General features: G+C 72.2%; 48 protein-coding genes (2 of these 48 running past the window's edge). 30 read left to right on the top strand and 18 right to left on the bottom strand.

Annotation, left to right across the window (positions count from 1 at the left end):
- Window positions 1–173 carry the 3' portion of a DUF1501 domain-containing protein gene (locus ACFPYL_RS00480; protein ID WP_379149263.1) on the top strand. The gene continues 1,099 nt to the left of window position 1, outside the view, so the window shows 173 of its 1,272 coding nt (coding positions 1,100–1,272); its start codon lies beyond the left edge, outside the window; its stop codon occupies window positions 171–173.
- On the opposite strand, the gene ACFPYL_RS00475 is transcribed toward ACFPYL_RS00480, so the two are convergent.
- Complete coding sequence (locus ACFPYL_RS00475; RefSeq protein ID WP_379149262.1) at window positions 174–1,079, bottom strand: GNAT family N-acetyltransferase; 906 nt, start codon at window positions 1,077–1,079, stop codon at window positions 174–176.
- 131 nt (window positions 1,080–1,210) lie between these two features.
- Between ACFPYL_RS00475 and ACFPYL_RS00470 the strand changes: the two genes are divergently transcribed.
- Together ACFPYL_RS00470 and ACFPYL_RS00465 are read left to right on the top strand one after the other, a co-directional pair.
- The gene (locus ACFPYL_RS00470; RefSeq protein WP_379149260.1) at window positions 1,211–2,746 is read left to right on the top strand and encodes a DUF1800 domain-containing protein; all 1,536 of its coding nucleotides are present in this window, start codon (window positions 1,211–1,213) and stop codon (window positions 2,744–2,746) included.
- Between the two features lie 13 nt (window positions 2,747–2,759).
- Complete coding sequence (locus ACFPYL_RS00465) at window positions 2,760–4,070, top strand: DUF1501 domain-containing protein (RefSeq protein ID WP_379149258.1); 1,311 nt, start codon at window positions 2,760–2,762, stop codon at window positions 4,068–4,070.
- A gap of 72 nt (window positions 4,071–4,142) precedes the next feature.
- Here ACFPYL_RS00465 and ACFPYL_RS00460 read toward each other — a convergent pair whose 3' ends face one another.
- Together ACFPYL_RS00460 and ACFPYL_RS00455 are read right to left on the bottom strand one after the other, a co-directional pair.
- On the bottom strand, window positions 4,143–4,742 hold the full coding sequence (locus ACFPYL_RS00460) for a YceI family protein (RefSeq protein WP_379149257.1): 600 nt from the start codon (window positions 4,740–4,742) through the stop codon (window positions 4,143–4,145).
- A 148-nt stretch (window positions 4,743–4,890) separates the two neighbouring features.
- Entirely contained in the window at window positions 4,891–5,025 is a 135-nt protein-coding gene (locus tag ACFPYL_RS00455) for a hypothetical protein (protein WP_379149255.1), read from the bottom strand.
- Between the two features lie 269 nt (window positions 5,026–5,294).
- Here ACFPYL_RS00455 and ACFPYL_RS00450 point away from each other — a divergent pair, with 269 nt between their 5' ends.
- From ACFPYL_RS00450 to ACFPYL_RS00430, 5 genes are all read left to right on the top strand, one after another.
- Window positions 5,295–5,576, top strand: a complete 282-nt coding sequence (locus tag ACFPYL_RS00450) for a hypothetical protein (RefSeq protein ID WP_379149254.1) — start codon at window positions 5,295–5,297, stop codon at window positions 5,574–5,576.
- 12 nt (window positions 5,577–5,588) lie between these two features.
- Entirely contained in the window at window positions 5,589–7,409 is a 1,821-nt protein-coding gene (gene glmS, locus ACFPYL_RS00445) for a glutamine--fructose-6-phosphate transaminase (isomerizing) (RefSeq protein ID WP_379149252.1), read from the top strand.
- Between the two features lie 77 nt (window positions 7,410–7,486).
- Window positions 7,487–9,208, top strand: coding sequence for a DEAD/DEAH box helicase (locus tag ACFPYL_RS00440; RefSeq protein WP_379149250.1), 1,722 nt, complete (start codon window positions 7,487–7,489; stop codon window positions 9,206–9,208).
- 90 nt (window positions 9,209–9,298) lie between these two features.
- Entirely contained in the window at window positions 9,299–10,099 is an 801-nt protein-coding gene (locus tag ACFPYL_RS00435) for an SGNH/GDSL hydrolase family protein (RefSeq protein WP_379149249.1), read from the top strand.
- Window positions 10,100–10,146: 47 nt separating this feature from the next.
- Window positions 10,147–12,030, top strand: a complete 1,884-nt coding sequence (locus ACFPYL_RS00430) for a penicillin-binding transpeptidase domain-containing protein (protein ID WP_379149247.1) — start codon at window positions 10,147–10,149, stop codon at window positions 12,028–12,030.
- A 3-nt stretch (window positions 12,031–12,033) separates the two neighbouring features.
- Here the strand turns inward: ACFPYL_RS00430 and ACFPYL_RS00425 are convergent, their stop codons facing one another.
- Entirely contained in the window at window positions 12,034–14,067 is a 2,034-nt protein-coding gene (locus ACFPYL_RS00425) for an elongation factor G-like protein EF-G2 (RefSeq protein ID WP_379149245.1), read from the bottom strand.
- 123 nt (window positions 14,068–14,190) lie between these two features.
- On the opposite strand from ACFPYL_RS00425, the gene ACFPYL_RS00420 reads away from it, so the two are divergent.
- The 3 genes from ACFPYL_RS00420 (at window position 14,191) to ACFPYL_RS00410 (ending at window position 20,661) form a co-directional block, all read left to right on the top strand.
- Window positions 14,191–16,905 carry a helix-turn-helix transcriptional regulator gene (locus ACFPYL_RS00420; protein ID WP_379149244.1) on the top strand — a complete coding sequence of 905 codons (2,715 nt, stop codon included), beginning with the start codon at window positions 14,191–14,193 and terminating at the stop codon, window positions 16,903–16,905.
- A gap of 134 nt (window positions 16,906–17,039) precedes the next feature.
- On the top strand, window positions 17,040–18,935 hold the full coding sequence (locus ACFPYL_RS00415) for a M4 family metallopeptidase (protein ID WP_379149242.1): 1,896 nt from the start codon (window positions 17,040–17,042) through the stop codon (window positions 18,933–18,935).
- 268 nt (window positions 18,936–19,203) lie between these two features.
- Complete coding sequence (locus tag ACFPYL_RS00410) at window positions 19,204–20,661, top strand: NAD-dependent succinate-semialdehyde dehydrogenase (protein WP_379149240.1); 1,458 nt, start codon at window positions 19,204–19,206, stop codon at window positions 20,659–20,661.
- Window positions 20,662–20,667: 6 nt separating this feature from the next.
- Here ACFPYL_RS00410 and ACFPYL_RS00405 read toward each other — a convergent pair whose 3' ends face one another.
- The gene (locus tag ACFPYL_RS00405) at window positions 20,668–21,618 is read right to left on the bottom strand and encodes a hypothetical protein (protein ID WP_379149239.1); all 951 of its coding nucleotides are present in this window, start codon (window positions 21,616–21,618) and stop codon (window positions 20,668–20,670) included.
- Between the two features lie 95 nt (window positions 21,619–21,713).
- Here ACFPYL_RS00405 and ACFPYL_RS00400 point away from each other — a divergent pair, with 95 nt between their 5' ends.
- Both ACFPYL_RS00400 and ACFPYL_RS00395 read left to right on the top strand, forming a co-directional pair.
- The gene (locus ACFPYL_RS00400; RefSeq protein WP_379149237.1) at window positions 21,714–21,890 is read left to right on the top strand and encodes a hypothetical protein; all 177 of its coding nucleotides are present in this window, start codon (window positions 21,714–21,716) and stop codon (window positions 21,888–21,890) included.
- 52 nt (window positions 21,891–21,942) lie between these two features.
- Window positions 21,943–23,211 (top strand): MFS transporter, encoded by a 1,269-nt coding sequence (locus tag ACFPYL_RS00395; RefSeq protein ID WP_379149235.1) that lies wholly within the window; start codon window positions 21,943–21,945, stop codon window positions 23,209–23,211.
- Here ACFPYL_RS00395 and ACFPYL_RS00390 read toward each other — a convergent pair.
- The 6 genes from ACFPYL_RS00390 to ACFPYL_RS00365 form a co-directional block, all read right to left on the bottom strand.
- Window positions 23,208–24,440, bottom strand: coding sequence for a low temperature requirement protein A (locus ACFPYL_RS00390; protein ID WP_379149233.1), 1,233 nt, complete (start codon window positions 24,438–24,440; stop codon window positions 23,208–23,210). The genes ACFPYL_RS00395 and ACFPYL_RS00390 overlap by 4 nt on opposite strands.
- 22 nt (window positions 24,441–24,462) lie before the next feature.
- The gene (locus ACFPYL_RS00385) at window positions 24,463–25,485 is read right to left on the bottom strand and encodes a LuxR C-terminal-related transcriptional regulator (RefSeq protein WP_379149231.1); all 1,023 of its coding nucleotides are present in this window, start codon (window positions 25,483–25,485) and stop codon (window positions 24,463–24,465) included.
- Between the two features lie 66 nt (window positions 25,486–25,551).
- The gene (locus ACFPYL_RS00380; protein ID WP_379149229.1) at window positions 25,552–26,100 is read right to left on the bottom strand and encodes a TIGR03086 family metal-binding protein; all 549 of its coding nucleotides are present in this window, start codon (window positions 26,098–26,100) and stop codon (window positions 25,552–25,554) included.
- Window positions 26,097–27,083: a sigma-70 family RNA polymerase sigma factor gene (locus ACFPYL_RS00375; protein WP_379149227.1), complete on the bottom strand. Its 987-nt coding sequence runs from the start codon at window positions 27,081–27,083 to the stop codon at window positions 26,097–26,099. The genes ACFPYL_RS00380 and ACFPYL_RS00375 overlap by 4 nt, the downstream gene beginning before the upstream one ends.
- 22 nt (window positions 27,084–27,105) lie before the next feature.
- A complete protein-coding gene (locus tag ACFPYL_RS00370) occupies window positions 27,106–28,644 on the bottom strand; it encodes a glycerol-3-phosphate dehydrogenase/oxidase (protein WP_379149226.1) in 1,539 nt (512 codons plus the stop codon).
- On the bottom strand, window positions 28,641–29,258 hold the full coding sequence (locus ACFPYL_RS00365; protein ID WP_379149224.1) for a TetR/AcrR family transcriptional regulator: 618 nt from the start codon (window positions 29,256–29,258) through the stop codon (window positions 28,641–28,643). The genes ACFPYL_RS00370 and ACFPYL_RS00365 overlap by 4 nt, the downstream gene beginning before the upstream one ends.
- A 17-nt stretch (window positions 29,259–29,275) precedes the next feature.
- Between ACFPYL_RS00365 and ACFPYL_RS00360 the strand changes: the two genes are divergently transcribed.
- Together ACFPYL_RS00360 and ACFPYL_RS00355 are read left to right on the top strand one after the other, a co-directional pair.
- The gene (locus tag ACFPYL_RS00360; RefSeq protein ID WP_379149222.1) at window positions 29,276–30,859 is read left to right on the top strand and encodes an FAD-binding oxidoreductase; all 1,584 of its coding nucleotides are present in this window, start codon (window positions 29,276–29,278) and stop codon (window positions 30,857–30,859) included.
- Window positions 30,856–31,800, top strand: a complete 945-nt coding sequence (locus ACFPYL_RS00355; protein WP_379149220.1) for a diacylglycerol/lipid kinase family protein — start codon at window positions 30,856–30,858, stop codon at window positions 31,798–31,800. The genes ACFPYL_RS00360 and ACFPYL_RS00355 overlap by 4 nt, the downstream gene beginning before the upstream one ends.
- Here the strand turns inward: ACFPYL_RS00355 and ACFPYL_RS00350 are convergent.
- The gene (locus ACFPYL_RS00350; RefSeq protein WP_379149218.1) at window positions 31,790–32,455 is read right to left on the bottom strand and encodes a pirin family protein; all 666 of its coding nucleotides are present in this window, start codon (window positions 32,453–32,455) and stop codon (window positions 31,790–31,792) included. The genes ACFPYL_RS00355 and ACFPYL_RS00350 overlap by 11 nt on opposite strands.
- 16 nt (window positions 32,456–32,471) lie before the next feature.
- Between ACFPYL_RS00350 and ACFPYL_RS00345 the strand changes: the two genes are divergently transcribed.
- Entirely contained in the window at window positions 32,472–33,833 is a 1,362-nt protein-coding gene (locus tag ACFPYL_RS00345) for a GH1 family beta-glucosidase (protein ID WP_379149216.1), read from the top strand.
- A gap of 4 nt (window positions 33,834–33,837) precedes the next feature.
- On the opposite strand, the gene ACFPYL_RS00340 is transcribed toward ACFPYL_RS00345, so the two are convergent.
- Window positions 33,838–35,955 carry an acyltransferase family protein gene (locus tag ACFPYL_RS00340; RefSeq protein WP_379149214.1) on the bottom strand — a complete coding sequence of 706 codons (2,118 nt, stop codon included), beginning with the start codon at window positions 35,953–35,955 and terminating at the stop codon, window positions 33,838–33,840.
- A 13-nt stretch (window positions 35,956–35,968) separates the two neighbouring features.
- Entirely contained in the window at window positions 35,969–37,111 is a 1,143-nt protein-coding gene (locus ACFPYL_RS00335; RefSeq protein WP_379149212.1) for a MalY/PatB family protein, read from the bottom strand.
- Between the two features lie 22 nt (window positions 37,112–37,133).
- Here ACFPYL_RS00335 and ACFPYL_RS00330 point away from each other — a divergent pair, with 22 nt between their 5' ends.
- On the top strand, window positions 37,134–38,489 hold the full coding sequence (locus ACFPYL_RS00330; RefSeq protein WP_379149210.1) for a CapA family protein: 1,356 nt from the start codon (window positions 37,134–37,136) through the stop codon (window positions 38,487–38,489).
- Here the strand turns inward: ACFPYL_RS00330 and ACFPYL_RS00325 are convergent.
- Window positions 38,464–39,399 carry a M28 family metallopeptidase gene (locus ACFPYL_RS00325; protein ID WP_379149208.1) on the bottom strand — a complete coding sequence of 312 codons (936 nt, stop codon included), beginning with the start codon at window positions 39,397–39,399 and terminating at the stop codon, window positions 38,464–38,466. The genes ACFPYL_RS00330 and ACFPYL_RS00325 overlap by 26 nt on opposite strands.
- A 12-nt stretch (window positions 39,400–39,411) precedes the next feature.
- Between ACFPYL_RS00325 and ACFPYL_RS00320 the strand changes: the two genes are divergently transcribed.
- The 4 genes from ACFPYL_RS00320 to ACFPYL_RS00305 are packed head-to-tail and all read left to right on the top strand — an operon-like array spanning window position 39,412 to window position 42,352.
- Window positions 39,412–39,867, top strand: a complete 456-nt coding sequence (locus ACFPYL_RS00320) for a DUF4396 domain-containing protein (protein ID WP_379149207.1) — start codon at window positions 39,412–39,414, stop codon at window positions 39,865–39,867.
- A 21-nt stretch (window positions 39,868–39,888) separates the two neighbouring features.
- Window positions 39,889–40,773, top strand: a complete 885-nt coding sequence (locus ACFPYL_RS00315; RefSeq protein ID WP_379149205.1) for an ABC transporter substrate-binding protein — start codon at window positions 39,889–39,891, stop codon at window positions 40,771–40,773.
- Complete coding sequence (locus ACFPYL_RS00310; protein WP_379149203.1) at window positions 40,770–41,618, top strand: amino acid ABC transporter permease; 849 nt, start codon at window positions 40,770–40,772, stop codon at window positions 41,616–41,618. Before ACFPYL_RS00315 ends, ACFPYL_RS00310 begins: the two co-directional genes overlap by 4 nt.
- Window positions 41,615–42,352 (top strand): amino acid ABC transporter ATP-binding protein, encoded by a 738-nt coding sequence (locus tag ACFPYL_RS00305; RefSeq protein WP_379149201.1) that lies wholly within the window; start codon window positions 41,615–41,617, stop codon window positions 42,350–42,352. The genes ACFPYL_RS00310 and ACFPYL_RS00305 overlap by 4 nt, the downstream gene beginning before the upstream one ends.
- Before the next feature lie 63 nt (window positions 42,353–42,415).
- Here the strand turns inward: ACFPYL_RS00305 and ACFPYL_RS00300 are convergent, their stop codons facing one another.
- Window positions 42,416–43,384, bottom strand: coding sequence for a hypothetical protein (locus tag ACFPYL_RS00300; RefSeq protein ID WP_379149199.1), 969 nt, complete (start codon window positions 43,382–43,384; stop codon window positions 42,416–42,418).
- Window positions 43,385–43,603: 219 nt separating this feature from the next.
- Between ACFPYL_RS00300 and ACFPYL_RS00295 the strand changes: the two genes are divergently transcribed.
- The 6 genes from ACFPYL_RS00295 (at window position 43,604) to ACFPYL_RS00270 (ending at window position 49,446) form a co-directional block, all read left to right on the top strand.
- Window positions 43,604–44,761, top strand: coding sequence for a CaiB/BaiF CoA transferase family protein (locus ACFPYL_RS00295; protein ID WP_379149197.1), 1,158 nt, complete (start codon window positions 43,604–43,606; stop codon window positions 44,759–44,761).
- Window positions 44,758–45,489, top strand: coding sequence for a glutamine amidotransferase (locus ACFPYL_RS00290; RefSeq protein ID WP_379149195.1), 732 nt, complete (start codon window positions 44,758–44,760; stop codon window positions 45,487–45,489). The genes ACFPYL_RS00295 and ACFPYL_RS00290 overlap by 4 nt, the downstream gene beginning before the upstream one ends.
- Before the next feature lie 23 nt (window positions 45,490–45,512).
- A complete protein-coding gene (locus ACFPYL_RS00285) occupies window positions 45,513–46,952 on the top strand; it encodes a flavin-containing monooxygenase (RefSeq protein WP_379149193.1) in 1,440 nt (479 codons plus the stop codon).
- Window positions 46,953–46,998: 46 nt separating this feature from the next.
- Complete coding sequence (locus tag ACFPYL_RS00280; RefSeq protein WP_379149191.1) at window positions 46,999–47,193, top strand: CsbD family protein; 195 nt, start codon at window positions 46,999–47,001, stop codon at window positions 47,191–47,193.
- A gap of 208 nt (window positions 47,194–47,401) precedes the next feature.
- Window positions 47,402–48,856: a DEAD/DEAH box helicase gene (locus ACFPYL_RS00275; RefSeq protein WP_379149189.1), complete on the top strand. Its 1,455-nt coding sequence runs from the start codon at window positions 47,402–47,404 to the stop codon at window positions 48,854–48,856.
- 2 nt (window positions 48,857–48,858) lie between these two features.
- Window positions 48,859–49,446, top strand: coding sequence for a CPBP family glutamic-type intramembrane protease (locus tag ACFPYL_RS00270; RefSeq protein WP_379149187.1), 588 nt, complete (start codon window positions 48,859–48,861; stop codon window positions 49,444–49,446).
- Here the strand turns inward: ACFPYL_RS00270 and ACFPYL_RS00265 are convergent.
- Window positions 49,429–50,310, bottom strand: a complete 882-nt coding sequence (locus ACFPYL_RS00265) for an NAD(P)H-binding protein (RefSeq protein ID WP_379149185.1) — start codon at window positions 50,308–50,310, stop codon at window positions 49,429–49,431. The genes ACFPYL_RS00270 and ACFPYL_RS00265 overlap by 18 nt on opposite strands.
- Before the next feature lie 113 nt (window positions 50,311–50,423).
- Here ACFPYL_RS00265 and ACFPYL_RS00260 point away from each other — a divergent pair, with 113 nt between their 5' ends.
- Window positions 50,424–53,084: an Ig-like domain-containing protein gene (locus ACFPYL_RS00260; RefSeq protein WP_379149183.1), complete on the top strand. Its 2,661-nt coding sequence runs from the start codon at window positions 50,424–50,426 to the stop codon at window positions 53,082–53,084.
- Between the two features lie 6 nt (window positions 53,085–53,090).
- On the opposite strand, the gene ACFPYL_RS00255 is transcribed toward ACFPYL_RS00260, so the two are convergent.
- Window positions 53,091–53,807: a MerR family transcriptional regulator gene (locus ACFPYL_RS00255; protein WP_379149181.1), complete on the bottom strand. Its 717-nt coding sequence runs from the start codon at window positions 53,805–53,807 to the stop codon at window positions 53,091–53,093.
- Window positions 53,808–53,952: 145 nt separating this feature from the next.
- On the opposite strand from ACFPYL_RS00255, the gene ACFPYL_RS00250 reads away from it, so the two are divergent.
- Both ACFPYL_RS00250 and ACFPYL_RS00245 read left to right on the top strand, forming a co-directional pair.
- On the top strand, window positions 53,953–55,164 hold the full coding sequence (locus ACFPYL_RS00250) for an acetyl-CoA C-acetyltransferase (RefSeq protein WP_379149179.1): 1,212 nt from the start codon (window positions 53,953–53,955) through the stop codon (window positions 55,162–55,164).
- 76 nt (window positions 55,165–55,240) lie between these two features.
- Window positions 55,241–57,153, top strand: partial view of a 3-hydroxyacyl-CoA dehydrogenase NAD-binding domain-containing protein gene (locus ACFPYL_RS00245; RefSeq protein WP_379149177.1) — the 5' portion only. Its footprint extends 283 nt past the window's final position; the window shows 1,913 of its 2,196 coding nt (coding positions 1–1,913); it begins with the start codon at window positions 55,241–55,243; the stop codon falls past the right edge of the window.

Here is a 57,153-nt window from a genome sequence, read left to right as displayed (position 1 = left end):
GCTACTACGGCCGCTGGCCGGGCCTGCAGAACACCGTCGACGCCGACGTGCCGGTGACGACCGACTTCCGCAGCGTGCTCGCGGAGGTCGTGCGGACCCGCACCTCGGCGAGCGTCGCGTCGGTCTTCCCTGGGTTCGCCCCCGAGAGCCTCGGCTTCATGACGAGCCTGTAGCTACAGGCCGATCGCGCGGTTCACCCAGGTCTGCGTGACCCGCATGCCGACCTTCTCGTAGAGGCCGAGCGCACCGGTGCGGGAGTCGGTGTTGAGCCCGGACGTGACGGCACCGTGGGCACGTCCTGCTGCGAAGGCGTCCACCAGCATCGACTGGGCGATGCCCCGGCCGCGCTGGTCCTTGCGGGTGGCGAGGCGGTCGACGTACGCCTCGGTCCCGTAGAGCAGGACGACGGTCGCGCCGACCGCCTCGCCGTCGGGGTCGACCACCAGGCGGAGGTTCCAGGGCTGGAAGCCGGGTCGCTGCACCGTGCGCGCGAGGAAGTCGTCGAAGGGCTCGCGCTCGCGCACCGACCACTCGAGGAACGCGTCCTCCAGCACGGTCCAGCACGCCGGGTAGTCGTCGACCGTCGCCTCCCGGATCGTGTAGCCGTCCGGCAGCGCGCGGTCGGGGACGGTGGCACCCTCGGGCAGCTGGAGCACCCAGCTCTCCCAGCGCACCCGGTAGCCGAGCGCCTCGAGCAGCCGGTCGCCGGCGGAGCCGCGGGGCACGGGCATGCCGACCTCGGTGGCGCCTGCCGCTCGGGCCTGCTGCTGCATCCACGCGGCGAGCGCGGTCCCGATGCCGCGACCGCGGTGGTCGGGGTGCACGGCCGCGTCGCCGCGGTCGGCGCCCATGTGCTCGGCGTACGCGACCAGCCGCTCGCCGTCGAAGACGCCGAAGGTGCCCGCGCTGACGTCGTACGACGGGCGCTGCCAGTCGCTGACGATGTCGGCCTCCTCGATGGCGACCTCGCCCGTGTCGTGCAGCTCCTGGGCGGCCATCACCTCGTAGACGGCGCGGGAGTCGGACATCACGAGGGGGCGGCCGGTCAGGCCGTCCGGCAGGGCGATCGGGTCAGGCATGCACGCCAGTGTCGCGGAAGCCGTCCAGTCGCGTCCGCCGAATTACGGCTACTCCTCAGACCCCCGTCGCTCTCGCCGATCGGAGGAGTGTTCGACACGGATATCGATCACAAAGGACACGGACGTCCGAGATGACCACAGAGCAGATCACTGACGCGTCCTCGCGCAGGCACGCCCTCGCGGCGACCCTGGACCGGAAGGTCTCCTACCGCCCGGGGCGCTACCCGCGCACCGAGGTGCTGCGCGAGCCGGCGCGGCACCTCGTGAACCGCTTCAGCTACGGCATCTCGCCGCAGCTGGCCGCCGAGGTCCGGGCCGCCGGCGGCCACCTCGCGTGGTTCGACAAGCAGCTCGCCACGGCGTACGACGGCAGCGCCGACAACCTCTGCGACTGGTGGCCCGACCTGCACCGGGAGTCGCTCGACCTCTGGAACCGCACCAGCGGCGGCGTCCGCGGCGGCTGGGAGGTCATGTGGGACTACGGCAACCGCGTGATGATGCGCCGGATGGTCTCGCCGCGCCAGGTGCTCGAGGTGATGACCGAGTTCTGGGAGAACCACTTCCACGTCGCCACCAACGCCGACAACATCTTCGTCTACCGCATCTCGTACGGCGACGTGATCCGCCAGCACGCGCTCGGCAGGTTCGAGGACCTGCTCAAGGGCGCCTCGACCCACCCGGCGATGCTGATGTTCCTCGGCAACGCCGGCTCCACGAAGGCGCACCCGAACGAGAACCAGGGTCGCGAGCTGCTCGAGCTGCACACGGTCGGCCTCGGCAACTACACCGAGGAGGACGTCAAGAACTCGGCACGGATCCTGACCGGTCACCGGGCCGACCTCTACAAGACCTGGGACCCCTACTACTCCGCCCAGGACCACTGGACCGGCCCGGTGCAGGTGATGGGCTTCTCGCACCCGAACGCCGAGGCCGACGGCCAGGCCGTCACCGACGCCTACCTCTCCTACCTCGCGCACCACCCCGCCACCGCTCGTCGGATCGCGACCAAGCTGGTCAAGGCGTTCGTCAGCGACACCGTGCCCGCCTCCCTCGTGGACCGGCTGGCCGCGACCTACCTCGCCCACGACACCGCGATCCCGCCCGTGCTCCAGGCACTGGTCCGCTCGCCGGAGTTCAAGTCGTCGGTGGACAAGAAGGTGCGCGACGGCGACGAGGACGTGCTCGCGACCTACCGGGTGCTGGGCGTCGGCGTGAAGAAGCCGAGGAGCGACGCCTCGGCCGCCAACCAGGTCTACTGGCAGACGGCCTCCCTCGGACTCGCACCCCTCACCTGGCCGCGGCCGGACGGCCAGCCGGTCGACAACGCGTCGTGGTCGTCACCGACCCGGGCGCTCGCCTCGATGACCTTCCACTGGGACATGATCAACGGCTGGTGGCCCGGCGACGCGGTGTCGTTCCCGCGCCCTCGCTCGTGGATGCCCACCAACCGGTCCCGCACGCGGCCGATGCTCTTCCGCGACCTGGTCGACCACATGTCGCGGCGGCTGCTCCAGCGGCCCTCGACGGCGGACCTGCTCAAGGCCTGCTGCCAAGCGGCCGGGCTGCGCCCCGACGCCCCGATCCGCCGCGGCGCCGAGCTCTTCGAGGACGCCTGGCCGCGCGTCGTCGCCACCATCCTCGACAGCCCGACCTTCTACCAGCGCTGACCAGGAGACCATCATGAGTGCCCTGCCTTCCGAGCCCCTCGACGGCTGTGACTGCCGACCCGCCACCAGTGACCTGACCAGGCCCGTCCTCACCCCGTCGCGTCGCGCGCTGCTGCGCGGCGCGGCGCTCGCGGGCGCGACGACGATGTTCGGCTCCGCCGCCGTCACCGTCGGCCCGACCCTGGCCGCCGCCGCGACCTCCAAGGGGGCACGGCGTACGCCGACCAACGCCGTCGTGGTCGTCTCCCTGCGCGGTGCCGCGGACGGTCTGTCGCTGGTCGTCCCGCACGGCGACCCCGTCTACTACCAGGCGCGTCCGGGCATCGGCATCCGGCCGGAGGCGCTGGTCGCCAAGGACGGCTTCTTCGGCATGCACCCGGCGATGGCGCCGTTGCTGCCGCTGTGGGACGCGGGCAAGCTCGCCGCGATCCACGCGACCGGGCTCCCGGCCCCGAACCGCTCGCACTTCGCCGCGATGGAGGAGCTCGAGGACGCCGACCCCGGCTCGATGAGCCGGGTCGGCTGGCTGAACCGGCTCGTCGGCAGCGATGACGTGAGCTCCTCCTTGCAGGGCCTGGTCGTCGGTCCCAGCATCCCGACCTCGATGGTCGGACCCGAGCCGGTCATGTCCTTCGCCTCGCTCGACACCGCGCGCGTCGCGGGTAGCGACCGGGGCAGCGACCCGCACGGCCAGCGGATGAAGGCGCTGCGCACCCAGTGGTCACGCAGCCGCAACCCGATGGGCACCGGCTTCCGCGAGGCCCTCGACGCGGTCGTCGACCTCGACCCCGCCCGCGCCGAGCGGGCCCGGCCCAAGCTCTACCCGCAGGGCGACCTCGGCGAGGCGCTGTCGGCGGTCGCCCGCACCCTGCGGGCGAACGTCGGCGTCTCGGCGGTCACCGTCGACAGCGGCAACTGGGACATGCACGTCGGTCTCGGTGCGGCCGGCGGCGGCTGGATGCAGCGCAACGCCGGCGACCTGGCGGCCGCGATCGCCGCCTTCTTCGCCGACCTCGGTGCGGTCGGCGACCGGGTCACCCTGGTGACGATCAGCGAGTTCGGCCGCCGGGTGCAGGAGAATGCCAACGGCGGGCTCGACCACGGGTGGGGCAACGTGATGCTGGCTGCCGGCGCGGGCGTCAAGGGTGGCCGCTACTACGGCAGCTGGCCGGGGCTCACCAATGCCCTGGACTCAGACGTCTCGGTCACCACCGACTACCGCAGCGTGCTCGCGGAGGTCGTCGCCGCACGGACGACCGCGTCGACGGCGGACGTCTTCCCGGGCTTCCAGCGCGAGCGCGTCGGGTTCATGGTCGGTCAGTAGGTCCCACCGGCCCGGGCAGCACGAAGGCCCGCTCCTCCAGTCGATCCTGGGGGAGCGGGCCTTCGTCGAGCCTCAGGCCTCCTGGGCGTTCTGGATCGCCGAGATGTCGAACTCGAGCTTGATCTTCTCGGAGACGAGGACGCCGCCGGTCTCGAGCGCGGCGTTCCAGGTCAGGCCCCAGTCCTTGCGGTTGATGCTGGTGCCACCCTCGAAGCCGATGCGCAGGTTGCCGAACGGGTCGCGGGCCGAGCCGGTGGGCTCGAAGGTGATGGTGACCGACTTCGACTCGCCCTTGATGACGAGGTCGCCGGTGATGACCCAGTCGTCGCCGTCGCGCTCGACCTGGGTGGAGGAGAAGGTGATCTCCTTGTTGTTGTCGGCGTCGAAGAAGTCGGCCGACTTCAGGTGGCCGTCACGGTCGGCGACACCGGTGTCGATGCTCGCGGTCTGGATCGTGAGCGAGACGCTCGACGCGGCCGGGTTGGCGGCGTCGACGTGGGCGGTGCCGGAGAACTCGGTGAAGTGACCACGGACCGTCGTCACCATCGCGTGGCGGGTGCTGAAGCCGAGGCGGGTGTGGGTCGGGTCGATCGTGTAGTCGCCGGAGATGTCCTCGACGGCGGTGGTGGGGGCGTCGAACTGCTCGGCGGCCTGACGGTTGAAGAACGACATCGTGACTCCTGAGGGACTGTGGGTTGGTTGAACCTTTGATCACCCTAACCGGACCACGGTCCGATTCATTCCCCTGTTCCCGAACTTTGTCCGGACATGCATCGACCCCGCCCGGAGGAGCTCCGGACAGGGTCGATCGAGCGTGGGGTCAGGCGGCGTGCGTCGCGTGGGTCGGTGCCGTCGACGCATCGATCCAGTGCGCCTCGACGCGGGTGCGGCCCTGGTGGTCGGTCACCGGCACCCAGACCTGCACGAGGCCGTTGGCCATCTTGTTGTGGTTCATGGGACACCTTTCGTTCACCTTCTGTTCACCAAAGGTACCTCACCCCCACCCGAGGTGTCACTTCTTCCCGAAAACCGGTCCGCTTTCCCCACTGGGAGACCTCTGGAGGCGCCTGGCGGGGGGTGTGCGCTCCATCGGTGTCGGGAGTGACTCCTGCGTCGCCGGCAGTGACGGCGTCCTGCGTGGATCGGGGAGGCGCAATCGGACATTTCTGCCCGATAACGGGCAGGAAGTTGCGTTTGCCGTCCTGGGCCCGCACGATCGACCTCGTGTCCACGCTCCGCCGCCCCACGGCCGACCCCGAGCTGGTCGACCGCGTCGCTGCCAGCACCGGTCTCTCGCCCGCCGAGGCGGCGCGGGTGGTGGAGGACGTCATCGCCTTCCACGCCGAGCCGGTGGAGGACTACGTGCGGCGTCGGCACGCCCAGCTGAAGACGTACGGCGCGAAGAACCCGGAGATCTTCGCCCGCATCGCCGAGGAGCTGGCCGCGCGCGTGGTGGCCGCTCCCGAGCTCACCGAGCGCCAGCTTCGGCGCCTCGTCTATGGATAGGAACCAGAGAACATGTGCGGAATCGTCGGCTACGTCGGCACCCAGCAGGCACCCCCGCTGCTGCTGGAGGGACTCACCCGGCTCGAGCACCGCGGCTACGACTCGGCCGGTCTCGCGCTGCTCGGCAGCACCGGGATCAAGGTGGAGAAGCGGGCCGGCCGGGTGCGCGACCTCGCGGACGGGCTGCCCAAGCGCTTCGCCGGCAAGGTCGGCATCGGGCACACCCGCTGGGCGACCCACGGGCCGGCCAACGACGTGAACGCCCACCCGCACACCGACGCCAAGGGCCTGGTCGCGGTCGTCCACAACGGGATCATCGACAACGCCGCCGCGCTGCGACACCGGCTGGCCGACGGGGGCGTCGACCTGGTCAGCGACACCGACACCGAGGTGCTGGCCCACCTGGTCGCGCTCTCCGAGGCGCCGACGCTGGAGGGCAAGGTCGTCGACGCGCTGGCGCAGGTCGAGGGCACCTACGGCCTCGCGGTCGTGCACGCCGACTTCGCCGACCGCCTGGTGGTCGCGCGCAACGGCAGCCCGCTGCTCATCGGCGTCGGTGAGAAGGAGATGTACGTCGCCTCCGACCTCGCCGCGATCGTGCGGCACACGACGACCATCGCCCACCTGGCCGACGGCGAGATCGCCACGGTGACCGCCGGCGGCTTCACGACGTACGGCGGGGACCTGCGTCCGGTCGCCCGCACCGCGGAGACCGTGGACGTCGACCCGGCCGCCTACGAGGCCGGCGAGCACGAGTCGTTCATGCACAAGGAGATGCTCGAGCAGCCGGCCGCGGCGGAGCGGGTGCTGGGCGGGCGGCTCGACGAGCGGTTCGGCACCGCGCACCTCGGCGGCCTGAACATGGACGCCCGGGAGACGCGCGCGATCCGGCGGGTCAAGATCCTGGGCTGCGGCTCGGCGTACTACGTCGGCCAGATGGGTGCCGCGCTCGTCGAGGAGCTGGCCCGCATCCCCGCCGACGCCGAGGCCGCGAGCGAGTTCCGCTACCGCGACCCGGTGATCGAGCCGGACACGCTCTACGTCGCGGTCAGCCAGTCCGGCGAGACGATCGACACCCTGCTCGCCGTCCAGGAGATCCGGCGCAAGGGCGGCCGCGTGATCGGCCTGGTCAACGTCGTCGGCAGCGCGATCGCCCGCGAGTGCGAAGGCGGCATCTACCTGCACGCCGGGCCCGAGGTGGCCGTCGCGTCGACCAAGGCGCTCACCAACATGTTCCTGGGCTTCGCGCTGCTCGCGCTCCAGCTCGGCCGGGTGCGCGACCTCTCCATCGCCGACGGACGCCGGCTGATCAACGGCCTGTCCCGGATCCCCGAGCAGATCCAGGAGATCCTCGACCGCGAGGACGAGATCGCCGCGGTCGCGGGCCAGCTCGCGGCGGCCGACAGCCTCTTCTTCGTCGGCCGGGTGCGCGGCTTCCCCGTCGCGCGCGAGGGTGCGCAGAAGTTCAAGGAGATCTCCTACCGGCATGCCGAGGCCTACCAGACCTCCGAGCTCAAGCACGGCCCGCTGGCGCTGGTCTCGGAGCAGGTGCCGACGGTCGCGATCGTGCCCGACGACGAGCTGACCGACCGCAACGTCGGCGCGCTGCACGAGATCGCCGCCCGTCGCGGCCCGCTCGTCGTCGTCACCCACGAGGGCGTCGACCTCGGCGAGGTCGAGTGCACGCGCATCGACGTCCCCCGCAACGAGCGCGAGCTCGACCCCGTGCTGCTCGTCGTACCCCTGCAGCTGCTGGCGTTCCACGCAGCCCTCCAGCTCGGCCACGACATCGACAAGCCGCGCAACCTGGCCAAGTCGGTGACGGTCGAGTAGCCGCGCAGCGGCGGGGTGACCCAGCCCACCGCGACGACGAAGGTGGCGCGCGTGAGCGAAAGCACTACCGTTGACGGGTGAGCAACGACGAGAGCGACAACACTTCGACTCCTGAGGTGACGTTCGCCGACCTCGGGCTCAGCGACAAGGTCCTGAAGGCGCTGGCGGACGTCGGCTACGAGAAGCCCTCCGCCATCCAGGCCGCGACCATCCCGCCGCTCCTCGCCGGGCGCGACGTGGTCGGCCTGGCGCAGACCGGCACCGGCAAGACCGCGGCGTTCGCGCTGCCGATCCTGTCGCGCCTCGACCTGTCGCAGAAGACCCCGCAGGCGCTCGTGCTCGCGCCGACCCGCGAGCTCGCGCTCCAGGTCTGCGAGGCGTTCGAGAAGTACGCCGCGCACAGCAAGGGCGTCCACGTGCTCCCCGTCTACGGCGGCCAGGCGTACGGCGTCCAGCTCAGCGCGCTGCGTCGTGGCGTGCACGTCGTGGTCGGCACCCCGGGCCGGATCATGGACCACCTGGAGAAGGGCACGCTCGACCTGAGCGAGCTGCGCTTCCTGGTGCTCGACGAGGCCGACGAGATGCTCAACATGGGCTTCGCCGAGGACGTCGAGACGATCCTCGCGGACACCCCCGACGACAAGAACGTCGCGCTCTTCTCCGCGACCATGCCGGCGCAGATCCGCCGGATCTCCAAGCAGTACCTGAACGACCCGGAAGAGATCACGGTCAAGAACAAGACCGCGACCGCGCCGAACATCACCCAGCGCTACCTGATCGTCTCGTACCCGCAGAAGATCGACGCCCTCACGCGCATCCTCGAGGTCGAGAACTTCGAGGGCATGATCGTCTTCGTCCGCACCAAGAGCGAGACCGAGCTGCTGGCCGAGAAGCTGCGGGCGCGTGGCTTCTCCGCCGCCGCGATCAACGGCGACGTCGCCCAGGCCCAGCGCGAGCGCACCGTCAACCAGCTGAAGTCGGCGAAGCTCGACATCCTGGTCGCCACCGACGTCGCCGCCCGTGGCCTCGACGTCGAGCGGATCAGCCACGTCGTCAACTACGACATCCCCACCGACACCGAGTCCTACGTGCACCGCATCGGCCGCACCGGCCGCGCCGGTCGCAGCGGAGACGCGATCTCGTTCGTGACGCCGCGCGAGCGCTACCTGCTCAAGCACATCGAGAAGGCCACCCGCCAGCCGCTGGCGCAGATGCAGCTGCCGACCGCCGACGACGTCAACGCCACCCGGCTCTCGCGCTTCGACGACCAGATCACCGCGGCCCTGGAGCAGACGACCCGGATCGACCGGTTCCGCGACATCATCCAGCACTACGTGCGCGAGCACGACGTGCCGGAGGCCGACGTCGCCGCCGCCCTCGCCGTGGTCGCCCAGGGTGAGACCCCGCTCCTGATCGACCCCGCTGCGGACGCCCGTCAGCAGCAGCGCGACGAGCGGCCGGCCCGCACCGACCGCCCCGACCGCGGCGAGCGCCGGCCCCGCGGCCGCAGCGACGTCCCGATGGCGACCTACCGGATCGCCGTCGGCAAGCGCCACAAGGTCGAGCCGCGCCAGATCGTCGGCGCCATCGCCAACGAGGGCGGGCTCTCGCGCCAGGACTTCGGGCACATCGACATCCGGGGCGACCACTCGCTCGTCGAGCTGCCCGCCGACCTGCCCGGCGGCGCCTGGGACAAGCTGAAGGGCACCCGGATCTCCGGCAAGCTCATCGAGCTCACCCCGGACAACGGCGGCCCGTCGTACAACTCGGGCCCGCGGAAGCCGCGCCACAAGAACTGACCTCTCGGGGGGCAGACGAGGACGCGACTCCGGGTCTAGTGTGACCGCGGTCACACCGACTGGCGGGTGACCCGGTCTCTCGGAGGTCCCATGTCGGTCCGCAGTCGTCTCGCCCGTCTCGTCGCCGCCGTCGCGGCGACGGTCACCGTCCCGGTGCTGCTCGCCGCGCCGGCCCACGCCGCGGCGCCGGCGTACGTCGCGCTCGGCGACTCCTACTCGTCCGGGGTCGGCACCAGGAGCTACATCAACGACGGCACGTCCTGCCAGCGCTCCAACCTCGCCTACCCGAAGCTGGTCGCCAACCAGAAGGGCTACGCGCTGAACTTCAAGGCGTGCTCGGGCGCGAAGATCCCGGACGTGACGGGTCAGCTCAGTGCCCTGTCGACGGGTACGGCGTACGTGACGGTGTCGGTGGGCGGCAACGACGCCGGATTCTCCGGCGTGCTGACCGAGTGCGCGAAGCCCGGCTGGGCGAGCAACTGCGACGGCAAGATCAACACCGCGCAGGCCTACATCAACAACACGCTGCCCGGCGCGCTGGCGACGCTGTACGCCTCGATCAGGAGCAAGGCGCCGAACGCGAAGGTGGTCGTGGTCGGCTACCCGCGCGTCTTCAACGGCGAGGACTGCAACGCGGCCACCTTCTTCTCCCCGGCAGAGGAGACCCGGCTCAACCAGACGGCTGACCTGCTGAACGGCAAGCTGTCCGGGGCCGCGTCGGCGAAGGGCTTCTCGTTCGCGAACCCGACCAGCCGCTTCGTGGGGCACGCGGTCTGCGACAGCCCGGAGTGGCTGAACGGTCTGTCCAACCCGATCAGCGACAGCTACCACCCCAACCAGGCCGGGCACGCGTCCGGCTACCTGCCGCTGGTCGCGGGGCTGCTCGTCTGAGCCCGCGTACCCAGGGGTCGGTCGGCCCGGGCTGGTAGAACCGACGCGTGCGCCCTCTCGTCTCGATCGCTGCCGTCGTCCTCGTCTCCAGCGTCCTCGTCGGCTGCGACGCCAAGGACAAGGTGACCGGTCCCGACCCCGACAAGGCCGCCGACGCCCTGGCCGCGGCGCTCGCGACGGGCGACTTCGCCGATGTCGCGCTCGCGGACGACCAGACCCCGACGGCGGTCGACGCCGACTACGCGGAGGTCGTCGACGGCCTCGGCGACCTGACTCCCACGGTGACGGCCGGGGGCGTCGAGGAGGACGGCGACACGGCGACCGCCACCCTCGCCTGGGTGTGGCCGGTGGCCGGCGACGAGTGGAGCTACACGACCGACGTCACGATGACGAAGGTCGACGACGAGTGGCAGGTCCCGTGGTCGCGCGCGCTCGTCGAGCCGAGCCTGCGCAAGGCGACCGTCCTGGACGCCACCCCGATCGGCGGGAGCCGCGGCGACATCATCGGCAACCGCGGCACCGCGCTGGTCACCGACCGCGACGTCGTCCGCTTCGGCATCGACCGCGGCAAGGTGCCGGCCGCGCAGGCCGCCGCGTCGGCGCGCGAGCTCGCGCGGCTGGTCGGCATCGACCCCACGGCGTACGCGAAGCGCGTGGTGGCCTCCGGCGACAAGGCGTTCGTCGAGGCGATCACGCTGCGCAAGGAGGACGTGCCGGTCGACGTCGCGCAGCAGTACTTCCGCATCAAGGGCGGCGTCGGGATCCCGGGCCAGCTCCCGCTCGCGCCCAGCCGTGACTTCGCGCTGCCGATCCTCGGCACCGTCGGTGACGTGACGGCCGAGATGATCAAGGACCACCCGGACACCTACGAGGTCGGGGACCTGGCCGGGTTGTCGGGGCTCCAGGCGCGGTACGACGAGCAGCTGCAGGGCGTGGACGGCGCGGTCGTCCACGCGGTCGGGTCGGACGGGATGGAGCGCGAGCTCTACCGGGTGGAGCCGCAGCAGGGGAAGCCGCTCGACATCACCCTCGACCTGCAGCGCCAGACCGCCGCCGAGGCGGCACTCGCCGGGGTCGGCCCGGCCAGTGCGCTGGTCGCCGTGCGCCCGTCGGACGGCGCGATCCTGGCGGCCGCCAACGGCGCCGGCACCGACGGCTACAACGTCGCGACGTACGGGCAGGCGGCACCGGGCTCGACCTTCAAGACGGTCAGCAGCCTGGCGCTGCTCCGGGCCGGGCTGAAGCCGGGCACGGTCGTGCCGTGCACGAGCCGGATCGTCGTGGACGGCAAGCCGTTCGAGAACTACGACGACTACCCGAGCAGCGGGCTCGGCAACATCCCGCTCCGCTCCGCCGTCGCGAACTCGTGCAACACCGCGTTCATCTCCCAGGCGGGCAAGGTGTCCGACGGATCGCTGGCCGCAGCGGCCGCGTCGCTGGGTCTCGGCGTCGACCACGACCTCGGCTTCCCGGCGTACTTCGGCCAGGTGCCGGCCCCGAAGTCCCAGACCGAGGCGGCCGCCGACCTGATCGGCCAGGGCGGCATCCTGGCGTCGCCGATGGCGATGGCGACGGTGATGGCCTCGATCCAGTCCGGCAAGACCGTGGTGCCGCGGCTGGTGAAGTCGGTCAAGGTCTCCGTGCCCGACGGCGTCGAGCCGTTGACCGCCGGTGAGGCCGCGGCGCTGCGCCAGATGCTGCGCGGCGTCGTGACGTCCGGCAGCGGGCGCGGCCTCCTCGACGTGCCCGGCCCGCCGGTGATCGCCAAGACGGGCACCGCCGAGTTCGAGCGCAACGGCAAGACCCTCACGCACGCGTGGATGGTGGCGGCCCAGGGCGACCTCGCCGTGGCGGTGTACGTCGACGAGGGCTCGTCGGGCTCCGGCACCGCCGGCCCGATCCTGGAGCAGTTCCTGCGGGCTGCTCGGTAGGGGTCAGCCGCGCGCCGGGACGGAGCGGGCGACGTCCTCCGGCATCGGCTCGTAGTGCGCGAAGCTGCGTGTGAAGACGCCGGCACCGTGGGTGGAGGCGCGGAGGTCGACGGCGTAGCGGACCAGCTCGGTCTGCGGGACCTCGGCGAGCACCTGGGTGCGGTCGCCGACCTTGTCGGTGCCGAGCAGGCGCCCGCGCCGCGACGACAGGTCGCTCATCACGGAGCCGACGAGCTCGTCGGGGACCAGCACGGTGACGGTGTCGAACGGCTCCAGCATGGTCACGGTCGTCGCCGCGGCGGCCTCGCGCAGGGCGAGCGCGCCGGCGGTCTGGAAGGCCATGTCGGAGGAGTCGACGCTGTGCGCCTTGCCCTCGGTGAGGGTCACGCGTACGTCGACCACGGGGTGGCCGAGCCGCACGCCGCGCTCCATCTGGGCGCGCACCCCCTTCTCGACGCTCGGGATGAACTGGCGCGGCACCGAGCCGCCCACCACCTTGTCGACGAACTCGAAGCCGGCGCCCTCGGCCAGCGGCTCGACCTCGAGGTGGCACACGGCGTACTGCCCGTGCCCGCCGGACTGCTTGACGTGCCGGCCGAGACCGGCGGCCCGGCCCGAGAACGTCTCGCGCAGCGACACCACGAACGGCACCTGGTCGACGTGCACGGCGTACCGCTCGGTGAGCCGCTCGAGGGTGACCTCGGCGTGCGACTCACCCATGCACCACAGCACCAGCTGGTGGGTCTCGGCGTTGTTGTCGATGCGCAACGACGGGTCCTCGGCGGCGAGCCGGCCCAGCGCCTGGGAGAGCTTGTCCTCGTCGGCCTTGCTGTGCGCGACGATCGCGACCGGCAGCAGCGGCTCGGGCATCGACCAGGGCCGCAGCACCCGTGGGTCGTCCACGTCGGAGAGGGTGTCGCCGGTCTCGGCCCGGGTCAGCCGGCCGATCGCGCAGATGTCGCCCGCGACGACCCGGTCGGTCGGTGCCTGCTGGCGGCCGAAGACGTAGGCGAGGGCGCCGATCTTCTCGTCCTCGTCGTGGTCGGGGTGCCCGGCGCCGTCGCCGAAGAACGCCGTGAAGTGGCCGGAGACGTGGACCGACTGGTCGGCCACGAGCGTGCCCGAGAAGACCCGGACCAGGCTGAGCCGGCCGACGTACGGGTCGCTGGTCGTCTTCACCACCTCGGCCACCAGCGGGCCGCCGGGGTCGCCGGTGATCTCGGCCGCGGCGGCGCCCGAGGGCAGGAAGACGTCGGGGGAGGGGTGCTCGGCGGGCGACGGGAAGCCGCGTACGGCGAGGTCCAGCAGCTCGGTGCAGCCGACGCCGGTCAGCGAGCACACGGGCACGACGGGGAAGAACGTCGCCCGGGCGACGGCGCGCTCGAGGTCGTCGAGGAGCACCTTCTCGTCGATCTCCTCGCCGCCGACGTAGCGGTCCATCAGGGACTCGTCCTCGGACTCCTCGATCACCGCCTCGATGAGCTCGCCGCGCAGCTCGGAGGGGCCGGGGGCGAGCAGACCGGTCAGCCCGACCACGGCGTCGCCCTCACGGACCGGGACGAAGAGCGGCATCACCCGGTCACCGAACGCCTCCCGCGCCTGGGCGAGCACGCCCTCGTAGTCGGCACGCGCCTGGTCGAGCTTGGTGACCACGACCGCCCGCGGCATGCCGACGCTCGCGCACTCGCGCCACAGCGCGCGGGTGCCGTCGTCGACCCCCTCGTTGGCGGCCACGACGAAGAGCGCGCAGTCGGCGGCTCGGAGGCCCGCGCGCAGTCCACCGACGAAGTCGGCGTAGCCCGGGGTGTCGATCAGGTTGATCTTCGTGTCCTCGCGCACCAGCGGTGTCACGGTGAGCGAGATCGTGTGGCCGTGCGTGTGGTCGGCGCGGGAGGTGGCACCCGAGGCGGCGAGCAGGGTCTCGGCCAGCGTGGTCTTGCCGGACCCGGCGGGGCCCACCAGCACCACGTTCCTGATCCGGTCCGGGCTGCTCGCCCCCAGATCTTGCCCGGACGCTCTCCTGGTCCTGTCGGCCATCGCCGTACCTCCCGCCCTGCCGCGAGGGGTCGCCGTTGACCCCTCGGTCCGAGAGAACTCCTCCACCTGCGCGGGCGCAAGGGTCTGTCGGCCACGGATTCGGTCGATTATCTTGGAGGTTCCATGTCTCGGGTTATGGGCCGTCTCGGCCTGCTCTCGGAGGTGCAGGACCTCCTGGCGCAGGGGGAGTCCGTCGCGCTCCACGGACCGACCGGCATCGGCAAGAGCGCCCTGCTCGACGCGCTCGAGGAGCAGCGCCGTGAGAGGCCGGACGCCCTCGTGCTGCGCGCCAACGGGGCGGTCGCCGAGCACGGGCTGCCGTACGCCGCGCTCCAGGACCTCGTCGACCAGCTGCCGGTCGAGCTGGGTGGCTCGCTGCCACTGATGGCAGCGCCCGTCGAGGAGGACCGGCTGCGCACCGTGCTGTGCACGTCGTTCCGCTCCCTGCTGGAGCAGGCCTCCCGCACCCGGACCGTGCTGATCCTGCTCGACGACGTGCAGTGGCTGGACCCCCAGTCGGCCTGCGTCATCGGCTACGGGCGGCGCCGGCTGACCGACCGGGTCAGCGTGGTCGCCACCGTCGGCCCCGCGCGCGACCCGCTCGCCGACGGCGACGTGGACCTCTCCGACCTGCACCACCTCGACGTCCCGCCGCTCGACGCGGCCGCGATGATCGAGCTGCTCGGGGCGCACGGCGTCCCCGCCCACGTCGCGCAGCGGCTGCACGTCGAGTCCGGCGGGCTGCCGTCGCTGGCCCTCGCGCTGGGCGGCGCGGCCCGCGAGCAACCCGTGCTGCTCGGCCGGCCGACGCCGATGCCCGCGAGCCTGGAGCGCGTGCTGCGCGACCGCTTCCTCGCCCAGGAGGAGGGGGTCCGGGACACCGTGGCGCTCGCCGCGCTGCTGCACCGGCCGACCGTGCGCCAGCTCGAGCGGGCCGGTCGGGTCGAGGTCGACCAGCACCTGCGGTCGGCGGCCGAGGCCGGCCTGCTGACCCGCTCCGGCGACACCGTGCGCTTCACCCCGTCCGAGCTGGGGCGGGTGGTGACCGAGACGATCCCCGCCGTACGCCGCACGGAGTGGCACCGCGCCCTCGCCGACGTGGCGCCCAGCCCGGCCGAGCGCATCCGGCACCGTGCCCTGGCCGACCCGCGACCCGATGCGGAGACCGCGCGGGAGCTGGCGATCGTCGCCCGGGAGTCGGCGAGCGGCGGCAACCGCTCCATCGCCACCGAGCTCTACCTGCTGGCGGCGGACCGGGCGCCGGCCGAGCTCGGCACCGCGCGCGTCGAGTGGCTGGCGACCGCCGTCGAGACCGGGGCGCCGGGCAACCACGTCGAGCTCGTGCACCGGGCGCTGGACGACTTCCTCGAGCTGCCGGCCGAGCCCGCGCAGACCGTGCGCGTGCGGCTGGCGCTGCCGGAGCTGGCCGGGTCGGGCCTGGCCGCGATGGACGAGGTGCTGGCCGCGGCCCTGACCGACGCCGGCGAGGACGACCGCCTGGTCGCGCTGGTGCTGCTCCAGCGCTCGCGGGTCGCGCTGATGGAGTCGCGCCCCGACGAGGCCGGCCGGCTCGCCGAGCGCGCCGCCGGGCTTTTCCAGCGAGCGGGTGACCGGGTGGCCGAGGCCTCCGCACGGACCACGCTCGCGGTGTCGACCCGCTGGACCGGCTCCGGCCTGCACGACCTCCACCTCGCCGACGCGCTCGCCCTGGTGCCCGCGAGCGAGCCCCCGCAGCCCGGGCTGACCCACACCTCGCCGGCCTACATCGCCGCCCGGTTCGCGCTCTACGACGACCGGCTCGAGGAGGCCTGGACGGCCAACCTCACGATGCTCGCCCAGGTCGAGCGCGGCGCCGGGATGGACCAGGTGCACGTGCTCCGCTGCCTGGTCGAGGTCGGCGTCCGGCTCGGGCGCTGCCGCGAGGCGGTGGCGTACGCCGCGCGCGCGACGCAGGTCGCCGAGGAGTTCGGCCTCGACCCGCACACCGGGTGGTTCATCAGCGCGCTCGCCGAGCTCGCCGGCGGGGACCTCGAGACCGGGCGCACGCTGGCCGAGCAGGGCGCGGTCGCGGCGCAGGAGCGCGGTGACACCCGCTACCTGCAGCGCCACCTGCTGCTGCTCGGGCAGGCCCAGCTCCGTGCCGGGGACGCCGAGTCCGCGCGGACCACCCTGCTGCGGATCCGCGCCATCGAGGAGGCGCACGGGATCAGCGACCCCACCGTGAACCGGTGGCAGCCCGAGCTCGTCTCGGCGCTGGTCGCGCTCGGCGCGGTCGACCAGGCGGCCGGCGTGCTCGCCGGCGCGCGACACGCCATCGACGGCCGGTCGGGCACCGACGGCGTCGGTGCCCAGCTGGACCGGGCGGAGGCCGAGGTGCTCTGCGCCGCCGGCGACCTCGACGGGGCGATGCACCTGCTCGACCGCGCCGCCAAGGTCTGCGCCGACGTCGGCATGCGGGTCGAGCTCGGCCGCACCCTGCTGACCCGCGCCCACGTCGAGCGCCGCGCCCGCCGGGCGGCCGCCGCACGGGCCACCCTCGAGGAGGCCGAGGCGGTCTTCGACGCCCTGCACGCCCAGCCCTGGCTGGTGCAGGTGCGCGCCGAGCTCGCGCCCTGTCCGGTCGAGGGCGCCGGAGACCCGATGCTCGGACGGCTCACCGACACCGAGGCCAGGATCGCGCAGCTGGTCAGCCAGGGCGCCAGCAACCGGCAGATCGCCGAGCGACAGCACCTCTCGGTCAAGACCGTCGAGGCGGCGCTGACCCGCATCTACCGGAAGCTCGACGTGCGCTCCCGCACCCAGCTCGCGACGCTGCTGGTGCCCGCGCCGACGGAGTAGTCCGGCCGGGCAAGACGAGGGAAATCCCCCTACCGGTACCCCGTGGGGGTTCCTAGCGTTCGATCTCGACGTCCTCGGACACCCCCGGTGACGCCGAACTCCCCACCCCCACACCCTTCGAGGGAGATCCATCGATGAGTACCAGAACGCTGCTCGGAGCGGCTCTGGCGGTCACGGTCTCGGGCGCACTCGCCCTGGGCCTGCAGGCACCGTCGTCGTCCTCCGCCCCCGGCACCCACGCCGACAAGCCGGCCACCAAGGGCCAGACCGCCGTGCCGGACCGCGTGGCGCGCACCGCCGCCCGGTCCTACCTCGGCGACCACCGGGCCTCCTTCAAGGCCAGCCCGCACGACATGTTCCGACAGGCGAGCACCACGAAGGGCACGGCCGGCACGCAGTACGTCGCGTACGACCGCACCTACCGCGGGCTGCCTGTCGTCGGCGGCGACTTCGTGCTCGCGGTCGACCCGTCCGGCAAGGTGACCGGCCGCAGCGCGACCCAGCCCCAGGTGATCCGCCTGCGCTCGACCCGCCCGACCGTGAAGCCCGCAGCGGCACGTCGTACGGCGATGCGGCAGGTGGGCCACGTCCAGCGGGCGTCGAAGCCGCACCTCGTCGTCCTCGCGAAGGGACGCCCGACGCTGGCGTGGCAGACCCTGGTCGTCGGCACCACGAAGCACCGGCCGACCCGGCTGACCGTGCTCACCAACGCCCGCAACGGCCGGGTGCTGAGCAGCTGGGACCGCGTCGTCGACGGCACCGGCGCCGGCTACTACTACCCCGGCGTCACGATCGGCACCTCGCTGAGCGGCTCGACGTACCGGATGTCCGACTCGACCCGCTCCGGCGTCTCCTGCGCCAACCAGGCGGGCACGATCTACACCGGCCCGGACGACTCCTGGGGCAACGGCTCCGGCACCAACCTGGAGACCGGCTGCGTCGACGTGCTCTACAGCGTCGACAAGGAGGTCGACATGCTGTCGGCCTGGCTCGGTCGCAGCGGCGTCAAGGGCAACGGCACGAGCTACCCGGCTCGCGTCGGCCTCAACGACGTGAACGCCTACTTCGACGGCACGAAGACCAACTTCGGCCACAGCCAGGACGGCGCCCGCCAGCTCACCGCGATCGACATCGTGGCGCACGAGAACGGGCACGGGGTCTTCGAGACCACCCCCGGCGGCTCGACCGGCGACAACGAGACCGGCGGCATGAACGAGGCGACCGGCGACATCTTCGGGGCGCTCACCGAGGCCTACGCCAACAACCCCAACGACCCGGCGGACTTCACCGTCGGCGAGGAGGCGGACCTGGTCGGCGACGGCCCGATCCGCTACATGTACAACCCGAGCATCGTGGGCGACCCGAACTGCTGGTCGTCGAGCATCAAGAACGCCGAGGTGCACGCGGCCGCGGGTCCGCTCAACCACTGGTTCTACCTGCTCTCCCAGGGCTCGGCCGCCTCGCCGGCCTCGCCGACCTGCAACGGGTCGAGCGTGACGGGTGTCGGCATCCAGACCGCCGGCAAGATCTACTACAACGCGATGCTGCTGAAGACGACGTACTGGACGCACGGCAAGGCCCGCGTCGCGACGCTGACCGCCGCGAAGAACCTGTACGGCAGCACCGACTGCACCACCTTCAACCGGGTCAAGGCGGCCTGGGACGCCGTCTCGGTCCCGTCGCAGGCCGGTGAGCCGACCTGCGGGTCGGGCGGCGGCGGTGGCACCTGCACCAAGGTCACGGCCACGGGTACGGCGTCGTCGGGCGCCTCGACGTACAAGCCGTCCTCCACGGGAGTCACGGTGACGACCGCCGGCACCATCAACGGCTGCCTCACCGGACCGAGCGGGGTCGACCTCGACCTCTACCTGCAGAAGAAGAGCGGGTCGTCGTGGGTCGATGTCGCGGCCAGCGAGGGCTCGACCTCGACCGAGAGCATCACCTACTCGGCCGGGGCGGGCACCTACCGCTGGGACGTCTACGCGTACTCGGGCTCCGGCTCGTTCACGCTGAAGTACGACACCCCGTAGCAGCACCAGCAACGAAACCGGGGCCCCAGCGCACGCGCTGGGGCCCCGGTCCTTCGTGGTTCACCGTTCTGACGCGAGGGGGTGCGTCAGAACGGGCCCTCCAAAGGGGAGCCCCTCGCTGCATGGGGTCAGCAAGGGGCTCTTGCCGACATCAAGGTGCTCCCTCCGAGTCGACGTCCCCATCGTGTCACGGAGGTGGTCAGGGTGTCAGCGGTTTGCGAGAAGGACCTGGGGTGCACGGCTTGCCCCATGGTGCGAGGCTGGCCACATGAACGGACTCGACCTTCTCGGCCCCGACCAGCGGGGTCTCTACATCGGCGGCACCTGGCGCGAGGCGGAGGGCGGCGAGCGGCTCGACGTCATCGACCCGGCGGACGGGTCGGTGCTCACCGACGTCGCCGACGGCTCGGTCAACGACGCCGTCGACGCCCTTGACGCGGCGGTGGCCGCCCAGGCTGCCTGGGCCACGACCCCGCCCCGCGAACGCGGGGAGATCCTGCGCACCGCCTTCGGCCTGATCACCGACCGTGCCGACGAGTTCGCGCACCTGATGAGCCTCGAGATGGGCAAGACCGTCGCCGAGGCCCGCGGCGAGGTCGGCTACGGCGTCGAGTTCTTCCGGTGGTACGCCGAGGAGGCGGTCCGCATCCACGGCCGCTGGATGCAGGCGCCGGCCGGCGGCAGCCGGCTGCTGACCATCAAGAAGCCGGTCGGCCCCTGCCTCTTCATCACCCCGTGGAACTTCCCGCTCGCGATGGGCACCCGCAAGATCGGCCCGGCGATCGCCGCCGGCTGCACGATGGTGGTCAAGCCCGCGAGCCAGACGCCGCTGACGATGCTGGCGCTGGCCGGCGTGCTCGCCGAGGCGGGCCTGCCGGACGGCGTCCTCAACGTCGTGACCACGAGCCGGCACAGCGAGTTCAGCGAGGCGCTCCAGTCCGACGACCGACTGCGCAAGGTGAGCTTCACCGGCTCGACCGGCGTGGGCAAGATCCTGGTGCGCCAGTCGGCCGACCAGCTCCAGCGGCTGAGCATGGAGCTCGGCGGCAACGCGCCGTTCCTCGTCTTCGAGGACGCCGATGTGGACGCCGCCGTGGACGGCGCGATGATCGCGAAGATGCGCAACATGGGTGAGGCCTGCACGGCCGCCAACCGGTTCCTGGTGCACCGCTCCGTCGCGCAGGAGTTCGCGGAGAAGCTCGGCAAGCGGATGGGTGGGCTGAGCGTCGGGCGTGGCCAGGACGACGGTGTCGACGTCGGGCCGCTGATCGACGAGAAGGCCGTCGAGAGCGTGAGCCAGCTCGTCACCGACGCGATCCACGACGGTGCGACCGTCGTGACCGGCGGCCAGGCGCCCGAGGGCCCCGGCTACTTCTACCCGCCGACCGTGCTGCTCGACGTGCCGGTCGACTCCGAGATCAACGTGCAGGAGATCTTCGGCCCGGTCGCGCCGATCAGCACGTTCGAGTCCGAGGAGGAGGCGATCCGCCAGGCCAACGCCACGGAGTACGGCCTCGCGTCGTACGTCTACACGCGCGACCTGGCCCGCACCATCCGGGTGGCCGAGTCGCTCGAGTTCGGCATGATCGGCATCAACTCCGGCCTGATCTCCAACCCGGCGGCGCCGTTCGGTGGGGTCAAGGCCAGCGGCTTCGGTCGCGAGGGCGGCTTCGAGGGCATCGAGGAGTACCTCGAGACGACGTACGTCGCGCTCCCGGCGGGCTGAGCCTGGTCAGGTGACGGCCGCGGCCTGCTGGGCCAGCCAGGGGTCCCACCCCCGGCCCAGCGGGTCGCGGCCCTGGCCGGGCGGCTGCCCGGACTCCCAGGCGGCGAACGTGTCCGAGCCGCAGTGCAGGCTCAGCATCGCCGGCAGCCCGGTGCGCGCGAGCGCGACGAGGGAGACCCGGGCCGTCGGTGCGACCGTGCGGCCGTAGCGCGCGGTCGTCAGCTGTGCCGGCGCCACCAGGGCGGTCCCGAAGGCGAGGTCGAGGTCGAGCCGGACGTGGGTCCCGCGCCGGTCCAGCTGCCAGGCCTTGGCCCACACCGGCTGGCCGGAGACCCCGGCGTTGCGCTGCACGGCCTGGAAGAGCGCGACGTCCGACGGGCGGAGCCGACCGCCGGCCGTGAAGGTGGAGGAGCCGGCCCGGAACACCCAGGTCGTGCGACTGCCGCCGCGACCGATGCGCTGCGCCTCGGCGACGTCGTGGGCGGCGCCGCCGCCGGAGGTGACGGTGATCGTCTCGGCGTCGCGCTCCACGTCGTACGTCACCGGGCCGAGCAGGGCGGTGGTGACCGCGAACCAGGTCGTCAGCGCATCGGTGCGCGCTGCGCCGTCGCCGAGGTCGGAGCCGACCGTGAGCGCCGACGTCGGTGCGTCGGCGGGCACCAGCGTGACCCGGCGCGCGGGGTAGTCGAGCCTGTCCGCCACCTTCTCGACCTCGTCGACGAGGTCACCGAGCGTGGTCGGGCTGTCGATGCGGGCGCCGTACGTCACGCGGATGGCGGGGGCGTGGTCGGGCGTCGGAGGCGTCACCTGGACGGCGACGACCTCGTGGACACGGCCGAGATGCGTCTGCACGGTGCGTGCCCCGTCGACGGTGTCGGCACAGCCGGTCAGCGCCGCGCCGGCCAGCGCCGCGACCAGCGCGAGCGCGGATCCGCGTCGCCCCCCGACGAGCCCCATGTCGAGCATGCTCCCGCATCCGGGTGCTGCCCGCGACGGTTTCGGACGAGGACGGCGCTTGACTTGAACTGTCCATGAACTTGTCGGATGGGAGCATGCACGCGATCCGTCACCATCGCACCGGTGCCCCCGACGTCCTGGTCCTCGAGGAGCTCCCCGACCTGGAGCCCGCGCCCGGACAGGTCCGGATCGCCGTCGAGGCGGCCCGCGCGCACGCGGACCTCGAGGGTCGGCGGGCACTCGGGAAGGTCGTGCTTGTGAGCCCCCGATGAATTCGCTCGGCAGTGTCGGTCCCACCAGCGAGACTGGGTGGCAGGAGGAGAGATGACCGACACCGACGTCGCATCGACCGGCACCAGGCTGCCGCGAGCGCTGACGCCGTTCCGGCACCCCTCCTACCGACGCCTCGCGGTGGCGCTCGTGCTGGCGACGTTCGCGGGCGGCGTGTGGGTGGTCGGCCTGGTGTGGGAGGTCATCCGGCTCGACGGCGGGCCGGCGCAGCTCTCGCTGGTCTCGACCGCGAGCGCCGTGGGCGTGCTGCTGCCGGCGCTGCTCGGCGGCGTCGTCGCCGACCGGGTGCCGCAGAAGGTGATCCTGCTCGGCGTCGCGGCCACCGAGCTCTCCTGCATGGGCCTGGTCGCCGTCTTCTCGCTCGCCGACCTGACGCAGCTGTGGCACCTGGTCGTGGTCGGCTTCGTGATCGGCGCGGCGATGGCGTTCTACTACCCGGCGTACTCCGCCTGGCTGCCGGCGCTGGTGCCCGAGGACGAGCTGCTCGCGGTCAACGGCGTCGAGGGGATGATCCGGCCGACGATCGGCCAGGCGCTCGGTCCCGCGGTCGCCGGCGTCGTCGTCGGGGCCGCGTCACCCGGGGCCGCGCTGACGGTGGCCGCCGTCTGCTCGCTCGCGGGCCTGGTCGCGCTGGCGACGGTGCCGCTCACGCCCGTACGCCGCGACGCGGAGAGCGGGCCGACCTCGGTCCTGCACGACCTGCGTGAGGGCTTCGTCTACATGGTGCGGACGCCCTGGCTGCTCGCCACCCTGCTCTTCGCCTCGCTCATGGTCTTCCTGATCATGGGGCCGCTGGAGGTGCTGCTGCCGTTCCTGATCAAGGACAAGCTCGGCGGCGGACCGGGCGACCACGCGCTGGTGCTCGCCGCCTTCGGCATCGGCGGCGCGGTGGGCTCGCTGGTCGTCGCCTCGCGACCGATGCCACGTCGCTACCTGACCTGGATGAACCTGATGTGGGGCGTCGGCTGCCTGCCGTTCGCCGTGATGGGCGTCGCCACGGCGATCTGGCAGCTGGTGGTCGCGGCCTTCGTGCTCGGTGCGCTCTTCTCGGCGCCGATGGTGATCTGGGGGACGCTGCTCCAGCGGCGGGTCCCGCCGCACCTGCTCGGCCGGGTCTCCTCGCTCGACTTCTTCGTCTCGGTCAGCCTGATGCCGGTCTCGATGGCGGTCGCCGGCCCGGTCTCGGAGGCGATCGGCCTGCGCACGACCTTCCTGATCGCGGGCACGCTGCCGGCGGTCGCCGCCGCGGTCGCGATCGTCGCCGCCCGGCTGCCGCAGGACGAGGTCGCGCACCCCCTCTAGAGGGACTCGAGCACCTCTTCGTTGTGCCGGTGCCCGACGGTCTCGTAGCCGACCACGGTCACCCAGGGCGTCAGTGCGACGACCAGCAGCGACCAGGTCAGCGAGGCGCCGGACGCGACCAGCGTGACCCCCGCACCGAGCACGCCCGCCGAGACGAGGACCAGCACCAGGTGGAAGGGGTCGAACGTCCGGGTCAGCAGCGCGTAGAGCGTGAAGAGCAGGCCGACGTACACCGCCAGCGGGACGACGACGGCCAGGACCGTCTCGGTGTCGCTGAGCACCGAGTGCTCCTCGAGCCGGTACGCCGCCGCGTGCAGGCCGGCGCCGACGCCGACGAGCGCGCCGAAGACCGGGATGTGCCCGTAGCCCCACGCGAAGCACCGCTCCCGGTGGGCGTGCAGGAGGTCGCCGCTCGGCAGCACGAAGTAGGTCCACCACATCCCGAAGGTGACCCCCACGCCGGCGATCCCGAGCACGGCGACGTCGACGGTCCAGCCCTTCTCGTCGATGATCGCGGCGAGCGTGGCGACGGTGCCGATCAGTCCTTCGCCCAGGGCGATGATCACCAGCAGGCCGTAGCGCTCGGCGATGTGGTGCGGGTGCCACGGGGTGCCGACGAGCACCTTCTCCGCGACGAGCGGGCCGATCGCCTCGACCAGGACCAGCAGCACGATCAGGACGAACGTCACCGGGATCGACGTCGGTGCCAGCGCGAGCGCGATCCACCCGGCCTGGCTGATCAGCAGGGTGACGATGAAGGTCCGGCAGACCGTCGTCCGCTCCGGGTCCTGCCGCGAGGCGCGCCACCACTGGAAGACCATCGGCACCCGCATCACGACGTACCCGAGCACCATGACGCTGTTGTCGACGTGCTCGCCCTCGTGCAGCGAGTCGAACATCTGCGGCAGCCCGAGCGCGAGGATGAGCACGCCGACCATCTGCACCATCGTGGTCAGCCGGTAGATCCAGTCGTCGGTGTCGTACGCCGAGGCGAACCAGGTGAAGTTGATCCAGGCCCAGCTCACGGCGAAGACCGCGAACGCGAAGCCGAGGACGCCCTCGCCGACGTAGCCCTCGGCCAGGAAGTGCGCGAGCTCGCTCGCCGCCGCGCCGAAGGCGATGACGAACGTGAGGTCGAAGAGCAGCTCGAGCGGGGTCGCGGCCCGGCCCGTCTCGTGCGGGTCTCGGCCCGCCATCGGCACGACGGTGTGCGTCATCCGCTCCGGCATGCGGGCAGCCTAGGAGGAAACCTCAGATGCCGGGGCCGAGCGCGGTGGAGAGCGCGCCGCGGGAGTGGATGCCGAGCTTGCGGTAGACGTGCGAGAGGTGCCACTCGACGGCCTTGACCGTGACGACCAGCTGGTCGGCGATCTCGCGGTTGGTCAGGCCGGTCGCGGCGAGGCGGGCGACGCGCTGCTCGGCCGCGGTCAGCGACGCGAGCGTCTCGCCCAGCACCGGCTGGGGCTCCTCGCCCATCCGGCCGAGGAGCCGGCGGACCCGGCCGAGGAGCGGCCACAGGTTCTCGTTGCCGGCGTACGTCTCGGCGCCGCGCAGCAGGGCCAGGCCCTCGGCCGCGTCGCCCGGGCCACCACCGAGCAGCAGCAGGCCCGCGAGGTCGGTCTCGATCTGCGCCTTCAGCCGCGCGGCCTCGACGCCGTCGAGCTCGTCGAGGGCCTGGCGCAGCAGCGAGCCGCGGTCGGTGTGGGCGTCGACGGTGGCGAGGGTGCGCAGCCCGAGCGCGATGGGGTACGCCGCGCCGGCCGTGCCCGCCAGGGTGAGGTGCTCGCGGGCGAGCGCCGTGCCCTCGACGCGGTGGCCGAGGCGTACGGCGGCGAGCGCCGCGGCCGTCCGCCACGGGATCAGGTCGGGGATGTCGGTGGTCTCGTCGAGCAGCCGGGGGATGCGGGTGAAGTGCGCCGCCGCGAGGTCGATCTCGTTCACGGCCGCGCAGAGCTCGCCGCGACCGTAGTGGGCGGTCGCACCGGCGAGGCCGGGCCGCTCGAGGAAGACGCCGAGCCGCTCGCCGACGGCGCGTGCCTCGGCCAGCTCGCCGCGCGCGAGCCGGCAGTCGAGGGTGGTCGAGAGCAGTGCCGCGCGCTGGACGTCGTCCAGCTCGCCCTCGGCGGCCTCACCCGCTTGGGTGAGGTAGCCCAAGGCCGCGCCGATGGCTCCGGCACGCGAGTTGAGCAGCCCGCGACCCAGCAGCTCGGGGGCATCGACGATCGCGCCACGCTTGGCGACGTCAGAGCCGGAGCTGACCTGCGGGGACGGCATGGTGCTGAGCGTAGGAACAGGCGCTTCTCGGCGAGGGGAAACGCAGGAAACTTTGCGCTGGACCAGTCAGGCGCGGCCCAGGAAGGCCAGCAGCCGGACGTCCGCAGGCGCCTCGTCGGGGACCGGCAGGGCGGGTCCGAACCGGACGCCGCGGTCCGCCTGCGACACCGTCAGGTGGGCGACCGGGAGCAGTGCGGCGGCCAGGTCGGAGGGGACCGGCGCGGGCGTGGTCGCCTCGGCGACGTCCCATCCGTGGGCGGTGATCTCGAGCGCGGCCGTGGCGACCAGCACCGCGCTCGCCAGGTCGAGGCCGCCCACCAGCACGTCGCCCGGTCCGGGCCTGCTCCACGCCCCGAGCAGGGCGCAGGCCTTCTCCTCGATGGCTGCGACCCGGCCTTCGGTGGTGTGCGTCAGGTGCACCTCGACCCGGCCGCCGGCCGCCTCGGTGAAGGCGTCGAGCGAGTCCTCCATGTGCACGAGCAGGTCGCCGAGCCGCCAGTCGCCACACGGGGTCGGACGGTCGAGCAAGCCCCCGTGGACGTCGTTCAGGCGGGCCCGGGTGTAGTCGAGCGCCCGGCCGAGCAGCTCGACCGAGGCGGGGAGGGTGGTGGTCACGAAGTGCCGTGCACCGTGTAGTCGGCGGGCAGCCGCGCGGGCAGCCCGAACGTGTCGAAAAGCGAGAGGTCGAAGAACGCGGTGACGTGCCGGACCTGGTCGCCGTCGAGGTCGAGGACCTGGAGCTGGAACGCCGTGAAGTCGCCCTGCGGCGTACGCATGTAGAGGCCGTACGCCGGCTGGCCGTTGGCGGTCGTCGCCACCATCGGCATGTCGCGGGCGCCGCCGGGGCACTCGTTGCCGATCAGCCAGCCGATGTTGGCGCGGCCGCGGTACCAGCTGGTGAACGGCGGCATGTCCCAGGTCGCCTCGGCGGTGAGCATCCCGACGATCGAGTCGACGTCCTTGCGCCAGAACGCGTCGACGTACCGCTCGAGCAGCTGCTGCTGCGCGGCGGTGAGGTCCGGCTCGACGGTGTCGGCGGTCAGGCCGCGCTCGGCGAGCTGGGCGTGCGCGCGCTGCAGGGCGGAGTTGACCGCGGCCGTCGAGGTGTCGAGCGCCTCGGCGACCTCCGCGGCCGACCAGCGCAGCACGTCGCGCAGGATCAGGACGGCCCGCTGCCGCGCGGGGAGGTGCTGGAGGGCGGCGACGAACGCCAGCCGGATGGTGTCGCGCTCGGCCACCTGCACGGCGGCGTCGGGCACCGGCTCGAGCCAGGTGACCTCGTGGTCGATCTCGAGCGCGTCGCCGGCCATCGCGTCGGGGGTGCCGAGCCCGGCGGGCAGCGGCCGGCGCGGGCGGTTCTCGAGGTTGGTGAGGCAGACGTTGGTGGCGATCCGGTAGAGCCAGGTGCGCACCGAGGAGCGGCCCTCGAAGTTGGCCGACGCCCGCCACGCGCGCAGGAACGTCTCCTGCACCAGGTCCTCCGCCTCGTGGACGGAGCCGGACATCCGGTAGCAGTGCGCGAGCAGCTCACGCTGGTAGCGCTGCGTCAGCGTCGAGAAGTCGTCGAGCTCGGTGGTCGGATCTTCGAGTGTCGCCATGACCTGTCCAGTCTGCATGGCACTACCGACCCGCGTCGACCGCCAAACTCATCGCTCGCTCCGCAGCGGGTACGGCGAGCGCCCGGTCGGCCGGGACCAGCCCAACCCGGGTGCGCCGGTCGAGCAGGTCGTCGACGTCGGCCGCGCCCTCGTGGGTGACCCCGAAGATCAGCTCGGCCAGCGTGACCGGGACCCCCTCCGCGACCGGCGCGAGGAGCTCGTCGTCGCCCAGCCCGCTGACGGCGCGGGCGTTGTCGAGCACCAGCCGGGCGTCGGTGCCGAAGCGGCGCACCAACCGGGCCGGTTCCTCGAGCTCGGCGAGCCGAGGTCGGGGGGCCGCCCCGAGCAGCGGGAGCTCGGCGGTGCGGCACGGTTCCGCCCGCAGGCCGGCGTGGGTGACCGCGGCGTCGACGGCGTCCTCGGCCATCCGGCGGTAGGTCGTGAGCTTGCCGCCGACGATGGTGACCACGCCGGTCCCGCTGGTCAGCACGGCGTGCCGCCGGGACAGGTCGGACGTCGCGCCGGACCCGTCGCCGGACGAGAGCAGCGGCCGCAGCCCGGCGTACGCGCCGATGACGTCGCTGCGGTGCAGCGGCCGCTCGAACGCCGCCGACGCGACGTCGAGCAGGAAGCCGATCTCGGGCTCGGACGGCTCGGGCACGTCGGGGATGTCGCCGTCGACGGGCTCGTCGGTGAGGCCGATGTAGATCGTGCCGTCCGGCTGCGGGAGCACGTTGATGAAGCGGCCGGTCGTGCCGGGCACCGGCGCGAACACCGAGGTGCGCAGGCCCGGGATGCTCGACCCGCGCAGCACCAGGTGGGTGCCGCGGCTCGGCCGCAGCGTCACCTCGGGCACCAGGTCGCCGGCCCAGACGCCGGCGGCGTTGATGACGGTGCGGGCGGTGACGGTGCTCGTCCCACCAGTCAGCTCGTCGCGGAGCTCGACCTGGGTGCCGGTGGCGCTGAGCACGCGCGCCCGGGTGCGGACGTGCGCGCCGTACGACGCAGCGGTGCGGGCGACGTTGGTGACCAGACGTGCGTCGTCCTCGAGCTGGCCGTCCCAGGTGACCAGGGCGCCGCGCAGGCCGGCGGTCCGGAGCGGGGCGAGCTGGAGGGCCTCGACCGTCGAGATGCGGCGGGGCCGCGGCAGCGTCGAGGAGGACGTGCCGGCCGCGCGGCGGAGCACGTCGCCGCCCAGCAGGCCGGCGCCGGTGAGCACCGCGATCCGCCGGGTCGTGACCGAGCCGAGCGGGATCACCATCGACAGCGCGTGGGTCAGGTGCGGCGCGGTGACGTCCATCAGGATGCCGCGCTCGACGGCGCTCTCGTGGGCGACGCCGAACTGGAGCTTCGCGAGGTAGCGCAGGCCGCCGTGGACGAGCTTGGAGGACCAGCGCGACGTACCGAAGGCGAGGTCGTGGGCGTCGACGGCCAGCACGGACAGCCCGCGGGTGACGGCGTCGAGCGCGACCCCCACGCCGGTGATGCCGAGGCCGATGACCACGACGTCCACATCGGTAGGAGCACCCTCCAGGCCGGGGGTGATGCGGGTGCTCGTCATGGCAGGAGTCCTCGGGTCAGCGCGCGACGGAGCTCGGAGTCCAGGTCGTCGAGCGAGACGACGTCGTCGACCATCGTGTGGGCGGAGAGCACGAACCCGTGCGCGGCGAGCAGCATCGCCCGGGCCATCAGCTCGGGGCTGCCGTCGCGCACGTCGCCGGCGGCCTGGGCCTCGCGCAGGGCGGCGACGGTGAGCTCGAGGATCGCGTCCTGCGAGCGGCCGCGCCGCGAGAAGAGGTAGGGGAGGATCAGCTCGGGGTCGAGGTCGACGATGCGGACGAAGAGCTCGTTCTCCCGGAGCCGTCGCACCGTGCCGACGATGTCGCCGACCAGCCGCTCGACGGTCGGGGTGTCCGGACCGTTCGTGGTCTGGGCGTCGGCCAGCGCGTCGGCGACGACCGTGCCCCACTCGCGGGTCATCAGGTCCGAGAGCAGCTGCGGCATGTCGGCCCAGGTGCGGTAGATGGTCATCCGGGAGACGCCGGCGCGACGTGCGACCTCGGTCAGCGTCGTACGCCGCCAGCCGACGTCGAGGATGCAGTCCCGGGCGGCGTCGAGGTACTGGCTCTCCCGATCTTCGGGGGACGGCTCGGTGTTGTGACGAAGTGACGTCATGTGTCACAGTGTAACGCATGTCGTCGAACGAGCAGAGCGCCGAGATGCACCCGTCCCGCTGGGGAGACCCGGCCCGCGCCCAGGCTCTGCCTGCTGAGACCCGCGGCCTGGTCGAGATGGTCTTCGGCCTCGAGGACCGCCCCGCCGTGCCCGAGGCGCCGCTGGCCGCCCCGGCGATCGAGCCGACCGTGCTCGCCGCCCTCGTCGATCTCCTGGGCGACGACCACGTGCGCACCGACGACGACACCCGCCGGCTGCGCACCCGGGGCAAGTCCACGCCCGACCTGGTCAAGGCCCGCACCGGCGACCTGACCGACGCACCCGACGCCGTCGTCCGCCCGGGCAACCACGACGAGGTCGCCGCCGTGCTCGCCCTCGCGGTCGAGCACCACCTCGCGGTGGTGCCCTTCGGCGGCGGTACGTCGGTCACCGGTGGCCTGGTCGCGGCCCGTGCTGGGTTCGCCGGCGTGCTCAGCCTCGACCTGGTGCGGATGAAGCGGCTGGTCTCGGTCGACCACGTCTCCATGACCGCGACCCTCGAGCCCGGCCTGCGCGGTCCCGAGGCTGAGGCGCTGCTCGCTGCCGAGGGCGTGACGCTCGGCCACTACCCGCAGTCGTGGGAGTACGCCTCCATCGGCGGCTTCGCCGCCACCCGCTCCAGCGGTCAGTCGAGCGCCGGCTACGGCCGCTTCGACGCGCTCGTCGTCGGCCTCACGGTCGCCACCCCGCGCGGCCGGGTCGCCCTCGGCAGCGCGCCGGCCAACGCCGCCGGCCCCGACCTGCGCCAGCTCTTCCTCGGCTCCGAGGGCACCTTCGGCGTGATCACCGCCGTGACCGTCCGGGTCCGGAGGGTGCCGGTCCAGAAGGTCTACGAGGGCTGGCGCTGGGCATCCTTCGCCGAGGGCGCTGCGGCGATGCGTGCCCTCGCCCAGTCGGGCCTGCTGCCGTCGGTGCTGCGGCTCTCCGACGAGGCCGAGACCGCCATCAACCTCGCCGACCCCGACGCGATCGGCGGCGAGTCGAGCGCGGGCTGCCTGATGATCACCGGCTACGAGGGCGAGCCCGCGGCCGTCGAGGCCAAGCGTGCCGCGGTCACGGCCGTGCTGGCCGGGCTCGGTGGCACCTGCGTCGGCACCGAGGCAGGCGAGAAGTGGTCGCACGGCCGCTTCGACGCGCCGTACCTCCGCGACTCGATGCTGGACGCCGGCGTGCTGGTCGAGACCCTGGAGACCGCGACGTTCTGGTCCAACGTCGAGCGCTTGTACGCCGACGTGAAGACCGCGCTCACCGCCTCGCTCGGCGACCCGTCGATCGTCCTCTGCCACATCTCGCACGTCTACGAGACGGGGTGCTCGCTCTACTTCACGATCGCCGCGAAGGAGGCGGCCGATCCGCTGCCCCAGTGGGAGCGGGCGAAGGTCGCCGCCAGCGACGCGATGGTCGCCGCCGGCGCGACGATCACCCACCACCACGCCGTCGGCACCGACCACAAGCCGTGGCTGGCGCAGGAGATCGGACCGCTCGGCGTCTCGGTGCTCCGCGCGGTCAAGGCCGACCTCGACCCGACCGGCATCCTCAACCCGGGGGTGCTGATCCCGTGAGCTCCCCGAAGAACGACAGGGCCTTCACGTTCCTGGTCAACCCGACGTCGGGCGGCGGTGCCGCGCCGGGAGCCGTCGTGCCCGTCGCCCGCGCGCTGCGTGAGGCCGGGGCGGGCGTCGACGTGACCTACTCACCCGGGCCGCAGGCGATGGCGCGGCTGGTCGACGAGGCCGTCGAGCGCGGCGACGTCGTCGTGTCGGTCGGTGGCGACGGCATGCTCTCCTCGCTCGCCGGGCTGGTCGCGGGCCGCGACGCGACCCTGGGGGTGGTCCCGGCCGGCCGTGGCAACGACTTCGCCCGGATGCTCGGGCTGCCCGACGACCCCGAGGAGCAGGCGCGGGTGCTGCTGGAGGCCGACGTACGCCGCATCGACCTGCTCGCCGTCACCGGGATAGGCCGGGAGCCCGGGGAGCGGCGGATGGTCGCCGGGTCGGTCTACGCCGGCGTCGACGCCCGCGCCGCCGAGATCGTCGACGGGGTGCGGTGGATGCCGCGCTCGCTGCAGTACCCGTACGCCGCGCTGCGCGCGCTCGCGAGCTACCGCCCCGGTCGCTACCGGGTCTCGGTCGACGGCGAGGTGCGGGAGTACGACGCCGCGACGGTCGTGGTCGCGAACTCGGCGTACTACGGCAAGGGTATGCGGATCGCCCCGCCCGCGTCGGTCCAGGACGGGGTCCTCGACGTGGTCGTGATCGAGGCGGCGTCGCGGCTGGCGCTGATGCGCTCGCTGCCGAAGGTGTACGACGGCGGACACGTCGACCTCGACGAGGTGACCGTGCTGTCCGGGACCCGGGTCGAGGTCACCGGCACACTCCGTCGAGCGCAGGGTTCGTCGATCCCGGTCGGCGGCGACGGTGAGCCGCTCGGTCCGCTCCCGACGCTGGGCTCCGCGCCCGCCGTGGTCGAGGTCGTCCCCGGCGCGCTCGGCATCATCTGCTGAAGGACCAGACCAGCAGCTCGGTGGGCACGGCGGCGGTGACCGCGTGCGGTGGTTCGTCGCTGATCCGGAAGGCGTCACCCTCGGAGAGCGGCTCGGCCAGCGAGGAGCGGATGAGCGCACCGCTGGCGACGTAGACGTGGACGAGACCCTCACCGGGCAGCGTCACGGTGTCGCCCGAGGCCAGCCGCGCGACCTGCAACGTCGCGGCGCCGACCCGGGTCACCTCCGTGAGCTCGCCCGGCACCGCGTCCACCGGAGTCACGGCGTACGCCGGCGCGTCGTCGGAGGTCTCAGGCGTCAACCAGGCCTGGACGAACCGGGTCGGTCGGTCGGGTCCGGCGACCTCCGCGTGGGTGACGCCGGTGCCGGCGGAGAGGACCTGCACCTCGCCGGGCCGCACGACGCCGGTGTGCCCCTCCGAGTCCGAGTGGTGCAGCTCGCCGGTGAGGACCCACGTGACGATGTCGAGCTCGCGGTGCGGGTGGTCCTCGAAGCCGCGGCCCGGGCCGAGCAGGTGGTCGTCGTGACAGACGAGCGGACCGAAGGCGACGTTGTCGGGGTCGTAGTGCTGCCCGAAGGAGAACGAGTGTCGGGTGATATGTCCCTCACCCCGGGTGAGGAAGCGACCTGTTCCACGGCGGATCTCGACGCTCACAGGCATCATTGTGCCCGTGCCCGACCCTCGCCCGACCTCGGGTCTTCCTCAGCTCCCACCCGGCTTCCGCTTCGGAACCAGCACCGCGTCGTACCAGATCGAGGGCGCCGCGACGGAGGACGGCAAGGGCCCCAGCATCTGGGACACGTTCAGCGCCCAGCCGGGTCGGATCCTCGACGGATCGAGCGGCGCCGTCGCCTGCGACCACTTCCACCGGTACGCCGAGGACGTGGCCCTGATGAAGCGTCTCGGCGTCGGCGGCTACCGGTTGTCGGTGTCGTGGCCGCGCATCCAGCCGAACGGCTCCGGCCCCGCGAACGCGAAGGGCCTGGCGTTCTACGACCGGCTCATCGACGAGCTGCTCGCCAACGACGTGCAGCCGATGGTGACGCTCTACCACTGGGATCTGCCGCAGTCGCTCGAGGACGACGGGGGCTGGCTCAACCGTGCGACCGTCGACCGGTTCGCCGAGTACGCCGCGATCCTGGGTGAGCGGTTCGCCGACCGGGTCGAGCACTGGATCCCCGTCAACGAGCCCAACGTCGTGATGATGATGGGCTACGCCACCGGCATGCACGCGCCGGGCCGGGAGCTGATGTTCGACGCGATGCCGGTCGCCCACCACCTGCTGCTCGGGCACGGGCGGGCGGCGGTGGCGCTGCGCGCCGCGGGCGCGACCAGCGTCGGCAGTGCCAACAACCACGCGCCGATGTGGCCGGCCAGCGAGGACGAGGCGGACGTGGGGGCGTCCAAGCTCTTCGACGCGCTGTGGAACGGGATGTTCATCGAGCCCATGCTGCTCGGCCGCTACCCGGCCGACCTGGAGCCGCTCTTCGAGGGCATCGTGCGCGAGGGCGACATGGCGATGATCCGCCAGCCGCTCGACTTCTACGGCGTCAACTACTACAACCCGTTCAAGATCGGCGCCGCCGGCGAGGACTCGGAGATGCCCTTCGAGTTCCGCGAGCTCCTCGGCTACCCCGTCACCGACTTCGGCTGGCCCGTCGTGCCCGACGCGATGCGTGAGCTGCTGATCCTGCTGCGCGCCCGCTACCGGGCGGCGCTGCCGCCGATCTACGTCACCGAGTCCGGGTGCGCCTACAACATGGGACCGGACGATGCTGGCGTGGTCGACGACCAGCAGCGCATCGACTACCTGGACGCCCACCTGCGCGCCGTCGCCACGGCGGTGCAGCGCGGCGTCGACGTCCGCGGCTACTACACGTGGTCGTTGATGGACAACTTCGAGTGGTCCGAGGGCTTCACGCAGCGCTTCGGCCTCGTGCACGTCGACTACGACACCCTGAAGCGCACGCCGAAGCGGTCGTTCGACTGGTTCGCCGAGATGATCGCGGCGCAGACGAGGTCGTTGGGCTGACGCTTCAGCCGAGCGGCTCGTCGACGGCGTCGAAGGCGCGGGAGAGGTACGGCGCCATCAGCGTCGAGTACTCCTCCGAGACGTGCGCGAAGTCGCGGTAGACGATGACCCGGCCGATGACGGCGTAGCAGAGCTCGTCGTCGCAGAACTGGTCCGTCAGCTTGATGAGGCGTACGCCGGGACCGGCGGTCGCGACGGCATCCGCCTCGGCGTCCGGGACGACGGCCCGGTCCCGCGGGCTCGCGCAGGCCTCGGGGTCCCCGGGGTTGGCGGCCACGCAGTTCGGGGAGTTCTTGCTGTCCTTGGTCTCGGGCACGTCGTGGATCACGACGACCTGCTTGCCGGCGTCGGTGAGCCGCTGCCAGACCGCGTGGAAGCCGTCGGTCGCCGGGTCGGCGAAGTCGGTGTCGGGGCCCTGCTCCCACTGGTAGGTCGAGGAGTCGGCCGACACGAAGACGGTGTCGATCTCGGGGTCCGCGAGGATCTGCCGCTCGATGTCCTCGTTGCCGTCACGGCACAGCTCGTAGCGGTGCTCGGGCCAGTCCTTGCGGACGGCGGTGGCGTCGGTCAGCGGGCAGCCGGACCGGGTGAAGGTCCGCACCCGCCAGCCGCGCTCGCGCCCGATCCGGTCGAACGCCGGGAACCAGTGGGTGGAGTGCGAGTCGCCGGCGACGGCGATGGTCCGCTTCGGGTCGTCGGTGGTGCCGAGGTCGCAGGTGTGCACGGCGACGACGGTCGGCATCGACATGCAGCCGGGGAAGGCCAGCACGTCGTTCTGCTCGACGACGGCGGCCGGGTCCTGGATCGGGTCACCCTCCCCGCCGACGGGCCCGCAGTCAGCGCGGTTCTCGGGGTCGAGCGTCGAGGGGCCGATGCACGGGGTGTCGCCGGCCAGCGCCTTCTCGACGACCCGGTCGGAGGCGGCCTGGGCGGCCGCCACGTCGCGGTTCAGGTCGGCGTGCAGCGCCCCGGCCGATGCCACGACGACCACCATGCCCGCAGCGCCGAGGGCGTAGGCGCGCCACGGGACGTCGGCGAGCGCGCGGTTGGTGCGCACCGGGTCCTCGACCCAGCGGGTGCACGCCCACGAGACGACGAGGGTGGCGAGGAAGATCCCGACCTTGTCGCGGGTGCGCAGGTCGACGCCGGTGATGAAGGGGAGGACGACGATCAGCGGCCAGTGCCACAGGTACATCGCGTAGGAGATGTCGCCGACGAACGTCGCGGGCCGCCACGACAGCGGCCGGGAGACCGCACCCGCCGCGGTGCTGGTGCCCGCGACGATGACCGCCGCCGTACCGAGCACCGGCACGGCCGCGATCCACCCCGGGAACGCCGTCGCGTCGGACAGTGCGAAGCCGGCCCACACCACGGCCGCCAGGCCGGCCCAGCCGAGCAGCACCCGCAGCGGCTCCCGGGTCCGCAGCCACGGGTCGGCCGACGCGCCGAGGAGCCCGACCAGCGCACCGACGCCGAACTCCCAGGCCCGGGTCGGGGTCACGAAGTAGGCGCGCGCGGTGTCGTGGGACGTGATGACGACCGAGTAGACGAACGACGCGAGCACGACGGCGCCGAACACCCCGGTGAGCACCGGTCGGAGCGCGACGCCGCGGCGGCGTACGAGCAGGAGGGCGGCGACCACCAGCAGCGGCCAGACGAGGTAGAACTGCTCCTCGACCGAGAGCGACCAGTAGTGCTGCACCAGCGTCGGCTCGTTGCCGATCGCGGAGTAGTCCACCGCCTCGGCGGCCAGCGCCCAGTTCTCGACGTAGAGCGCGCTGGCGCCGATCTGGCGCAGCGTCTGCTCCCACATCGACTGGGGCACCCACACCCAGGTCAGCACCAGGCTGACCGCGAGCACCAGCAGCGAGGCGGGCAGCAGCCGGCGGATCCGGCGGCCCCAGAACCGCACCAGCGAGAGGTGCGAGGTCGAGTCCGCCTCGCGGAAGAGGTGGGAGGTGATCAGGAAGCCCGAGAGCACGAAGAAGACGTCGACGCCGACGTAGCCGCCCGGCACCCGGTTGGGGTAGAGGTGGTAGGCGATCACCAGCAGGACGGCGACCGCGCGCAGTCCCTGGATCTCCGGCCGGAACCCGCGCCGGACCGTGTTCTCGCTGTTCATCGCGCCGGGAACCTTACCCGCGGGGCGCGCCCGACCCTCCATCGTCGAGCGCGGTCCGGAGGCCCTCGACGATGCGTTCGAGCCGGTCGGCGCTGGTCGCGAGGTTGAGGCGCACGTGCCCGGTCAGCCCCGGCTGGTAGTCCTGCCCGGGCGCCAGTCGTACGCCGTGCGCGAGCGCGGCAGCCGCTGGGTCGTCGACGCCGTACGCCCGCAGGTCGAGCCAGGCGAGGTAGGTCGCCTCCAGCGGCCGCATCCGGGCCTTCGGCAGGCGGTCGGCGAGCAGCTCGGCGAGCAGGGCGCGCTGCTCGGCCAGGCGCTCGACCAGCGCGGCCAGCCAGTCGTCGCAGTCACGCCACGCGACGGTGCCCGCGACGACGCCGAGGCTCGACCAGGTGTTCTGCGCGGGGATCGGAGCGGCCTCGAGCCGGGCACGGTCGGCCGGGTCGAGCACGACCAGCTGGGCGCCGTGGGTGGCCGGCATGTTGAAGGCCTTGGACGGGCTGGTGACCAGGACCGCACGGTCGTCGAGGCTGAGGTACGGCGTGAACGTGGCGCCGGGCAGCGTGAGCGGCGCGTGGATCTCGTCGGTGATGACGCGGGCGTCGTACTCGCGCGCGAGCGCCGCCAGCCCGGCGAGCTCGCCGCGCGAGGGCACGTGGCCGAGCGGGTTGTGCGGGTTGCAGAGCAGCAGGGTGCGCGCGCCGGCGGCGAAGGCGCGCGAGACCGCGGCGAGGTCGAGGCCCGCGTCGTCGGACTCGGGGTCGAGCTCGATCGGCACGACCTCGCGGCCGGTGACCTCGACCGCGTGCACGAAGGGCGGGTAGCACGGCATCGGCACGACGACCGGTCCCGGCGGGCAGAGCACCTCGAGGGCGAGCCGGATGCCGCTGACCACGCCGCCCGTCGCGACCGAGGCCCCGGCCGGGACGTCCCAGCCCCAGTGCCGGGCGGCGAACCCGGAGAACGCCGCGCCCAGGTCGTCGCCGTGCGGCGGGTAGCCCAGCGCGCCTCGTCGTACGGCGTCCACGAGCGCCTCGGTGATCGGCTCGGCCTGGGCGTAGTCCATCTCGGCGACCCAGGCCGGGACGACGTCCGGCAGCTCCCACTTGAGCGGCAGTGCGGCCCGGGCCTCGTCGTCGGTGAGATCGCGAATCACCTTCGCAACCTACCGTTGGGTCATGCGACGGCTGGTGGCGTGGGGGCTCGGGGCGCTGCTCGCGCTGTCGGCCTGCACCGACGACGAGCCGGAGCCGCCCCAGGCCGAGCAGTCCCCGCCACCGTGGGTCACCGAGACGCTGCCGGCCGAGCCGGCCACGACGAGGCCGCTGGTGATCGCCGTCAACGCCCGGCGGCCGCCGCTCGCGCTGACGGAGCGTCAGGCCCGTCGGGTGGTCCGGGGCGCGGTCACCGACTGGCGGCAGCTCGGCCAGCCCGCCGGCCCGCTCCGGACGACCGAGCGCACCGCCGGCCTCCGGCACCTGCCGATGGACACCGTCGCGGTCGTCGCCGCGGACGCGGTCGGCCCGGCCGTCCGGGTGGCGACCGTCGACGCGGTCGACCCGCTGCGCGACCCGGCGGCGTACCCGATCCAGGTCGAGGGCCCCGAGCCCGGGCCGGTGACCACACTGACCGTGGTCGGCGACATCATGCTCGGCCGACGCGTGACCGGGCTGCCTGTGCTCGAGCCGATGTCGGACCGGCTCGCCTCGGCCGACATCACGATCGGCAACCTCGAGAGCACGCTCTCGGACGCGGGGCCGCCGACGCAGGGCGGCGACTCGTTCCACGCCCCTCCCGAGGTACGGCGCGACCTGCGGCTGGCGGGCTTCGACGCGCTCGGGCTGGCCAACAACCACGCCGGCGACTACGGCGACGAGGCGCTCGTGGAGACGGTCCGGCTCCTCCAGGAGAGCGGCCGGCCGACCTTCGGTGCGGGGGCGGACCTCGCCGAGGCGCGGCGGCCGGTGGTGCTCGAGCGCAACGGGGTGCGCTTCGGGTTCACCGGCTTCAACGCGATCGGGGAGACTCCCGAGGCCGGACCCGGCCGGCCAGGTGCGCTGTCGATCAGCATGCCGCCGCGCACCGGCCCGCTCGACCGGCGCGAGCTCCGCCGGGTGCTCGGCGACGTACGCCGGCTGCGGCGGCACGTCGACGTCGTGGTGGTGGTGCCGCACTGGGGCACGCAGTACACCCACCGGCCCGAGCCGATCCAGCACCAGGTCGCCCGCGCGCTCGTGACGGCCGGGGCCGACCTGGTCGTCGGCGGTCACCCGCACTGGGTGCAGGGTGCCGAGCAGGTCGGCGATGCGCTGGTCGTGCACTCGCTCGGCAACTTCGTCTTCGACATGACGACCCCGCAGACCAACGAGGGGCTCGTGCTGGAGGCGACCTTCTGGGGCGACCGGCTGATGGCGGCCGACTTCGTGCCCTACCGGTTGGGCGCCGACCATGCACCGCGCGTCGTGCCGCGGTGGCAGGCCGCCAGCATCCTGGACCCGTTCTGGGAGCTCAGCTCGCTCGCAGCCACGCGATGAGGAGCCTGCCGACGCGACCCAGCTGGGCGGGGTCGACGACCGACGGGACGTCCTGCGCCGAGTGGTAGCCGGCGTACGGCGTGCTGCCGATGCGCGCCGCGAGGAAGCCGGCGTCGGCGAACGACTCGTGGTCGCTCGCCGAGTCGTGCTCGACGACGGTCGCGATGTCGAGGTCGCCGGCGACGTCGGCGAGCCGGTCGCGCAGCGCGGCCGGCGTGCCCTCGACCGACGACACCGGCACGACCCGGCCGACCCCGACCCGGTCCAGGGACACCATGGCGCGCAGGTTGACCCCGTCGTCGCCGAGCCGGGCGACGTACTCCTTCGACCCGAAGTGGTGCAGCTCGCCCGGCCCGCGCGGCTCCTCGCCGCCGAAGGCGACCAGGACCACCTGGCCATCACCACCCAGCACCCGCGCCAGCTCGAGCAGCACCGCGACCCCGGAGGCGTTGTCCTCGGCGCCGGGCGCCACGGCGACCGTGTCGAGGTGCGCTCCGATGACGACGTACGGCGCCGCCGGGTCGAAGCCCGGCCCGGTCGCGACCACGTTGGCCGACCGACCGGCGTCGACCGGGACGCCCCACGAGTCGCCGGCCGGCACCCGGAACGACTGGCGCCGCACCGAGTAGCCCTCGGCGGCGAACCGCTGCTCGACGTACGCCGCCGCCTCGCGGAACGCCGGCCCGGTCGCCAGCCGGGGGCCGATCCGACCCGCCAGGTGGCGGACCGTGCGCATCGCCCGGGCCGCCTCGAACCGGGCGGGCGGCTCGGGCGTGAGGCTCGGCGTGCTGGTCGGCGGCGCGGGCGTCGTCACCTCGGGGGCCGCCGGCTCGACGGGCCCGACGGCCGGCTCCGACGTGCAGCCGGTCGTCAGGAGGACGGTCGCGAGCGCGGCCGCGGCGATCCGCATACGCTCGATCGTATGGACAGCTCCTGGCGGATGGCGATCACCGCTACCCGGCACTGCCTCACCGGATGCGCGATCGGCGAGGTGCTGGGCATGGTCCTGGCGACCTGGTGGGGCTGGCACAACGTCGGGAGCATCGCGCTCTCCGTCGTGCTGGCGTTCTTCTTCGGCTACCTGCTGACCTTCAGCGGCCAGCGCCGGGCGGGCGTGGACGTCCGCAACGCCGTCCGGGTCGCGCTCGCGGCCGACACCGTCTCGATCCTCGTGATGGAGATCGTGGACAACGGGTTCATGCTGGCGGTGCCCGGAGCCCTCGACGCGACCCTGTCCGACGGGCTCTTCTGGGCCTCGCTGGTAGCCGGTCTAGCCGTCGCCTTCGTGATCACGGTCCCGGTCAACCACTGGATGATCGGGCGTGGGCTGGGTCACGCCAAGGTCCACCAGATGCACGAGGACCACCAGCACTCCTGAGCACGGCCCTACGCTTCTCCCATGCGTGTACGTCGAATGCTGGCCGCTGCGGCCGTCCTGCCCCTCACCCTCGCCGCAGTCGCGTGCGCCCCGGAGTCCGACGGCGGGTCCAGCGCCACCGACCCCGCCGACACCTCGAGCGCCAGCGCCGACACCTGCGCCACCGACGCGCTCGCCCTGAAGACGCCCGGCCAGCTGACGATCGGCACCGACTCCCCGGCGTACGAGCCGTGGTTCGTCGACAACGACCCGACCAACGGCAAGGGCTACGAGTCGGCGGTCGCCTTCGCGGTCGCGGAGCAGCTCGGGTTCAGCAAGGACCAGGTGAAGTGGATCAAGGTCCCCTTCAACAACTCCTACGCCCCGGGGGCGAAGGACTTCGACTTCGACATCAACCAGATCTCGATCACCCCCGAGCGGGCGAAGGTCGTCGACTTCTCCGACGGCTACTACTCGGCCGCGCAGGCCGTGGTCGCGCTCAACGGCACCAAGGGCGCCGAGGCGACCAGCCTCGCCGACCTCCAGGGGCTGCGGCTCGGTGCCCAGACCGGCACCACCTCGCTGACCGCGATCCGCGACGTCATCAAGCCCGACACCGACCCGGCTGTCTTCGAGGACACCAACGCGGCGAAGCAGGCCCTGCAGAACGACCAGGTCGACGCGATCCTCGCCGACCTGCCCACCGCGTTCTACATCACGGCAGCGGAGATCGACGACAGCACGATCGTCGGGCAGTTCCAGCCGGAGACGGGCGAGCAGGAGGAGTTCGGCATGCTCTTCGAGAAGGGCAGCGAGCTGGTGCCGTGCGTCAACCAGGCCCTGGGTGCGCTGAAGGACGACGGCACGATCGACCAGCTCGAGCAGCAGTGGCTCTCCGACGTCGTGGACGTTCCCGTCCTCCAGTGAACGCCTGGCAGCCCAGCGCCCGGGAGCTCGAGCGACGCCGGGTCCGCCGGACCCTCCACACCCGCTCGGTCCTCGTCGCGACCGTCCTGACGGTCGCGGTCTTCGCGGTGGTCGGCGCCGTCGTCGTGACGTCGCCGGGTTGGGCGACGGTGCGGGCGACGTTCTTCGACTGGCAGATCGCGAAGGACACCTTCCCGGACATCCTCGACGGCTTCTGGCTCAACGTGAAGCTGTTCCTGGTCTGCGAGGTGTGCATCCTCGTCCTCGGGCTGGCGGTGGCGCTCGCGCGGGTGTCGAGGTCGCCGTGGCTGACGCCGGTGCGGATCGTCGCCGTCCTCTACACCGACCTCTTCCGTGGCGTGCCGACCGTCCTGCTCGTGCTGCTGCTCGGCTTCGGAGTGCCGGCGCTGCAGCTGCAGGGACTCACCAACGACCGCTACTTCTGGGCGGGGGTCGCGCTCGTGCTGTCGTACGGCGCGTACGTCGCCGAGGTCTACCGCTCCGGCATCGACTCGATCCATCCCTCCCAGGTCGCCAGCGCCGAGGCGCTCGGTCTCAGCCGGGCCCAGACGCTGCGGCACGTGGTCGTCCCGCAGGCCGTGCGCCGGGTCGTGCCGCCGCTGCTCAACGACTTCATCTCGCTGCAGAAGGACACCGCCCTCATCTCCGTCGTCGGCGTCTTCGACGCGGTCTTCACGGCGCGCGACTCGACGGGCTACCTGTTCAACTACACGCCGTACGTCGTCGTCTCGGTGATGTTCATCGTCATCACGATCCCGCTCGCGCGCTTCACCGACTGGCTCGGGCGCCGGATGATGCGCCGCGAGAGGGCGGGGGCCCGATGAGCGCGCTGCTGGCGGTCTCCGGGCTGCGCAAGTCGTACGGCGACCGCGTCGTGCTCGACGACGTCTCGCTCGACGTGCAGAAGCACGACGTCGTCTGCCTGATCGGCTCGTCCGGCTCGGGCAAGTCGACGCTGCTGCGCTGCCTGAACCTGCTCGAGGAGATCGACGACGGCGTCATCACCTTCGACGACCGCGAGATCTCGGACCCGCGGGTCGACGCCCGCGCCGTACGGTCCCGGATCGGCATGGTCTTCCAGGCCTACAACCTCTTCCCGCACCTCTCGGTCCTGGACAACTGCACGCTCTCCCCGCGCAAGGTCCACGGCGTACGACGTGCCGACGCCGAGGCGCGGGCCCGCGAGCTGCTCGAGAAGTTCGGCCTCGCCGACCACGCCGCCAAGCACCCCGACCAGCTCTCCGGCGGACAGCAGCAGCGCGCCGCCCTGGTCCGGGCGCTCTGCACCAACCCCACGCTGCTGCTGCTCGACGAGATCACCGCCGCGCTCGACCCCGAGCTGGTCGGCGAGGTGCTCGAGATCGTGCGCGCCGAGGCGGAGGCCGGCATGACGATGGTGATCGCCACCCACGAGATGGCCTTCGCCCGTGACGTGGCCACCTCCGTCTGCTTCCTCGACAATGGCCGGATCCTCGAGCAGGGCCCGCCCGCCGAGATCTTCAGCAACCCCCGCGAGGAGCGGACCCGCGAGTTCCTGCGCCGGGTCCTACCGGCCTGACGCCGGGCGGCGGTGAGCAGGCAACCGTTCTGGCGGCGATTCGGCGGGCAAACGGTTGCTGGATCACCGCTCCCCGCGCGCTCGCCGGTGGATGCGATCTCGGCGCGGACCGACCGCGGTCGACACCGACCGGAAGAGCAGGAGCCACTCCCGGTCGAACCTGGGCGGCGGCCCGTCGTACCCGGCCGCCAGCAGCGTTCGGAACACCTCGCCCACCAGCGTCTGCGGTCGTCCGAGCCGCTCCTTGGTGACCTGGACGTACCGGACGCCGGCGGCACGCATGAGCGCGTAGCGGTCGAGGTCGGAGCTGTACTGCGAGCGGTCCTCCTGGTGCTGGCTGCCCTCGTACTCCACGACGGTCCGCCACTCGCGGTAGACGAGGTCGCCGATGACGACGACGTCCTCGTGCACGTCGATCGGGACGTTGGCCTCGGGCCGGGGGAGACCGGCGAACGTGAGAAGCGGCCTCAGCTCGCTCTCCTTGAAGGATCGCGATCGACCGTCGAGGTGGTCGAGGACCCAGACTGCCTCGTCGGCTCCGTGACGCCAGAGTCCGGAGAGTGCCAGGGCACGGATCTCTTCAATCGTCGTGTGGTGATGGTGGAGTAGCCAGTCGCCGACCGTGATCGCGTCGATGACGCGTGCGTGTGCGCAGTAGGAGAGGTACGCCGCCGCGACGGTCACGCCGACGTCGTCGGTCGGCGGCAGCAACGTGGTGCGGTGCAGGAACACGCCCTCGAGCTCGAGGTGGAGATCGCCCTGCACGACGAACCGGATCGGCTGTCGAGGCCCGAAGTCGAGGCCGAGCTGCTGAAGCCTGGTGATGCCGGTCAGATGGGCACACTCGGGTAGCGCGAGGCGCGCGGCGACGATCCAGTCGTGCTCGCTCATCTCGTGACCGGCGAGGCACCAGACGCCCTGGTGGAGTCGCACGAAACGGCGACCCTGGAGCATCCGCGACGTCACGCCGGCACGTCGGGCGTCGGCTCGGGTGAAGGGGCCGCTCTGGAGTCGCGAAGGGATCGGGCGCATCACTGCATCCGACGCGGATCTCTCCGACGGCGCATCCGTCAGAGTCGAGTCTGTGGACAGACCCGCCGCGGGAGGCGATGTGAATGCCAACTGGCCCGGGGCGGCGGTGAATGAGCAACCGCCCCGAGGACGGATGAGGCCAGAAATGGTTGCCTGCTCACCGCTGCCCGGCGCCGCCGCCGGCCTGACGCTGACAGCACTTCTGTCATGATGCGGGACATGACGTACCAGCTGGGGCAGGGCACCGGGCCGCTCAAGGGCGTGAAGGTCGTGGAGATCGCGGGCATCGGGCCGGGGCCGCACGCGTGCATGATCCTGGCCGACCTCGGGGCCGACGTGATCCGCGTCGAGCGACCGGGCGGCCAGGCGCTCGCGGGTGGTGCCACGATGCTGCTCAACCGCGGTCGCCCGAGCGTCGCGCTCAACCTCAAGGACCCGGCGGCGGTGGCCACCGTCCTGGAGCTCGTCAAGGGCGCCGACGTCGTCATCGAGGGGATGCGACCCGGCGTGACGGAGCGCCTCGGCCTGGGGCCGGGCGACTGCCAGAAGGTCAACCCGCGCATCGTCTACGGCCGGATGACCGGCTGGGGCCAGGACGGACCGCTCGCGCAGGCCGCCGGCCACGACATGAACTACATCGCCATCACCGGCGCGCTGCACATGATGGGCCAGGACAAGAGCCGCCCGCACTTCCCGAGCAACCTGGTCGGCGACTTCGGCGGCGGCTCGACGTACCTCGTCATCGGGATCCTGGCCGCCCTCCTCGAGGCCAAGGTGTCCGGCCAGGGGCAGGTCATCGACGCCGCGATCGTGGACGGTACGGCGCACCTCAACGCCATGAGCGCGGCGTTCCTCGCGAGCGGTGGCTACCGCGAGGAGCGCGCCGCGAACCTGCTCGACGGAGGCGTCCCCTTCTACGACATCTACGAGACGTCGGACGGCAGGCACATGAGCGTGGGGTCGCTCGAGCCACAGTTCTTCGAGACCCTCGTGACGCTGCTCGGGGTCAAGGACACCTGCCCGGGCCAGGGCGAGCCGCAGCGGTACGACGAGATGCGGCAGGTCTTCACGGACACCTTCCTGTCCAGGACCCAGGCCGAGTGGGTCGAGCTCTTCGAGGGCACCGACGCGTGCGTGGCCGGCATCGTCCCGTTCACCGAGGCGGTCGAGCACCCGCACCTCCAGGCCCGCGGCACGTTCGTCGAGAAGGACGGCCTGACGCAGCCGGTGCCCGCGCCCCGTTTCTCGCGCACCGAGCCGTCGCTCTCGCTGCCCCCCAGCAAGGCGGCCGGTGAGCACACCCGCGAGGCGCTCACCGCCTGGGGCATCGCCGACGTCGACGGCCTCATCGAGAGCGGCGTCGCCGTCCAGACGTGAGGCCGTTCCTCTTCATCGGCACCCGCGCCGAGGACGCCGCGGCGGACAGCGAGTACGCCGCGGTGCTGCGCTGCTCGGGCCTCGACGAGCCCGACGTACGCCGGGTGCGTCTCGAGCGCGACGAGCTCGGCCCGGTCGACCTCGACGACTGGTCGGGCGTCATCCTCGGCGGCGGCCCCTTCAACGTCAGCGACCCGCCGGAGGCCAAGAGCCCGGCCCAGCTCCGCGCCGAGGCCGAGCTGCACGCCCTGGCGACCCGGGCGGTCGCCGAGGACACGCCGTTCCTCGGCGCCTGCTACGGCATCGGGGTCCTGGGCACGCTGCGCGGCGGCGTCGTCGACCGCACGTACGGCGAGCCCATCTCCTCCCGCGAGATCACCCTCACCGACGCCGGTCGCGAGGACCCGTTGCTCGGCACCATGCCGCCCGCGTTCGACGCCTTCCTCGGCCACAAGGAGGCCGTCAGCGTGCTGCCCGAGGGCGCCGTGCTGCTGGCCTCCAGCGCGGACTGCCCGGTGCACGCCTTCCGGCTCGGGCACAACGTCTACGCCACGCAGTTCCACCCCGAGCTCGACGTCGAGGGGCTCTGCCTGCGCATCGACACCTACCGTGGCTACGGCTACTTCGAGCCGCACGAGGCCGACGACCTGCTCGCGATGGCCCGTGCCAGCCACGTCGAGCACCCGACCCGGCTGCTGTCCCGGTTCGTCGAGCTCTACTCTCATTGACAGATATTCAGTAAGGTCCACACATGAGCACTGAGCACGTCGACGTCCTGATCATCGGCGCCGGGCTGTCCGGCATCGGTGCCGCCTGCCAGCTGCGCGAGCGGCAGCCCGGGCGGACCGTCGCCGTGCTCGAGAGCCGCGAGGTCAGCGGCGGCACGTGGGACCTCTTCCGCTACCCCGGCATCCGCTCCGACTCCGACATGTACACGTTCGGCTACCACTGGCGTCCGTGGCGCAACGAGCGCGCGCTCGCCGACGGCGACGCGATCCTCGACTACCTCCGCCAGGTCGCGAGCGAGTACGGCGTGGACCGGCTGATCCGCTACCGCCACCGGGTCGTCGGCGCGAGCTGGGACTCCGAGGCCGCGCGCTGGACCGTGCGCGCCGAGACGCCCGACGGCGAGATCACGCTGACCGCGAGCTTCCTGTGGAACTGCGGCGGCTACTACGACTACGACGAGGGCTACACCCCCGAGTTCCCGGGGCTCGACGACTACCAGGGCCAGGTGATCCACCCCCAGCACTGGCCCGAGGACCTCGACTACGCGGGCAAGAAGGTCGTCGTGATCGGGTCCGGGGCCACCGCGGTGACCCTGGTGCCGGCGATGGTCGCCGGCGGTGCCGGTCACGTGACGATGCTGCAGCGGTCGCCGACGTACGTCATGTCGATCCCCGGACGCGACCCGCTGGCCGCCCGGCTGGCGCGGCTGCCCGAGAAGGTGCGCTTCCCCGTCCTGCGGTGGAAGAACATCTTGGTGTCGGTGGGCCTCTACCAGTTCAGCCGCAAGCGGCCCGATGCCCTCCGCAGCTTCATCCGCAAGAACACCCTCAAGATGCTGCCGCCCGAGATCGACGTCGACGTGCACTTCAAGCCGACGTACGACCCCTGGGACCAGCGCCTGTGCCTGGTGCCCGACGGCGACCTCTTCCGCGCGTTCCGCAAGGGCCAGGCCACGGTCGTCACCGACACCATCGAGACGTTCACCGAGAAGGGCATCCGGCTCACGTCGGGGGAGGAGCTGGAGGCCGACATCATCGTGACGGCGACCGGGCTGAAGCTGCTCGCGCTCAACGCGCCCATGGAGGTCGACGGCCGGCCGGTGAAGCTGCCGGAGACGATGGCCTACAAGGCGATGATGCTGAGCGGCATCCCGAACTTCGCGTTCACGATCGGCTACACCAACGCGTCCTGGACGCTGAAGGCCGACCTCGTGTCCGACTACGTCTGCCGCCTGCTCGACCACCTCGACCGCAACGGGCTGCGGGTCGCCACGCCCCGACCGGACCCGACCGTCGGCGAGCGACCGCTGATGGACTTCTCGGCGGGCTACGTCCTGCGCGCGCTCGACGAGCTGCCGAAGCAGGGCGACCGGTCCCCGTGGCAGCTCAAGCAGAACTACCTGACCGACGTGCGCAAGATCCGTCGCGACGACATCGACGACGGCGTCCTGACGTTTGCCTGACCCCCGGACCGGTCACCGCCTGGGTACCACCATCGAGGAGGCAGACATGGGTCTGAAGGACAAGGCAGAGAACAAGGTCGAGAACCTCAAGGGCCAGGGCAAGGAGTCGGCGGGCAAGGCCACCGGCGACGAGCAGCTCGAGGCCGAGGGCAAGGGCGACCAGGCGTCGGCGAAGGTCAAGGACGCCGGCGAGAAGGTCAAGGACGCCGCCCACGACCTCAAGGACGGCCTGACGAAGTAAGCAACGGCACACCGTGCCGATGCAGGTCTGACGGGCTGCGCCGTCTACAGTTGTCGAAGCAGCCCGTTCAGTCTTGCCTCGGGCTTCGGCCGGTCCCTTCGAGGACCGAGCCCCTCACCTCGTGAGGCAGCTTCTCCGCTCCCGTCCCTCGGCGGGTTCAGCTTGGCGAGACACGCCAACAGTGAGTGATCTTCTCTTGTCTGACGCAGTGTCTGCTGCGGGCTTCACCGACCTCGGTGTCCCCGCTTCCCTCGCCGCCGTCCTCGCGGACCTCGGCATCACCTCCCCGACCCCCATCCAGGCCGCCACGCTGCCCGACTCCCTCGCGGGTCGCGACGTGCTCGGCCGCGGCCGCACCGGCTCCGGCAAGACGTACGCGTTCCTGCTGCCGCTGGTCGCCCGCCTCTCGGCCTCCGGTCGTACGCCGCAGGCGCGCAAGCCGCGCGCCCTGATCCTGGCCCCGACGCGCGAGCTCGTGAACCAGATCAACGACTCCCTCAAGCCGCTCGCCGCGACCGCGGGCCTGAGCACCCAGACCGTCTTCGGCGGCGTGGGCCAGAACCCGCAGGTCCAGGGCCTGCGCAAGGGCGCCGACATCGTGCTCGCCTGCCCAGGCCGGCTCGAGGACCTGATCGGCCAGGGTCACTGCGACCTCGGCCAGGTCGAGGTCACCATCCTCGACGAGGCCGACCACATGGCCGACCTCGGTTTCCTGCCCGGCGTGCGCCGGATCATGGACCAGACGCCGCGCAACAGCCAGCGCCTGCTCTTCTCGGCCACGCTCGACAAGGCGATCGACGTCCTGGTCAAGCGCTTCCTGCAGAACCCGGTCACCCACCAGGCCGACTCGGCGCAGTCGCCGGTCGCGACGATGGACCACCACGTCCTGCACCTGGCTCGCGAACACCGCGTGCAGGTGCTCACCGACCTGGTCAGCGCCCCCGGCCGCACCGTCGTCTTCACCCGCACCAAGCACGGTGCGAAGGCGCTGACCCGCCAGCTGAACAGCAACGGCGTCCCGACCGTCGAGCTGCACGGGAACCTCAGCCAGAACGCCCGCACCCGCAACATGGAGGCGTTCCACTCCGGCCGGGCGACCACCCTGGTGGCCACCGACATCGCGGCCCGTGGCATCCACGTCGACGACGTGTCGCTCGTCGTGCACGCCGACCCGCCGGTCGAGCACAAGGCCTACCTGCACCGCTCGGGGCGTACGGCGCGCGCCGGTGCCAAGGGCACCGTCATCACGCTGATGACCGACGACCAGGTGCGCGACGTCCGCGACCTGACCCGGGCGGCCGGCATCAAGCCGACCACCACCAAGATCAACGGCGCCGGCCACCCGCTGCTCGCCGAGCTCGCCCCGGGCGAGCGGTCCCGTCCCGGCGGCCTCGTCGTCGAGGCGCCGGCCGAGGGCAACCGCGGCGGTGGCGGGGGCGGCGGCCGTCGCTCCGGCGGCGGTCGCCGTTCCGGTGGCGGTGGCGGTCGCAGCGGCGGCCAGCCCAAGTCCGGCGGTCAGGCGAAGTCCGGCGGCCAGTCCCGCTCGGGCGGCCAGAAGTCCGGCAACGGCGGTTCGCGCCGGCGCTCGGGCGGCGCCGGCCAGTCGACCGGTGGCGGCCAGTCGCGCCACAGCGCCTCGTCGTTCAGCTCCGGACGGCGCTGATCGTGTCCCCGGCAGCACGGACGACGGCCTTCCTGGTCGTCGGTACCGTGCTGCTCGGGGTCTCGTTCCGCATCGAGCCCGGCAGCGACTGGTTCTACCCGTCCGCCCTCGCGCTCGCCGCGACCTGGGTGGTCGGAGCCTTCGCGAGCGGCCCCGTGCCGCTGGGTGAGCGTGCGGTCGTCCGTCCCGTCCTCGTGGGCGCGGCGCTCACCGGCGTGTTCGTGCTCGGCGCATTGATCGTGCGCGAGCTGCCGGTGCTCGACGACCAGGTCTCCGCGGTGACGGCGTACGCCGACCGCGGGTCCGGGCTGCTGATCGTGGGGGTCACGCTCGTGACCGGCGCTGCCGAGGAGCTCTTCTTCCGCGGCGCGGTCTACGCGGCGATGCCGCAGCGGCCGGTCCTGCTCAGCACGCTGGTCTACGCACTCGTGACCGTGGCGACGCTCAACGTCGCGCTGGTCTTCGCCGCCGCGCTGCTCGGCCTCGTCGCCGGCCTGCTGCGTCAGTGGTCGGGCGGCGTGCTCGCCCCGGCGATCACGCACGTCACCTGGTCGCTGGGGATGCTGCTCGCCCTACCCGCTCTCTTCTAGCGCGCGGCGCACCGCCTCGGCGTACGTGATCGGCTCACCCGGCACCACGTCGCGGATCGACTCGTCGGTGACGACGACCTCGGTGCCCATCGAGTCGATGAGGTTGCGACCCGTCGTGGCGTCGACATCGGTGACGAACGAGATCCAGTGCGACGACAGCTTCGGCGTCAGCACCGGGACCGTGGCGACCGGCACCCGGCGGCCGTTGATGACCTCCGCCGCCTGCTGGAGCATCTCGACGTAGGTGAGCCGGTCGGGTCCGCCGATCTCGAAGACCCGGCCGTACGCCGCCTCGACGCCGACGACGCCCGCCAGGTAGCGGACGACGTCGTCGAGCGCGATCGGCTGGGTGAGCGTGCTCGCCCACTTCGGCACCACCATCGCCGGCAGGTTCTTCACCAGCTGACGGGTCATCTCCCACGAGATCCCGCCGGCGCCGACGACGATCGCGGCGCGCAGCACGGTCACGGGTACGCCGGCCTCGCCGAGCAGCTTCTCGACCTCGCGGCGCGAGCGCAGGTGCGCCGACAGGTCGTCGCCGTCCTTCCCGAGCCCGCCCAGGTAGATGATCTGCCGGACCCCGCAGGCGGCCGCCGCCAGGCCGAACGCCCGGGCCGCGTCGGCGTCCTTGCGCTCGAAGTCGTCGTCGTCCAGCGAGTGCACCAGGTAGACGGCCACGTCCACGTCGGACAGTGCCTCCGCCAGGCTGCCCGGGTCGGTGACGTCGCCGGCGACCGCGTCGCCCGGACCGTCGTACGACTCCGGGTGCCGGGTCATCGCCCGGACCTCGTGGCCCGCCTCGAGGAGCGCGGGCGCGAGCCGACTCCCGACGAAGCCGGTTGCTCCGGTCACCAGCACCTGCATGCACGCCTCCGTTGGTCTCTCCCGACGTAGTACCCACCCGCTAACCTCACCTGACGCGACGCAAGCGAAAGAGGTGGTCGATGCCCGGCTGGTCCCGTGTCGTTCGTGTGCTGGTGGGTCTCGGGATCGGTTCGGTGTGCGTCGTCGTCGGCGTGCAGGGAGGCGGTGCGCCGGCGTACGCCGACTACGCCTCCTCGTGTGCGAGTCCCGACCGCACGCTGTCCGGTGATCACGCGGCGTCGTTCTCCGTGGCGCCCGGCGAGACGCTGCGACTGACCGGCGGCGAGTTCACCGGGGGCATCGACTCCTTCCCGGCGGGCTCCACGCTGTGCGTCGCGTCGTCGGCCGTGCTGGCGCCGCCGTACCTGAACAACGCCGCAGGCTCCCTCGTCGTCGCGTCCGGGGGCGAGGTGCGGCTGACGTCGGTCGCGGTCGCGGCCGGCTTCTCCCTGGAGAACGAGGGCACCTTCCGGGCGTCGACGCTCAACATCAACGGCGCGGCCGAGCTCGCCAACGCGCGCGGGGCGACCTTCCGGGTCGACGGCAACTTCTCCCCGGGGAACGGCTCGATCGTCAACCGGGGCGTCATGGTGCTCGCCGGAGGCGCCAACCTGAACGGGGCCGTGCGGCTCGACAACCACCGGGCCCTGCGGGTCACGGGCAGCATGACGTCCAACGGGATCTTCCAGAACAGCGGCGTCGCCCAGGTCTCCGGCGGGCTGACGGTCAACGGTTCCGGCACGTTCGTGAACCGCTGCGTCGTCGACGTCGGCGGCGCGCTGGCGAACAACGGTCCGCGATCGGCGAGCTCCGGGATCGCCCTCGTCGGCGGGCAGTTCGGCAACAACGGGACCTGGGTCCAGACCGGTACCGCCGTCCTCGGTGCGGCGTCGCTGACCAACGACGGCAGCATCACCGGGTTGGGGCGCTACCTCTTCACCGGCGACACCCGGACCCAGGGAACCTTCCGGGGCGCCTCGGCCCAGAGCCCGATCGTCGTCGACGACAGGACCCCGCCGACGCCACCCCAGATCTTCGACACCCAGTCGGGCGCCGTGGAGAACGTCGTCGCCGGCACCGTGGGCCGACCGACCGCGAGCACCCGGGTGCCGGGCTGCGACGCGTCCGTCGACCCGAGCAGGCACGCGGACGTCGAGACCACCAAGACCGCGCCGCTGCTGGTGCAGCCCGGGGACCCGGTCCTCTTCCGGATCACCGTCACCAACCACGGCGACGACGCAGCGGACGACGTCGCGGTGACCGATGCGCTGCCGGGCAACCTCGTCGCGCCGGTCGTCGCGAGCGACGGTGGCGTGGTGGCCGGAGGCCAGGTCACCTGGGACCTCGGCACCGTGGCGAGCGGCGCCACGCGAGAGCTGACGGTCTCGGGGTCGGCCCCGGCGAGCGGGCGGCTGCTGAACTCGGTCAGCTCCACGTCGTCGACCGACGACCCGGACGCCACGAACAACGACGGGTCTGCGCCGACCGCGAACACCACCACGATCGTCGTCCCGACCATCACCCCGCCACCGCTACCCGATGCCCCCGACTACGTGCGGTCGACGTACACCGGACTCCCGGTAGTCGGGTCGCCGCCCGCGAACGGCGACGACGTCCGCTACTCCGTCGTGACCCCGCCGTCGCACGGCACCCTGACGCTGACCGGCGGCGGCGCCGTCAGCTACCGCTCGGACGGCGACTTCACCGGCGTCGACACGTTCGTCTACCAGGCGTGCGACGGCGCCCTCGTGCGCAGGTGCGCCAGCGGCACGGTCACGATCAACGTGCTCCCCGTCGCCCTGCCGGACCGGGCCGCGACCACCCGGGGCAGGCCGGTCGCCATCCCGGTCTTGGACAACGACACCGACGGCGCGCCGGTCAGCGGCACGTCCGACGGTCCCTCCCACGGGAGCGTCGTGGTGCGGGCGGACGGCACGATCGTCTACCGCCCCGACGCGGGGTTCACCGGCACCGACACCTTCCGCTACCAGATCTGCTCACCGACCGAGCCGACCTTCTGCTCGAGCGCCCGCGTGCGCGTGACGGTGTCCGCGCCCAACCACCCGCCGACCCTGGCCGGGGAGCTGCTGGTCACCGACACCGGCTCACCCGTCACCGGGCGGGTCGTCGGGACGGACCCGGACGGCGATGCGCTGACGTACTCCCGCGGGACCGCCGCCGTCCACGGCACCGCCGTCGTCCTCGACGACGGGAGCGTGGTCTACCGACCGTCGGCGGGGTACGCCGGCCACGACGTCTTCAGCGCGGTCGTGTGCGACGACGGCACCCCGAGCCTGTGCGCCGACGCGCTGGTGCGGGTGCGGGTCTTCCCGATCGCGGTGGACGACCACGACAGCACCCGTCGGGACACGCCGGTCACGGTCGACGTCGTCGCCAACGACGCGGGCCGGCACCGGCCGCCGGAGGTCGCGGACGCGCCCCGCCACGGGTCGGTCGAGGCCGACGGCGACGCGCTCGTCTACACCCCGGACGACGGCTTCCTGGGCGCGGACACCTTCACCTACCGACTGTGCACGCCCGGCCTCGACCCGCTGTGCCGGACCGCGACGGTCACGATCGACGTCACGATCTCGGGAGACCTGCCCGACACGGGCGGAGGCGGCGACGGTGACGGGGCCGGCGCCGCCGGAGGCGGGGGATCGGGGGTCCTCCCGGGGGCCGGTGGTCCGGACGTCCGGCTGCTGCTCGGCGGCGGCCTGCTGCTGGCCTGCGGCGGCGCGCTCGTGGTCGCCGGCCGGCGTCGCAGGACCTAGGGCTGTCTAGCGCGCCCGGCGGGCGATGTCCTCGCGACGGGTCTCGTCCATGGCCGCTTCGTACGCCGCGACCAGGCTCGCGATCGAGAGCGGCTTGAGGCGCTCGACGACGCCGCGCAGCGTGTCGGCGGAGGCGCCGGCCTCGCGGTAGACGGGCCAGACCATGGTGCGGAAGAGCTCGTTGAGCTGCTTGGCGAGCTGGCGGCCATGCTCGGCGTACACCTCGGCGGCGGCGAGCGCCGCCTCGACCGGGAAGCCCAGGTCGAGCAGGCCGACCCCCACCGAGAGCTGCGAGACCGCGACCTCGTAGCGGCCGCGGCGGGTGGGGAAGACGATGCCCAGCGCCGACAGGGTGGTCAGGTCGTCGTCGGTGAGCGTGCGTCCGGCGCGGGTGTCGAGCTCCGCGCGCGACATCTCGACGGGGAGGTCGGCCTGCCACGGCGCGAGCATCGTCCGGTGCAGCGCGATGTCCTCCGGCGTGGCGTCGGCCGGGATGCGGGCGACGTACTTCTCGATCGCCGACAGCGTGAAGCCGTGGGCCTGGAGCTCCTGCACCAGCTCGAGCCGGGCCACGTGGTCCGGGCTGTAGTAGCCGGACCGGCCGCGGCGGATCGGCGGCGGCACGAGACCCTTGGTCGTGTAGAAGCGGATGTTGCGCACGCTCATGCCGACGCGGTTGGTCAGCTCGTCGAGCGTCAGCAGCTCGCGTACCGACTCGTCCATGACTCTCCTCGTTGCCCCCGAGGGCCCGTGACGTGCGCCACAGGACCCGCCGCCTTGACGGTGACAGTAATAGTGTCACAATCGAGCGACAGGCTTGTACTGCACATCCGAGACACCACAGATCCCCATCTCTGAGTAGGACGTCATGGCTGAAGCATTCGTGTACGACCACATCCGGACGCCGCGCGGCAAGGGCAAGGCCGCAGGCTCGCTGCACGAGGTGAAGCCGGTCGACCTGATCGTCGGCCTCCTCGACGAGATCAAGGTCCGCAACCCCACCCTCGACCCGGCCGCCGTCGACGACGTCGTGCTCGGCGTCGTCTCGCCGGTGAGCGAGCAGGGCGGCGACATCGCGAAGACCGCCGCCCTCAAGGCCGGCTACCCCGAGACCGTCGCGGGCGTTCAGCTCAACCGCTTCTGCGCCTCCGGCCTCGAAGCTGTCAACCAGGCCGCGTCGCGCGTCCGCGGCGGGTTCGAGGACCTGATCCTCGCCGGCGGCGTCGAGTCGATGAGCCGGGTGCCGATGGGCTCCGACGGCGGCGCCTGGGCGGCCGACCCGGCCACCGCGCTGGCCACCGGCTTCGTGCCGCAGGGCATCGGCGCCGACCTGATCGCGACCATCGAGGGCTGGAGCCGCGACGACGTCGACGCGTACGCCGCCGAGTCGCACCACCGCGCCGCCAAGGCGTGGGCCAACGGCTACTTCACCAACGCCGTCGTCCCGGTCAAGGACCTCAACGGCCTGACCGTCCTCGACCACGACGAGACGATCCGCCCCGACACCAGCCCCGAGGGCCTGGCCGGCCTGAAACCGAGCTTCGCCGGCATCGGTGCCGACGCGGGCTTCGACGACGTGGCGCTCGAGAAGTACCACTGGGTCGAGCGGATCGACCACGTCCACCACGCCGGCAACTCGTCCGGCATCGTGGACGGCGCGGCCCTGATGGCGATCGGCTCCGAGGAGGTCGGGACCCGCCTCGGCCTGACCCCGCGGGCCCGGATCATCGCGACCGCCGTCTCCGGCGCCGACCCGACGATCATGCTGACCGGTCCGGCGCCGGCCGCGCGCAAGGCGCTCGCCAAGGCCGGTCTCGAGGTCGGCGACATCGACCTCTTCGAGATCAACGAGGCGTTCGCCGCCGTCGCGATGCGGTTCATGCGCGACATGGACATCAGCCACGAGATCACCAACGTCAACGGTGGCGCGATCGCGATGGGCCACCCGCTCGGTGCGACCGGCGCGATGATCCTCGGCACCCTGGTCGACGAGCTCCAGCGCCGCGACCAGCGTCGCGGCCTCGCCACGCTCTGCGTCGGCGGCGGCATGGGCATCGCCACCATCGTCGAGCTCGTCTGACCTTCCTCCCGCCTCTGGTGGTTTCGAGACAGGACTTCGTCCTTCCTCGACCACCGTGTCCCAGAACAGGACTTCCATGAGCACCAGCACCACGGAACAGACCGCTGTCCACTACGACCGGGACGCCGACGGCATCGTCACCCTGACCCTCGACGACCCGACCGCCAGCGCCAACACGATGAACGAGATCTACCTCGAGTCGATGGCCGCCGCCGTGCAGCGGCTGTACGACGAGCAGGACGACGTCACGGGCGTCGTGATCGCCAGCGCGAAGAAGACCTTCTTCGCGGGCGGCAACCTCAAGAACATGGTCCAGGCGACCAAGGACGACGCCGGTGCGGTGTTCGCGATGGGTGAGGCGGTGAAGGCCGGGCTGCGCAGGCTCGAGCTCTTCCCGCGTCCGGTCGTCTCCGCGATCAACGGCGCCGCCCTCGGCGGTGGCTTCGAGATCTGCCTGGCCACCAACCACCGGATCGCCGTCGACGACGACAAGGTGCTCATCGGCCTGCCCGAGTCGACCCTGGGGCTGCTGCCCGGCGGCGGCGGCGTCACGCGCGTCGTACGCCTGCTCGGTCTGCAGCAGGGCCTGATGGACGTGCTGCTGCCCGGCACCCAGTTCAAGCCGGGCGCCGCCCTGGAGAAGGGTCTCGTCGATGAGCTCGTCGCGACCCGCGACGAGCTGGTCCCGGCCGCGAAGGCGTGGATCAAGGCCAACCCCGAGGAGTCGCAGAACCCCTGGGACAAGCCCGGCTACAAGATGCCCGGCGGCAACCCGAAATCGCCGGCCATCGCGTCGTTCCTCCCTGCCTTCCCGGCGCTGCTGCGCAAGCAGACCAAGGGCGCCGTCTACAAGGCGCCGCGCGCGATCCTGTCGGCCGCGGTCGAGGGCGCGTCGGTCGACTTCGAGACCGCGTCGCGCATCGAGTCGCGCTACCTGACCAACCTGATCGTCAACCAGGCCTCGAAGAACATGATCCAGGCGTTCTTCTTCGACCTGCAGGCGATCAATGCCGGCAAGCTCCGCCCGCAGGGCATCGAGCCCTACAAGGCCGTCAAGGTCGGCGTCCTGGGCGCCGGCATGATGGGCGCCGGCATCGCCTACTCCTGCGCCCGTGCGGGCATGCAGGTCGTGCTCAAGGACGTCAGCGCCGAGGGCGCGGCCAAGGGCAAGGCCTACTCGGAGGGCCTCAACGCCAAGGCGGTCTCGCGCGGCAAGCTCACCGAGGAGAAGTCCCAGGAGCTGCTCGACCGGATCACCCCGACCGCCGACCCGGCCGACCTGGCCGGCTGCGACCTGGTGATCGAGGCCGTCTTCGAGGACCCGGCGCTCAAGCAGCAGGTGTTCGCCGAGATCGCGCCGTACGTCAACGACGACGCGCTGCTGTGCAGCAACACCTCGACGCTGCCGATCACCGAGCTCGCCACGGGTGTCGACCGCCCGGCCGACTTCATCGGGCTGCACTTCTTCAGCCCGGTCGACAAGATGCCGCTGGTCGAGATCATCAAGGGCAAGGAGACCTCCGACGTCGCCCTGGCCAAGGCGTACGACGTGGTGCAGCAGATCCGCAAGACCCCGATCGTCGTCAACGACAGCCGGGGCTTCTACACCTCGCGCGTCATCGGCACGATGGTCAACGAGGGCCTCGCGATGCTCGCCGAGGGCGTGCACCCGGTCAGCATCGAGCGGGCCGCGACGCAGGACGGCTACCCGGTCGGGCCGCTCCAGCTCAGCGACGAGCTGAACATGGAGCTGATGGCCAAGATCGGCAAGGCGAGCAAGGACGCCGTCGAACGCGACGGCGGCACCTACACGCCGCACCCGGGCGAGGCGGTCGTCGCGAAGATGATCGAGCTCGGTCGGCCGTCGCGGCTCAAGGGCGCGGGCTTCTACGACTATGCGGACGGCAAGCGCACCGGCGTCTGGCCGGGCCTCGCCTCCGAGTTCCCGGTCGCCGCGGAGCCGCTGCCGTTCGTCGACCTCAAGGAGCG

This window comes from Nocardioides hankookensis (assembly GCF_042658885.1).
In the GTDB taxonomy this organism is placed as follows: Bacteria; Actinomycetota; Actinomycetes; order Propionibacteriales; family Nocardioidaceae; genus Nocardioides; species Nocardioides hankookensis.
This window is presented reverse-complemented; position numbering and strand designations above follow the sequence as displayed.

Excerpts from the sequence above, each read along its gene's own strand:
- ACFPYL_RS00415 (WP_379149242.1), top strand. The coding sequence starts at position 17,040 with ATGAGTACCAGAACGCTGCTCGGAGCGGCTCTGGCGGTCACGGTCTCG.
- ACFPYL_RS00420 (WP_379149244.1), top strand. The coding sequence starts at position 14,191 with ATGTCTCGGGTTATGGGCCGTCTCGGCCTGCTCTCGGAGGTGCAGGAC.
- ACFPYL_RS00295 (WP_379149197.1), top strand. The coding sequence starts at position 43,604 with ATGACGTACCAGCTGGGGCAGGGCACCGGGCCGCTCAAGGGCGTGAAG.
- ACFPYL_RS00385 (WP_379149231.1), bottom strand. The coding sequence starts at position 25,485 with ATGCCGTCCCCGCAGGTCAGCTCCGGCTCTGACGTCGCCAAGCGTGGC.
- ACFPYL_RS00470 (WP_379149260.1), top strand. The coding sequence starts at position 1,211 with ATGACCACAGAGCAGATCACTGACGCGTCCTCGCGCAGGCACGCCCTC.
- glmS (WP_379149252.1), top strand. The coding sequence starts at position 5,589 with ATGTGCGGAATCGTCGGCTACGTCGGCACCCAGCAGGCACCCCCGCTG.
- ACFPYL_RS00395 (WP_379149235.1), top strand. The coding sequence starts at position 21,943 with ATGACCGACACCGACGTCGCATCGACCGGCACCAGGCTGCCGCGAGCG.
- ACFPYL_RS00460 (WP_379149257.1), bottom strand. The coding sequence starts at position 4,742 with ATGTCGTTCTTCAACCGTCAGGCCGCCGAGCAGTTCGACGCCCCCACC.
- ACFPYL_RS00370 (WP_379149226.1), bottom strand. The coding sequence starts at position 28,644 with ATGACGAGCACCCGCATCACCCCCGGCCTGGAGGGTGCTCCTACCGAT.
- ACFPYL_RS00265 (WP_379149185.1), bottom strand. The coding sequence starts at position 50,310 with ATGCAGGTGCTGGTGACCGGAGCAACCGGCTTCGTCGGGAGTCGGCTC.
- ACFPYL_RS00455 (WP_379149255.1), bottom strand. The coding sequence starts at position 5,025 with ATGAACCACAACAAGATGGCCAACGGCCTCGTGCAGGTCTGGGTGCCG.
- ACFPYL_RS00405 (WP_379149239.1), bottom strand. The coding sequence starts at position 21,618 with ATGGGGCTCGTCGGGGGGCGACGCGGATCCGCGCTCGCGCTGGTCGCG.
- ACFPYL_RS00330 (WP_379149210.1), top strand. The coding sequence starts at position 37,134 with ATGCGACGGCTGGTGGCGTGGGGGCTCGGGGCGCTGCTCGCGCTGTCG.
- ACFPYL_RS00300 (WP_379149199.1), bottom strand. The coding sequence starts at position 43,384 with ATGCGCCCGATCCCTTCGCGACTCCAGAGCGGCCCCTTCACCCGAGCC.
- ACFPYL_RS00255 (WP_379149181.1), bottom strand. The coding sequence starts at position 53,807 with ATGGACGAGTCGGTACGCGAGCTGCTGACGCTCGACGAGCTGACCAAC.
- ACFPYL_RS00285 (WP_379149193.1), top strand. The coding sequence starts at position 45,513 with ATGAGCACTGAGCACGTCGACGTCCTGATCATCGGCGCCGGGCTGTCC.
- ACFPYL_RS00360 (WP_379149222.1), top strand. The coding sequence starts at position 29,276 with ATGTCGTCGAACGAGCAGAGCGCCGAGATGCACCCGTCCCGCTGGGGA.
- ACFPYL_RS00410 (WP_379149240.1), top strand. The coding sequence starts at position 19,204 with ATGAACGGACTCGACCTTCTCGGCCCCGACCAGCGGGGTCTCTACATC.
- ACFPYL_RS00375 (WP_379149227.1), bottom strand. The coding sequence starts at position 27,083 with ATGGCGACACTCGAAGATCCGACCACCGAGCTCGACGACTTCTCGACG.
- ACFPYL_RS00400 (WP_379149237.1), top strand. The coding sequence starts at position 21,714 with ATGCACGCGATCCGTCACCATCGCACCGGTGCCCCCGACGTCCTGGTC.
- ACFPYL_RS00475 (WP_379149262.1), bottom strand. The coding sequence starts at position 1,079 with ATGCCTGACCCGATCGCCCTGCCGGACGGCCTGACCGGCCGCCCCCTC.
- ACFPYL_RS00340 (WP_379149214.1), bottom strand. The coding sequence starts at position 35,955 with ATGAACAGCGAGAACACGGTCCGGCGCGGGTTCCGGCCGGAGATCCAG.
- ACFPYL_RS00390 (WP_379149233.1), bottom strand. The coding sequence starts at position 24,440 with ATGCCGGAGCGGATGACGCACACCGTCGTGCCGATGGCGGGCCGAGAC.
- ACFPYL_RS00435 (WP_379149249.1), top strand. The coding sequence starts at position 9,299 with ATGTCGGTCCGCAGTCGTCTCGCCCGTCTCGTCGCCGCCGTCGCGGCG.
- ACFPYL_RS00315 (WP_379149205.1), top strand. The coding sequence starts at position 39,889 with ATGCGTGTACGTCGAATGCTGGCCGCTGCGGCCGTCCTGCCCCTCACC.
- ACFPYL_RS00425 (WP_379149245.1), bottom strand. The coding sequence starts at position 14,067 with ATGGCCGACAGGACCAGGAGAGCGTCCGGGCAAGATCTGGGGGCGAGC.
- ACFPYL_RS00280 (WP_379149191.1), top strand. The coding sequence starts at position 46,999 with ATGGGTCTGAAGGACAAGGCAGAGAACAAGGTCGAGAACCTCAAGGGC.
- ACFPYL_RS00365 (WP_379149224.1), bottom strand. The coding sequence starts at position 29,258 with ATGACGTCACTTCGTCACAACACCGAGCCGTCCCCCGAAGATCGGGAG.
- ACFPYL_RS00305 (WP_379149201.1), top strand. The coding sequence starts at position 41,615 with ATGAGCGCGCTGCTGGCGGTCTCCGGGCTGCGCAAGTCGTACGGCGAC.
- ACFPYL_RS00320 (WP_379149207.1), top strand. The coding sequence starts at position 39,412 with ATGGACAGCTCCTGGCGGATGGCGATCACCGCTACCCGGCACTGCCTC.
- ACFPYL_RS00325 (WP_379149208.1), bottom strand. The coding sequence starts at position 39,399 with ATGCGGATCGCCGCGGCCGCGCTCGCGACCGTCCTCCTGACGACCGGC.
- ACFPYL_RS00465 (WP_379149258.1), top strand. The coding sequence starts at position 2,760 with ATGAGTGCCCTGCCTTCCGAGCCCCTCGACGGCTGTGACTGCCGACCC.
- ACFPYL_RS00250 (WP_379149179.1), top strand. The coding sequence starts at position 53,953 with ATGGCTGAAGCATTCGTGTACGACCACATCCGGACGCCGCGCGGCAAG.